Annotated in this window: 48 protein-coding genes and 1 pseudogene (2 of these 49 cut by a window edge); 28 read left to right on the forward strand and 21 right to left on the reverse strand. The window is 61.3% G+C overall.

Features of this window, described 5'->3' with window-relative positions; translation table 11 throughout:
* Both NKJ73_RS08620 and NKJ73_RS08625 read right to left on the reverse strand, forming a co-directional pair.
* Positions 1-271, reverse strand: partial view of a proline iminopeptidase-family hydrolase gene (locus NKJ73_RS08620; RefSeq protein ID WP_352569016.1) — the beginning only. 629 nt of this gene lie to the left of the window's left edge; only the first 271 of its 900 coding nucleotides appear in the window; the start codon lies at positions 269-271; the stop codon falls past the left edge of the window.
* 173 nt (positions 272-444) lie between these two features.
* Positions 445-1,170 carry a LuxR family transcriptional regulator gene (locus tag NKJ73_RS08625; protein WP_352569017.1) on the reverse strand — a complete coding sequence of 242 codons (726 nt, stop codon included), beginning with the start codon at positions 1,168-1,170 and terminating at the stop codon, positions 445-447.
* Between the two features lie 298 nt (positions 1,171-1,468).
* Between NKJ73_RS08625 and NKJ73_RS08630 the strand changes: the two genes are divergently transcribed.
* The 7 genes and pseudogenes from NKJ73_RS08630 (at position 1,469) to NKJ73_RS08660 (ending at position 9,226) form a co-directional block, all read left to right on the forward strand.
* Complete coding sequence (locus tag NKJ73_RS08630) at positions 1,469-3,142, forward strand: ABC transporter substrate-binding protein (protein WP_352569018.1); 1,674 nt, start codon at positions 1,469-1,471, stop codon at positions 3,140-3,142.
* A 107-nt stretch (positions 3,143-3,249) separates the two neighbouring features.
* Positions 3,250-4,278 (forward strand): ABC transporter permease, encoded by a 1,029-nt coding sequence (locus NKJ73_RS08635; protein WP_352569020.1) that lies wholly within the window; start codon positions 3,250-3,252, stop codon positions 4,276-4,278.
* Entirely contained in the window at positions 4,278-5,252 is a 975-nt protein-coding gene (locus NKJ73_RS08640; RefSeq protein ID WP_023675638.1) for an ABC transporter permease, read from the forward strand. Before NKJ73_RS08635 ends, NKJ73_RS08640 begins: the two co-directional genes overlap by 1 nt.
* Positions 5,242-6,267 carry an ABC transporter ATP-binding protein gene (locus NKJ73_RS08645; RefSeq protein ID WP_352569021.1) on the forward strand — a complete coding sequence of 342 codons (1,026 nt, stop codon included), beginning with the start codon at positions 5,242-5,244 and terminating at the stop codon, positions 6,265-6,267. The genes NKJ73_RS08640 and NKJ73_RS08645 overlap by 11 nt, the downstream gene beginning before the upstream one ends.
* The gene (locus tag NKJ73_RS08650; RefSeq protein ID WP_352569023.1) at positions 6,264-7,256 is read left to right on the forward strand and encodes an ABC transporter ATP-binding protein; all 993 of its coding nucleotides are present in this window, start codon (positions 6,264-6,266) and stop codon (positions 7,254-7,256) included. The genes NKJ73_RS08645 and NKJ73_RS08650 overlap by 4 nt, the downstream gene beginning before the upstream one ends.
* Before the next feature lie 111 nt (positions 7,257-7,367).
* On the forward strand, positions 7,368-8,249 hold the full coding sequence (locus NKJ73_RS08655; protein ID WP_352569024.1) for a branched-chain amino acid ABC transporter permease: 882 nt from the start codon (positions 7,368-7,370) through the stop codon (positions 8,247-8,249).
* Position 8,250: 1 nt separating this feature from the next.
* Positions 8,251-9,226 (forward strand): annotated as a pseudogene (locus NKJ73_RS08660) (branched-chain amino acid ABC transporter permease).
* Positions 9,227-9,245: 19 nt separating this feature from the next.
* Here the strand turns inward: NKJ73_RS08660 and NKJ73_RS08665 are convergent.
* Genes NKJ73_RS08665 through NKJ73_RS08680 form a run of 4 tightly spaced genes read right to left on the reverse strand, consistent with a single transcriptional unit; the run spans position 9,246 to position 13,275 of the window.
* On the reverse strand, positions 9,246-10,421 hold the full coding sequence (locus NKJ73_RS08665) for an ABC transporter ATP-binding protein (protein WP_352569025.1): 1,176 nt from the start codon (positions 10,419-10,421) through the stop codon (positions 9,246-9,248).
* Positions 10,414-11,556 (reverse strand): extracellular solute-binding protein, encoded by a 1,143-nt coding sequence (locus NKJ73_RS08670; RefSeq protein WP_352569026.1) that lies wholly within the window; start codon positions 11,554-11,556, stop codon positions 10,414-10,416. Before NKJ73_RS08670 ends, NKJ73_RS08665 begins: the two co-directional genes overlap by 8 nt.
* Positions 11,557-11,578: 22 nt before the next feature.
* Positions 11,579-12,400 (reverse strand): ABC transporter permease, encoded by an 822-nt coding sequence (locus tag NKJ73_RS08675; protein ID WP_352569027.1) that lies wholly within the window; start codon positions 12,398-12,400, stop codon positions 11,579-11,581.
* On the reverse strand, positions 12,397-13,275 hold the full coding sequence (locus tag NKJ73_RS08680) for an ABC transporter permease (RefSeq protein ID WP_023675645.1): 879 nt from the start codon (positions 13,273-13,275) through the stop codon (positions 12,397-12,399). Before NKJ73_RS08680 ends, NKJ73_RS08675 begins: the two co-directional genes overlap by 4 nt.
* A 249-nt stretch (positions 13,276-13,524) precedes the next feature.
* Between NKJ73_RS08680 and NKJ73_RS08685 the strand changes: the two genes are divergently transcribed.
* The 6 genes from NKJ73_RS08685 to NKJ73_RS08710 all read left to right on the forward strand — a co-directional run bounded on the left by NKJ73_RS08685 (position 13,525) and on the right by NKJ73_RS08710 (position 20,484).
* Entirely contained in the window at positions 13,525-14,451 is a 927-nt protein-coding gene (locus tag NKJ73_RS08685; RefSeq protein WP_352569028.1) for an ArsR/SmtB family transcription factor, read from the forward strand.
* 184 nt (positions 14,452-14,635) lie between these two features.
* Positions 14,636-16,147: an arabinosylfuranosidase ArfA gene (gene arfA, locus NKJ73_RS08690; protein WP_352569029.1), complete on the forward strand. Its 1,512-nt coding sequence runs from the start codon at positions 14,636-14,638 to the stop codon at positions 16,145-16,147.
* A 49-nt stretch (positions 16,148-16,196) separates the two neighbouring features.
* Positions 16,197-17,288, forward strand: a complete 1,092-nt coding sequence (locus tag NKJ73_RS08695) for an ABC transporter ATP-binding protein (protein ID WP_352569030.1) — start codon at positions 16,197-16,199, stop codon at positions 17,286-17,288.
* 19 nt (positions 17,289-17,307) lie between these two features.
* A complete protein-coding gene (locus tag NKJ73_RS08700) occupies positions 17,308-18,225 on the forward strand; it encodes a carbohydrate ABC transporter permease (RefSeq protein WP_502894499.1) in 918 nt (305 codons plus the stop codon).
* Complete coding sequence (locus NKJ73_RS08705) at positions 18,222-19,070, forward strand: carbohydrate ABC transporter permease (protein WP_352569032.1); 849 nt, start codon at positions 18,222-18,224, stop codon at positions 19,068-19,070. Before NKJ73_RS08700 ends, NKJ73_RS08705 begins: the two co-directional genes overlap by 4 nt.
* Positions 19,071-19,164: 94 nt before the next feature.
* Positions 19,165-20,484: an ABC transporter substrate-binding protein gene (locus NKJ73_RS08710; RefSeq protein ID WP_352569033.1), complete on the forward strand. Its 1,320-nt coding sequence runs from the start codon at positions 19,165-19,167 to the stop codon at positions 20,482-20,484.
* A 182-nt stretch (positions 20,485-20,666) separates the two neighbouring features.
* Here the strand turns inward: NKJ73_RS08710 and minE are convergent, their stop codons facing one another.
* From minE to minC, 3 genes are read right to left on the reverse strand one after another with little or no spacing between them, the layout of a single operon-like run.
* Positions 20,667-20,939 (reverse strand): cell division topological specificity factor MinE, encoded by a 273-nt coding sequence (gene minE / locus NKJ73_RS08715; protein WP_023677151.1) that lies wholly within the window; start codon positions 20,937-20,939, stop codon positions 20,667-20,669.
* The gene (minD, locus tag NKJ73_RS08720; protein ID WP_023677152.1) at positions 20,936-21,751 is read right to left on the reverse strand and encodes a septum site-determining protein MinD; all 816 of its coding nucleotides are present in this window, start codon (positions 21,749-21,751) and stop codon (positions 20,936-20,938) included. The genes minE and minD overlap by 4 nt, the downstream gene beginning before the upstream one ends.
* Positions 21,752-21,770: 19 nt before the next feature.
* Complete coding sequence (gene minC / locus NKJ73_RS08725) at positions 21,771-22,490, reverse strand: septum site-determining protein MinC (protein ID WP_352569034.1); 720 nt, start codon at positions 22,488-22,490, stop codon at positions 21,771-21,773.
* 238 nt (positions 22,491-22,728) lie between these two features.
* Here minC and NKJ73_RS08730 point away from each other — a divergent pair, with 238 nt between their 5' ends.
* The gene (locus NKJ73_RS08730; RefSeq protein WP_352569035.1) at positions 22,729-23,589 is read left to right on the forward strand and encodes an alpha/beta hydrolase; all 861 of its coding nucleotides are present in this window, start codon (positions 22,729-22,731) and stop codon (positions 23,587-23,589) included.
* A gap of 94 nt (positions 23,590-23,683) precedes the next feature.
* Here NKJ73_RS08730 and NKJ73_RS08735 read toward each other — a convergent pair whose 3' ends face one another.
* Entirely contained in the window at positions 23,684-24,790 is a 1,107-nt protein-coding gene (locus tag NKJ73_RS08735; RefSeq protein WP_352569036.1) for a glycosyltransferase, read from the reverse strand.
* A gap of 8 nt (positions 24,791-24,798) precedes the next feature.
* The gene (locus tag NKJ73_RS08740) at positions 24,799-26,349 is read right to left on the reverse strand and encodes a GumC family protein (protein WP_352569038.1); all 1,551 of its coding nucleotides are present in this window, start codon (positions 26,347-26,349) and stop codon (positions 24,799-24,801) included.
* Between the two features lie 167 nt (positions 26,350-26,516).
* Here NKJ73_RS08740 and NKJ73_RS08745 point away from each other — a divergent pair, with 167 nt between their 5' ends.
* Positions 26,517-27,827 (forward strand): VpsF family polysaccharide biosynthesis protein, encoded by a 1,311-nt coding sequence (locus NKJ73_RS08745; RefSeq protein WP_352455347.1) that lies wholly within the window; start codon positions 26,517-26,519, stop codon positions 27,825-27,827.
* A gap of 19 nt (positions 27,828-27,846) precedes the next feature.
* Here the strand turns inward: NKJ73_RS08745 and NKJ73_RS08750 are convergent, their stop codons facing one another.
* Positions 27,847-29,289 (reverse strand): glucosamine inositolphosphorylceramide transferase family protein, encoded by a 1,443-nt coding sequence (locus NKJ73_RS08750; protein WP_352569039.1) that lies wholly within the window; start codon positions 29,287-29,289, stop codon positions 27,847-27,849.
* 201 nt (positions 29,290-29,490) lie between these two features.
* On the opposite strand from NKJ73_RS08750, the gene wecB reads away from it, so the two are divergent.
* The 3 genes from wecB to NKJ73_RS08765 are packed head-to-tail and all read left to right on the forward strand — an operon-like array spanning position 29,491 to position 32,769.
* A complete protein-coding gene (gene wecB / locus NKJ73_RS08755) occupies positions 29,491-30,645 on the forward strand; it encodes a non-hydrolyzing UDP-N-acetylglucosamine 2-epimerase (protein ID WP_352541699.1) in 1,155 nt (384 codons plus the stop codon).
* Positions 30,638-31,969 carry a UDP-N-acetyl-D-mannosamine dehydrogenase gene (wecC, locus tag NKJ73_RS08760; RefSeq protein ID WP_352569040.1) on the forward strand — a complete coding sequence of 444 codons (1,332 nt, stop codon included), beginning with the start codon at positions 30,638-30,640 and terminating at the stop codon, positions 31,967-31,969. Before wecB ends, wecC begins: the two co-directional genes overlap by 8 nt.
* Positions 31,966-32,769, forward strand: a complete 804-nt coding sequence (locus NKJ73_RS08765; RefSeq protein WP_031211886.1) for a WecB/TagA/CpsF family glycosyltransferase — start codon at positions 31,966-31,968, stop codon at positions 32,767-32,769. Before wecC ends, NKJ73_RS08765 begins: the two co-directional genes overlap by 4 nt.
* Before the next feature lie 44 nt (positions 32,770-32,813).
* Here the strand turns inward: NKJ73_RS08765 and NKJ73_RS08770 are convergent, their stop codons facing one another.
* Positions 32,814-34,253: a lipopolysaccharide biosynthesis protein gene (locus NKJ73_RS08770; protein ID WP_352569041.1), complete on the reverse strand. Its 1,440-nt coding sequence runs from the start codon at positions 34,251-34,253 to the stop codon at positions 32,814-32,816.
* 169 nt (positions 34,254-34,422) lie between these two features.
* Between NKJ73_RS08770 and NKJ73_RS08775 the strand changes: the two genes are divergently transcribed.
* Positions 34,423-35,541, forward strand: a complete 1,119-nt coding sequence (locus NKJ73_RS08775) for a glycosyltransferase family 4 protein (protein ID WP_352569042.1) — start codon at positions 34,423-34,425, stop codon at positions 35,539-35,541.
* Here NKJ73_RS08775 and asnB read toward each other — a convergent pair.
* Together asnB and NKJ73_RS08785 are read right to left on the reverse strand one after the other, a co-directional pair.
* Entirely contained in the window at positions 35,515-37,440 is a 1,926-nt protein-coding gene (gene asnB / locus NKJ73_RS08780) for an asparagine synthase (glutamine-hydrolyzing) (RefSeq protein WP_352569043.1), read from the reverse strand. The genes NKJ73_RS08775 and asnB overlap by 27 nt on opposite strands.
* A 167-nt stretch (positions 37,441-37,607) precedes the next feature.
* Positions 37,608-38,849: a glycoside hydrolase family 5 protein gene (locus NKJ73_RS08785; RefSeq protein ID WP_352569044.1), complete on the reverse strand. Its 1,242-nt coding sequence runs from the start codon at positions 38,847-38,849 to the stop codon at positions 37,608-37,610.
* A gap of 116 nt (positions 38,850-38,965) precedes the next feature.
* Here NKJ73_RS08785 and NKJ73_RS08790 point away from each other — a divergent pair, with 116 nt between their 5' ends.
* The 3 genes from NKJ73_RS08790 (at position 38,966) to NKJ73_RS08800 (ending at position 43,293) form a co-directional block, all read left to right on the forward strand.
* Positions 38,966-40,894, forward strand: coding sequence for a heparinase II/III family protein (locus tag NKJ73_RS08790; RefSeq protein WP_352569045.1), 1,929 nt, complete (start codon positions 38,966-38,968; stop codon positions 40,892-40,894).
* A gap of 237 nt (positions 40,895-41,131) precedes the next feature.
* Positions 41,132-42,127 carry a sterol desaturase family protein gene (locus NKJ73_RS08795; protein ID WP_352569046.1) on the forward strand — a complete coding sequence of 332 codons (996 nt, stop codon included), beginning with the start codon at positions 41,132-41,134 and terminating at the stop codon, positions 42,125-42,127.
* Positions 42,124-43,293: a GNAT family N-acetyltransferase gene (locus NKJ73_RS08800; protein ID WP_023677168.1), complete on the forward strand. Its 1,170-nt coding sequence runs from the start codon at positions 42,124-42,126 to the stop codon at positions 43,291-43,293. The genes NKJ73_RS08795 and NKJ73_RS08800 overlap by 4 nt, the downstream gene beginning before the upstream one ends.
* Before the next feature lie 219 nt (positions 43,294-43,512).
* Here NKJ73_RS08800 and NKJ73_RS08805 read toward each other — a convergent pair whose 3' ends face one another.
* The 6 genes from NKJ73_RS08805 to NKJ73_RS08830 all read right to left on the reverse strand — a co-directional run bounded on the left by NKJ73_RS08805 (position 43,513) and on the right by NKJ73_RS08830 (position 48,726).
* The gene (locus NKJ73_RS08805; protein WP_352569047.1) at positions 43,513-43,824 is read right to left on the reverse strand and encodes a UBP-type zinc finger domain-containing protein; all 312 of its coding nucleotides are present in this window, start codon (positions 43,822-43,824) and stop codon (positions 43,513-43,515) included.
* Entirely contained in the window at positions 43,821-45,512 is a 1,692-nt protein-coding gene (locus NKJ73_RS08810) for an FAD-dependent oxidoreductase (RefSeq protein WP_031211893.1), read from the reverse strand. Before NKJ73_RS08810 ends, NKJ73_RS08805 begins: the two co-directional genes overlap by 4 nt.
* A 359-nt stretch (positions 45,513-45,871) precedes the next feature.
* Positions 45,872-46,798: an NADP-dependent oxidoreductase gene (locus NKJ73_RS08815; RefSeq protein WP_352449638.1), complete on the reverse strand. Its 927-nt coding sequence runs from the start codon at positions 46,796-46,798 to the stop codon at positions 45,872-45,874.
* Positions 46,799-46,912: 114 nt separating this feature from the next.
* Positions 46,913-47,350, reverse strand: a complete 438-nt coding sequence (locus tag NKJ73_RS08820) for a CBS domain-containing protein (RefSeq protein WP_352569048.1) — start codon at positions 47,348-47,350, stop codon at positions 46,913-46,915.
* Positions 47,347-47,481 (reverse strand): hypothetical protein, encoded by a 135-nt coding sequence (locus NKJ73_RS08825; protein ID WP_352472518.1) that lies wholly within the window; start codon positions 47,479-47,481, stop codon positions 47,347-47,349. Before NKJ73_RS08825 ends, NKJ73_RS08820 begins: the two co-directional genes overlap by 4 nt.
* A 369-nt stretch (positions 47,482-47,850) precedes the next feature.
* Positions 47,851-48,726 carry an AraC family ligand binding domain-containing protein gene (locus NKJ73_RS08830; RefSeq protein WP_502897782.1) on the reverse strand — a complete coding sequence of 292 codons (876 nt, stop codon included), beginning with the start codon at positions 48,724-48,726 and terminating at the stop codon, positions 47,851-47,853.
* A 199-nt stretch (positions 48,727-48,925) separates the two neighbouring features.
* On the opposite strand from NKJ73_RS08830, the gene NKJ73_RS08835 reads away from it, so the two are divergent.
* The 6 genes from NKJ73_RS08835 to NKJ73_RS08860 form a co-directional block, all read left to right on the forward strand.
* Positions 48,926-50,392 (forward strand): alpha-glucosidase/alpha-galactosidase, encoded by a 1,467-nt coding sequence (locus NKJ73_RS08835; RefSeq protein WP_352449637.1) that lies wholly within the window; start codon positions 48,926-48,928, stop codon positions 50,390-50,392.
* Positions 50,393-50,510: 118 nt separating this feature from the next.
* Positions 50,511-52,595, forward strand: coding sequence for an ABC transporter substrate-binding protein (locus NKJ73_RS08840; RefSeq protein WP_352569049.1), 2,085 nt, complete (start codon positions 50,511-50,513; stop codon positions 52,593-52,595).
* A gap of 112 nt (positions 52,596-52,707) precedes the next feature.
* The gene (locus NKJ73_RS08845; protein ID WP_352569051.1) at positions 52,708-53,715 is read left to right on the forward strand and encodes an ABC transporter permease; all 1,008 of its coding nucleotides are present in this window, start codon (positions 52,708-52,710) and stop codon (positions 53,713-53,715) included.
* Position 53,716: 1 nt separating this feature from the next.
* Positions 53,717-54,850: an ABC transporter permease gene (locus tag NKJ73_RS08850; RefSeq protein ID WP_352569052.1), complete on the forward strand. Its 1,134-nt coding sequence runs from the start codon at positions 53,717-53,719 to the stop codon at positions 54,848-54,850.
* A 10-nt stretch (positions 54,851-54,860) separates the two neighbouring features.
* Positions 54,861-56,528, forward strand: a complete 1,668-nt coding sequence (locus tag NKJ73_RS08855; RefSeq protein ID WP_352569193.1) for an ABC transporter ATP-binding protein — start codon at positions 54,861-54,863, stop codon at positions 56,526-56,528.
* 21 nt (positions 56,529-56,549) lie between these two features.
* Positions 56,550-57,671, forward strand: partial view of an alpha-glucosidase/alpha-galactosidase gene (locus NKJ73_RS08860; RefSeq protein ID WP_352569053.1) — the 5' portion only. 249 nt of this gene lie beyond the right edge of the window; the window shows 1,122 of its 1,371 coding nt (coding positions 1-1,122); its start codon is at positions 56,550-56,552; its stop codon lies beyond the right edge, outside the window.

Here is a 57,671-nt window from a genome sequence, read left to right on the forward strand (position 1 = left end):
GTTCGCCCAGGAAGAAATCGACGGTCCAGAAGTCGCCGCCCTTGTCCGGCAGATGGGTCGATTTGCCGTTGCCGATCTGATCGTAGTGGATGACGGCTCGCCCGGTTCCGGCAAGCTCCTTGAATGAGTCCACATAGTCGTGGGTGCAGCCCGGTCCACCATGAGCGACGACCAGGGGCACCTTGCCCGACCCGATGTCCCCGGTCACACGGTACCAGGTGCGATAGCCCTTGTAGTCGCTAAATCCTTCGGTGATCGCATGTGCCGTCACAGTCCAAGCTCCGCATCATGGCGCGGCAGGAGCCACTTTGGTGCACCCCTCCCAAGCCTTGTTTGCGGCCGACGGTACTAAGCGGCCCAGCGCATTTACAGCTAGCACTATTTATAGGTTCGCCGGTTATGGGTTGGCCCGAGGCAAGGCCGATCGCCCGCAGGTCGCGAGCCTCAATGCTCCGGTTCGAGCAGCCGGTAATGGGCGGCGAGCGCGATGGCATGGAAGCGGTTGCGCGCGCCAAGCTTTCGCGTCGCCGCGTTGAGGTGCAGCGTTGCGGTAGGGCCCGCGCGGCCAATCTCACGCGCGACCTGCTTGGCCGTCAGTCCGGCAGCGGCCAGGCGCAGGCACTGACGTTCGCGCGACGTCAGATGGACATGTTGGCAGGTGCGGATTCCGGCGTCGAAACCGGCGTAGGCGGAGTCATGCAGCAGATGACCCAGATCTCCGATCTCGGCGATCAAGGGTCTGGCTTCGAGCTCGAACCCGGCCTCCGGATCGGCACGGATCGCGGTGAAGGTGGCGAGATCGCCGCCGGCAAGGCGAATGGGTACGGTGACGCCGCAGGTCATCCTGGTGTCAAGCAAATAGCTGACCACAGGATCGTGCTTGGACTGGAGCACGCGCTGCATGACGGTGCTCTGAACGCCGCTGTGCGACCAGAGAAACGGTCTCGATACGGTGAGCGCGGCCTCCTGCACCGGGTCAAGCTGATAATATCCGCCCTTGCACCAGAGATCCTGCATGTCGCGCGGCACGTTGCGCAGAGCCATCAACGAGGGCGTGATAAGCTCGCCCTTGTGACTGACCGCCACGGGCGTATAGTCGTAGATGAATGCGGTGAAACCGATGGGCTCCAGCACCTCCGTTGCCACCGCCATGGCAGCGTCGATGCTCATTCCGGTTTGGAACCGGCTCTCTAGATCGCCTGGAAGGCTTTGCATCGGGCAAGCTTACCCGCTGATGATTGCTTGTCAAATAGCCATGTCGGCCGGCTGCTCAACAAATAGGCGCGGATAAGCCTGTCCGACCTATCTATCTTAATAGCTATCCCGTCCGGCTTCGCTCGCCGTAGTCTTTTGCGATTGGGCCAAGTAGCGGACACCGTTCGCAAACCCAGACTGTTTCAGCCGCGCAATGGTCAATCGACCGGGTTCAGCGCGGCAAAAGCCGACACGCCTCCATGAGGGAACAAATATGCGACCCCAAAAAGCATTTGCAGCGTTGATACCCTGCCTGGCTCTGCTCGGCGTGACCATGATGTCGCCGGCAAGCAGTGCCTTGGCCACCGAGGGCAAGCCAGGCGGCACACTCCGACTGCTGGCCAATGCCGCGGCAGGCACCGCCGATCCGCACATCAACTACACGCTGCAGTATTTTCAGATCAATTATGTCCTCTACGATGGCCTGGTGACCTACAAGAAGGCCGGGGACAAGACCGGCTTCGAAGTCGTCGCGGACCTGGCGGAAAGCCTCCCGCAGGTCGAGAACGGCGGCAAGACCTACGTCTTCAAGCTGCGCAAGGGCATCAAATTCGCGGATGGCTCGGATGTCACCACGAAGGACGTGGTGGCTTCGTTCCAACGCATCTTCAAGATCAGCGGGCCGACGGCCGGGACCTTCTACAAAGGCATCGTCGGCGCGGATGCGTGCTTGAAGGCCCCCGCTGCATGCACCCTCGAAGGTGGCCTGTCGGTCGACGATGCGGCCGGAAGCATTACCTTCAACCTGGTCCAGCCGGATGCCGAGTTCCTGCAGAAGCTGGCCGTTCCACACGCGTCGATCCTGCCGGCGAGCGCGCCGCTGAAGGACGCCGGCACCGATCCGATCCCGGGTACCGGACCGTACATGATCGCCAGCTACGACCCCAACAAGCTGATGAAGATTGTGCGCAACCCTCATTTCAAGGAATGGAGCAAGGAAGCGCAGCCGGCCGGATATCCGGACGAGATCGACTACGAATTCGGCCTTACCGACGAGGCGGCGGTGACGGCGGTCGAGAATGGCCAGGCGGACTGGATGTTCGACCCACCGCCGTCCGACCGTCTCGCCGAACTCGGCACCAAATATGCCGCGCAGGTCACGGTTCACCCGCTGACGGCAATGTGGTATGCGCCGATGAACACCAATCTGGCGCCGTTCAACGACTTCCGCGTTCGCCAGGCAGTGAACTTCGCGATCGACCGCGCCGCGATCGTCAAGCTGTTCGGCGGCAGCAATCTGGCGCAGCCGGCCTGCCAGATCCTGCCGCCGGGCTTCCCGTCATTTGCGGCCTATTGCCCGTTCACCGCCAATCCGGGCGAGAAGTGGTCAGCACCGGATATGGACAAGGCCAAGCAATTGGTCGCTGAATCGGGAACCGCAGGTCAGGAGGTGACGATCATCACCGAGGACACCACGGTCTCCAAGGCGATCGGCGTCTACCTGCAGGATGTGCTCAACCAGCTTGGCTACAAGACGTCGGTCAAGCCGATCTCGCAGAACATACAGTTCACCTACATCCAGAACACCAATAACAAGGTGCAGATTTCGATCTCGCAATGGTTCCAGGATTACCCGGCGCCATCGAATTTCCTGCAGGTCTTGTTCAGCTGTGCCTCGTTTACGCCGGGCTCCGACGCCTCGGTCAATATTTCGGGGCTCTGCGACAAGTCGATCGACGCATCGATGGACGAGGCAGAGGCAGCCACCATCGCCGATCCGGCCAAGGGCGCGACACTCTGGACCGCCATCGACAAGGCTGTGACGGACAAGGCTCCGGTCGCTGTCCTGTTCACGCCAAAGCGCGTCGATGTGATCTCTTCTAGGCTGAAGAACTTCACCTTCAGCCCGCAATTCTACTGGATTGTCAGCCAGTCCTGGGTGGAATAGCCGACCGGAGCCAATGCGACGGAGTGCCGCTGGCTCTCCGTCGCATTTCCTTTTCCGGCGGATCAGCGCATCTTCCAGGCCGCGATTTTTCCCAGGCAATCCTGTTCATGGTCAATGTCATTGCGGACCAGCCTGCCATCCCGGTTCGCCGGGCCACCGATGGCCCGTGGCGCACCGCTTGGCGCAAGCTGAAAGGCGATCGTTCGGCAATATCTGCCTTCGCCGTGCTCGTCGTCATCGTGATCGCCTCGCTCGCGGCGCCGCTTTATGCGCGATACGTCTCCGGCACCGATCCATTTGTGACCAATCTCAATGGCGAGATCGTCGTCGATGGGGTGACCCAGCCGGTGCTGCAGCCCTCCACCGAAGGCCTTGGCCTCGGCATGACGCCGGTCGGGCCGACCTGGCGCATCGGCCCCTATATGCTCGGTGCCGACAACCAGGGCCGTGACGTCGCGGCGCGGCTGCTTTACGGCGGACGGGATTCGCTGTTGATCTCGGGTGCTGCAGCCGTGCTGTGCCTTGTCCTCGCGACATTCCTGGGGGTCGTTTCCGGCTTCTTCGGCGGCATCGTCGACATCGGCCTGTCGCGCATTCTCGACGCGCTCTGGGCTTTTCCGATTTTCCTGTTGGCGATTTCGTTGTCGATCGTGCTGATTGCGCAGAGTATCCAGATCGGTCCGTTCGAAATCCGCTCCGGCAGCCTGTGGCTACCGGTCTTCATCATCGGCATCGTCTATGTGCCCTATGTGGCGCGGCCGATCCGCGGCCATGTCCTGACCTTAATGCATGCCGAATTCGTCACCGCTGCGATCGGCCTTGGCGCATCGCCCTGGCGCATCCTTTTGCGCGACGTCATGCCCAATGTGGTGACCCGCATCATCGTTTTCGTGCCGTTGATCCTGGCGCTCAACATGATGACGGAATCCTCGCTGTCGTTCCTGTCGATCGGCGTGCAGCCGCCGGATGCCAGCTGGGGCACGATCATCCAGGACGGCCAGGGCCTGCTCTATTCGCGGCCGGTCGTGGCACTGGCGCCGGGGCTAGCCATTGTGATCACGGTGCTGGCCCTAAACATTCTGGGCGACGGCGTGCGCGACGCGCTCGATCCGAAATCCTCGCCGAGGGGCGTCTAGTGGTTGCCGCGCTCGGCTTCCGGCTTGGCCAGATGGTGCTGGTTATGTTCGGTATCAGCGTCGTCGCTTTCCTGATCTTCTTTGCGACGCCTGGCGCTGATCCATCGGCGCGCATTGCTGGCCGCAATGCTTCGCAAGAGACGCTGATCCAGGTGCGCCACGATTTCGGTCTCGACCGGCCATTGCCGGTGCAATATGGGCTGATGATGAACCGGCTTTTCGTCAGCCGCGATCTCACCTCCTTCGTCAATCGCGGGCAGCGCGTCATTCCGACCGTGATAAGCGCCATTCCCGTGACGCTGTCGCTGGTCGGCGGCGCGGCAGTGCTGTGGGTGCTCGGCGGATTGATCGTCGGTGTGATCGCAGGCGCAACGCGCGGTACATTCATTGATCGCGCGCTGATGATCCTGAGCCTGGTAGGCGTGTCGATCCCGGTCTTCTGGCTGGGCGAGGTCGCCAACCTGCTGACGCAAAGCCGCTGGCACGACAGCTGGCTGTTTTCCTGGGTTCCTCCGCTCGGCTACATCCCCCTGACCGAGAATCCCTGGGGCTGGTTCAAGGCGCTCGTCATTCCGTGGTTCACGCTGGCAACCCTTTATGTCGGCCTCTACGGCCGGGTGCTGCGGGCCAGCCTGATCGAGATGATGCAGGAGGATTTCATCCGCACCGCCCGAGCCAAGGGGATCGGCGAGCGGCGGGTGGTGCTGCATCATGGCCTCAGGACCTCGCTGGTCGCATTTGTTACCATGTTCGGCCTCGACTTCGGTGCCCTGGTCGGTGGCGGCGCGCTGCTGACCGAAGTGGTCTTCGGACTGCAGGGCGTCGGAAAACTGACCTACGAGGCGCTGCAGACGCTCGATCTGCCGATGATCCTTGCCACGGTGATCTACGCCGCCTTCTTCGTGGTGATGGCAAACTTCGTCGTCGACGTGGTCTTCGTCTTCATCGACCCGAGGGCTCGCGATGTCGGCTGATGCTCCTCTTCTGGTGGTCAAGGACCTCACCGTCTCCTTCCGCAGCGACGAGGGCCTGGTGCGCGCGGTGGGAGGTGTTTCGTTCTCCGTCGAGCAGCGCGAGATCGTCGGTGTGGTCGGCGAATCCGGTTCGGGCAAAAGCCAGACCTTGCTCGCCATTATGGGGTTGATCGACAGCCCCAACGCTATCGTCTCCGGTTCCATCCGTTTCATGGGACAGGAGCTGATCGGGCTCAAGCGGCGTGCGCTCGATGCCATTCGCGGCCGCCAGATCGCGATGATCTTCCAGGATCCGATGTCTGCGCTCACCCCGGTGCATACGATCGGCAACCAGATCGGCGAGCAGGTCCGCGCGCATGAAAAAGTGTCGGCGAAAGCGGCACGGGCGAGGGCCGTGCAATTGCTGGATGCGGTCGGCATCGCAAATCCGGATCGGGTCATCGACAGCTACCCGCACCAGCTTTCCGGCGGTATGCGCCAGCGCGCGGTGATTGCCATGGCGCTCTCGTGCAACCCGGCGCTGCTCGTCGCGGATGAACCGACTACAGCCCTCGATGTTACCGTGCAGGCGCAGATCCTCGAACTGATCGGACGATTGCGCGACCAGTTCGGTTCCGCTGTGATCCTGGTCACGCACGATCTTGGCGTCGTCGCCGAAGTCGCGGACCGGGTACTGGTGATGTATGGCGGACGCTTTGTCGAGGAGGGCGGCAAGAGCAGCGTGTTCCGGGCGCCGCTGCATCCCTACACATGGGGCTTGTTCGGCTCGATCCCGCCGATAGAGGGACCACGTCCAGCCCGGCTCGCTGCCATTCCGGGAATTCCGCCGTCGCTCTCCAACCTACCGAAAGGCTGCGCCTTCAGCCCCCGCTGCGCTTTTCGCCACGACGCCTGTCTGGTTCAACTGCCGATCATGCAAGGCGAGAGCCATCGCGCCGCGTGCCTGTTGCCGGAGCCTACGCGCACACAATTCGCTGCCCAGAGGCCTGGCGGCGTGGTGGAGATGCAACGATGAATGCCATGCCACGCGAACGTCCGCTGCTTCGTGCCGGCGACCTGTCGAAGCGCTATAGCGTCGGCCGCTCGATCTTCCCGGCGCAGCGCCGGACCGTGCATGCGGTTGATACGGTGTCGCTCGACATCTGGCCCGGGGAGACCCTCGGCATCGTCGGCGAGTCCGGTTGCGGCAAATCCACGCTTGGCCGGTGTCTGGTGCGTCTGACCGAAATCAGCTCGGGGTCGCTGGAATTCGAGGGCCGCGACATCAGCGACGTCTCCCAGCGCCAGCTTCGTCCGTTGCGGCGGCAGATGCAGATGGTCTTTCAGGATCCCAGCGCTTCGCTCAATCCGCGCCGGCGGGTCGGCGATCTGCTGGCCGATCCGTTCCGCATCCATGAACGCCTCTCGGCATCGGAAATGGCGGACCGCGTGGCCGAGCTCCTGCGCCGGGTCGACTTGTCGCCCCAGCACGCATCGCGCTACCCGCACGAATTCTCCGGCGGCCAGCGCCAGCGTATCGGCATCGCCCGCGCGCTGGCGCTGCGGCCACGGCTGATCGTGGCCGACGAGCCGGTCTCGGCGCTCGACGTGTCGATCCAGGCGCAGATCGTCAATCTGCTCGCCGACCTACGCGAGGAGTACAACCTGACTTATGTGTTCATCGCTCACGACCTTTCCGTGGTGCGTCAGATCTCGAGCCGTGTGGCGGTGATGTATCTGGGATCGATCGTGGAGAGCGGGCCGACCGACGAGGTCTTTGCGGCGCCCAGACATCATTACACCGCGGCGCTGCGTTCCGCCGTGCCGATACCCAGCATCGACCGGGCGCGGCGCGGCCGGCTGGTGCTCAAGGGTGACCTGCCCAGCCCGATGAGCCCACCCTCAGGGTGCCGGTTCCACACCCGTTGCCCAGCTGCCACCCCGATCTGCCGCAGCGAGCGTCCGCTTCTCCAAAGCATTGGCGAGGGCCGCCTGGTTGCTTGCCATCATCCAGCCGGCGGTTGACGACGGGAATTCTCGTTCAGCGATATCGGATCAGGACCGTTCAGCCGTAATCGTCCTTTCGGCGAGGATAGAGGCCGATCTGGACGCCGCACGATCCGACGCTATGTTGCGATGATCTTCGGAATACCCGTTCAGGCATTCCTCGGCCAATTGCTGGTCGGCCTCATCAACGGCTCGTTCTACGCAATGTTGAGCCTGGGCCTGGCTGTCATATTCGGCCTGTTGCGCGTCATCAATTTTGCCCACGGCGCGCTCTATATGCTCGGCGCCTTCGTCGGGTACCTGCTTCTCACCCGGTTTGGCATCGGCTACTGGCCGGCTCTGATCCTGTCGCCGCTGATCGTCGGCGGCTTCGGCGTCGTGGTCGAGCGCCTGGCGCTGTCGAGGCTTTACGACATCGACCCGCTCTACGGGCTGCTTTTCACCTTTGGCCTCGCGCTCGTGCTCGAAGGGGTGTTCCGTTACTACTATGGCGTATCGGGAAGTCCTTATTCCGTGCCGCCGCTGCTCTCCGGGGGAACCAATCTCGGCTTCATGTTCCTGCCTAATTACCGCGGCTGGGTGGTGGTCGCCTCGATGATCGTCTGTTTCGGCACCTGGGCGCTGATCGAGAAGACCAGGCTGGGCTCCTATCTGCGCGCGGCGACGGAGAACCCCGGCCTGGTGCAGGCTTTCGGCGTCAACGTGCCGTTGCTGCTGACCCTTACCTACGGCCTCGGCGCCGCTCTTGCCGGGCTTGCGGGGGTTCTCGCCGCGCCGATCTATCAGGTGAGCCCGCTGATGGGATCTGACCTCATCATCGTCGTCTTCGCCGTCGTCGTGGTCGGCGGCATGGGATCGATCCTCGGGGCGATCGTCACCGGTTACATGCTTGGCCTCGCCGAAGGCCTGACCAAGGTCTTCTATCCCGAAGCCTCCAATCTGGTGGTCTTCGTCATCATGGCAATCGTGCTTCTGGTCCGGCCAGCCGGCCTGTTCGGAAGGGATGCCTGAGATGGCCGAACTGACACTCCGCGAGACGCGTGCCAAGAATTCGGCACGGCTTGAATGGGCGCTGGTCGGGCTCGGCATCCTGGCGCTGCTGGTGGCGCCTTTCTTCGTCTATCCGATCTTCCTGATGAAGATGCTGTGCTTTGCGCTGTTTGCCTGCGCGTTCAACCTTCTGCTCGGCTACACCGGGCTGTTGTCCTTCGGCCATGCGACATTCTTCGGCGGGGCGGCCTATTTCACCGCATACGCGGTCAAGGTCTGGGGCTGGCCGCCGGAAGCGGGCATCCTGCTCGGTGTCCTGGGAGCTGCGCTGCTCGGCCTTGTGATGGGCTTCTTTGCCATCCGCCGGCAAGGCATCTATTTCGCCATGATCACGCTGGCGCTGTCGCAGATTCTTCTTCTTTTGCGTGCAGGCGCCGTTCACCGGAGGTGAGGACGGCATCCAGGGCGTGCCGCGCGGCAGGCTGCTTGGAATGCTCGACCTGAACGTCTCGATCAACATCTATTATTTCGTACTGGCAGTCTTCCTGATCGGCGTGTTCGCCATCTGGCGCATCATCAACTCGCCTTTCGGCATGATCCTGCGTTCCATCCGGGAAAACGAGAGCCGGGCCATTTCGCTGGGCTATTCCGTCGCCAACTACAAGCTGGCGGCTTTCGTCATGTCGGCAACATTGGCCGGGCTGGCCGGCGCGCTCAAGGCGATCGTTTTTCAGTTTGCCACGGTCACCGACGTCACCTGGCAGATGTCGGGCGAGGTGATCCTGATGACGCTCCTCGGCGGCATCGGCACCATGGCCGGGCCGATCATCGGCGCCAGACTGGTCGTCGGCCTGGAAAACACGCTCGCCACCTCGAACTTTCCGGTGACCATCGCCACCGGCCTGACCTTCATGGTCTGCGTGCTGGTTTTCCGGCGCGGTATTGTCGGTGAGGTCTATGCGCGGTTTCTCGGGCTAAAGGGTGACGCGAAAGACTGAACGGCTCAGTTCCGCCTCGCTAGGCGATGCGTAAGCCTTGCGCGTCGAGAAGCACGCAGCCCAGCGGGTCGAAGCAGACATCGACCGCTTCGCCTTCACGCAGCGGCTGGCCGTCGATCACCGTGTTGGCGCGCACCAGCGTGCCGGCGCCGATGTCGATCTCGTAGACCGCATTGCCGCCGAGATAGGAGGTCGAGACGATCCGTCCCGCCAGCCTGTTGGCAGCACCGGCGGTACCGACGGTAAGCTTCTGCGGGCGAACGACGACGGTGACCACGCTGCCGGTCGCGAGCGCCTTCGGCGCGGCCGCCTTTACGACATGGCCGCTGGCCAGCGCGATCGTCGCCATCTTGCCGTCCATCACTGTCACGCTGCCGGGCAGCATGTTGGCCTTGCCAAGGAAATTGGCGACGAATGCGGTGGCCGGCTGGTCATAGACCTGCGCGGGGGAGCCGATCTGCTCGATCAGGCCGGCGTTCATCACGACGATATGGTCGGACATCGACAAGGCTTCTTCCTGGTCGTGCGTCACGAAGATAGCGGTGATGCCCGTCTCCCTCTGGATTTTCTTGATCTCGACGCGCATGTCCTCGCGCATATTGGCGTCGAGCGCCGACAAGGGCTCGTCCAGCAGCAGCACTTCCGGCTCGAAGACGATGGCGCGGGCCAGTGCGATGCGTTGCTGCTGGCCGCCCGAGAGCTGCGACGGCAGCTTTGTCTCACTGCCGGGCAGCCGCACCATATCCAGCGCCTTCTTGACCCGGCGCACGATTTCCGGTTTAGGCACGTTTCGGTATTTCAGGCCGAATGCGACGTTGTCGAAGACGTTCTTGTGCGGAAAGAGCGCGTAGTTCTGGAACACCAGACCAATGTTGCGTTTGTAGATCGGGATGTCGTCGACCCGCTTTCCGCCGATCGAGATCTGGCCACCGGAGATGTCGACCAGGCCCGCGATCGAGCGCAGGATCGTCGTCTTGCCGCACCCGGACGGCCCCAGCAAGGTGACGAAACTACCTTTGCGGATCGCCAGTGAAAAATCGCGCACAGCGGCGAACTTGCCGTAGAAAATATCGATGTCGCGAAACTCGACCGCAGGCTTTCCTATCGGCTGCCGCTCGCTCTGAGCGAGCGGGTCGCCATCAGCCCCGGCCGAAGCCGGCCGGGGCTGCTGGTCGTGGCTGTTGTCGTCATGCACCTTTCGACACCCTGTCCCATTGCTTGGTCCAGGCGTCTTCGTTCTTCGCCCAGTAGAGCGGATCGGCGAAGGTCAGCGATTTCATCGATCCAGTCGGGTCGAAGGCCGGAAGCGCCGCGATCTTGTCGGTCAGCTTCACCTTGGTGGGGTCAAGCGATGGCGGATAGTTCTGGCCCTCGGCGACGGCGATCGACGTGGCCGGATCCAGCATGAAATTGATCAGCTCCTCGCATTCGGCCATCGGCGAACCCTTGAGCACTAGCATGTCCTCCATCCACGCGTATGAGCCGGCAGGGTCGAGATAGCCGATCGGCTGGCCCTGCTGCTGCAGGGCGGCGACACGTCCTGACCAGGCGTCGGTGACGACGATCTCGTTGCGCGACAGGAGGTCCATCAGTTCCGCGCCGGAACTCCAGAATTTCTTGGCCAGGTCGCGGGTCTCGCGAACCTTGGCCCAGACGACGTCCATGTCCTGGATGTTGTTGGGGTCCTGTTTCGTCTGCAGCGCCGCATACCAGACGCGCGTCGTCATATCGGCGTAGCCGCCGATCTTGCCGGCATATTTCGTGTCGGTAAGCAGGTTGGCGCCCTTTTCCTTGGCTTCCTCCGGCGAGATGACCTTGTTGTTGTAGGCGATGCCGGTGGTGCCGTAATCATATGGCACTGCCGACAGCTTCGGCGTGATCTTGCGGAACGGCTCGATCATGGCGGTCAGCACATTCGCCATGTTCGGAATGTTCGCCTCGTTGATCTCCGAATTGAAACCGCCATTGACGTATTTGATGTAGTAGTTGACGCCGGAAGAATGGACGATCTGGAAGTCGCCTGGTTTCGACGTCTTGATCTTGGTGATGATCTCGTTCTCGTCGCCAAAGGTGCCCTGGACGACCTTGACCTTGGACTTGGCGGTGTAAGGCTGGAACGCATACTTATCGATCGCCTCCTGCACCACGCCGCCCCATCCGTCGAAGCGCACTTCCGAAACCGCGGCCAGCGCCCGTCCCATCCAGGGCATGGAAAGGCCGGTGGCGGCGGCAGCGGCGGCCGTCAGCGTCAGGAACGATCGCCGGCTGATGTCGCCATTGGCATAGCGTTCGTTGAGCCGTTCCAGTCGTTTGGTGGTTGTCAGTTTCATTTCCATTCTCCCATTTTCATCTTCACTTGCCTGCCTTGAACCAGGTGAGGCTTTGCAGGATGAGCCCGCCAGCCAAGGGAATGCCGACCGTCAAAAGGATCATGACGGTTCCGAGCGCGTTCACCTCAGGGCTGATCGAGATCTTCAGCATCGAAAGGATTTGCGTCGGCATGGTCTCGACGCCCGCCGGCCGCCAGAACAGGCTGGCCGAGGTGTTGTCGAACGAAATGGTGAAAGCGAGCAGAACACTGGCAAGCACTGCGGGAATGAGCAGCGGCAGCGTGATTTCGCGGAATGTCGACACACGCGGCGCCCCGAGCGACAGCGCCGCCTCCTCATAGGAACGTTTTATGCCGACCATGCGCGCCTGGACGATCAGCACCACGTAGGGGAGCGTGAGCAGAATGTGGCCGAGCACCAGCAGCGTCATGCTGCGCGGCTGGTCGACGGCTTTGATCATGACCAGCAGGCCGACGCCGAGTATCGTTTCGGGGACCAGCGCGGGAAGAATGACAAGCGTGTTGATCGCCTGCTTGCCACGGAACTCGAAGCGCACCAGCGCCAATGCCGCCATGATGCCGAGCAGCGTCGTCACCGTTGCCGTCACCAGGGCAATCCACATCGATGTCCGGAAGGCGTCGAGAACCGGCTCGTTGGTGAGCAGCTTTTCGTACCATCGCAGGCTGAAGCCGGTGAGGGGAAAGCCGCCGAACATCGAGGCGTTGAAGGAAAGCACGACCGTGGCGAGGATCGGCGCAAACATGAAGACGTAGACGCACACCGTGATCGCGCCGGTCAGCCGCCACGCCCATCTGCCTTCGCGATCGGGATGATCCGCTCTCATGCACTGAGGCCCTTCATGATCTGCGATAGGCCCATATAGCGGCTGTAGGCGGCCGCGGCCGCGCCGAGCAGAACGAACAGGACGATGGAAAGCGTGGCGCCCATCGGCCAATTGAGCTGCCCCATGATGGTGTCGTAGATCAAGTTGCCGAACAGCGCATCGCGGCTGCCGCCGAGCAGCTGCGGCGTCACATAGGAGCCGGCCGCCAGCACGAAGCAGAGCAGCAGCCCGGCGCCCAGCCCCGGCATCGATAGCGGCAGGGTCACTTCGCGAAACGCCTGCGCGCTGGTACAGCCCATCGAGCGGGCGGCGGCGATCAGCGTGCGGTCGATGCTTTCCAGGCTGACATAGACGTTCAGGATCATATAGGGCAGCAGAAAATGCAGCAGCCCCATGATGACGGCGCCCTCGGTGTAGAGCATCGGCAACGGTTCGTTGATAACCCCCAGCCTGATGAGCACGACGTTGATCAGCCCCTGTTCGCCGAGAATATGGATCCACGAGAATGTCCGGATGGTGAAGCTGATCCAGAACGGCACGATGAGCAGCAGCAACAACAGCCATTTGTGCCTGAAGGTCGTGGCCCAGATGAAATAGGCGGGGAAATAGCCAAGGATCGCGCAGATCACAGCGGTGATGGCGCCGACGCGAACGGTCTTCCAAAGAAAACCGTGATAGTAGCTGTCGGTGAGGAATTCCTTCCAGTTGTCGAAGGTCAGCACCGCCGACTCCACCCCCGCGGTGACGAAGGTGAAAAACGTGTAGACCGTCATCATCGCGATCGGCAGCAGCAGAAGCAGGGTAAGCAGTAAAAGCACAGGCGCGACGAGGACCCAGGCCAGTCGCTGATCGTATAATTTCCACCCTTTGGTCACGACCCGTCCAACCACTTTATGTGCAAGCCGCCATCACCGGGCTCGGCTCCGGACTAGATTGGGCGATCGGCGTTCAGGTGTCCACTCTGCATATGGCTCCTGCACAAATTCTGTGCAGGGCCACCGCGCGACCCTCGCCCTGCCGGATTCAACAAATTGCCCGGCGTTCCGCCTGCATGTTGATTAAATCAGATATCCCGATATACAGGGTAATTTCGGATATAGATTTTACATGGGCCGGACAATTTCATGAGTCGCAATTTTCTGGTGATTGAACCTGAGGAAGGCATTGCCGTGCTCAAGGGGCTTGCCTCCTCGGCGCGGATCTCGATGCTGAAACTGCTGCATGAGAAGGGGCCGATGAATGTCAACGAAATCGCCGCCGTGCTGTCGCTTCCGCAGTCGACCGTCTCGACCAACATCCAGGTGCTGGAGGATGCGGGGTTGATCCGCACCGAGAACCTGAAGGCGAAGAAAGGCAGTCAGAAAATCTGTTATCCGACGGCGGAAGAAGTGCTCGTCGTGTTCAAGAGCGAATATCGTGCGGTCAAGAACGACGCGATCGAAGTGTCGATGCCGATCGGGCTTTATACCGGCTTCGATGTTACCGCGCCCTGCGGCCTTTGTTCGCCAGACGGCATCATCGGTCTGCTCGATGTTCCCAACACTTTCCTCGATCCGGACCGCATGAAAGCTGGTCTGCTATGGTTCACGCGCGGTTTTGTCGAATACCAGTTCCCCAACAATGCCAAGCTCGCCAATGCCGAGATCACCGGACTCGAAGTTGCGATAGAGCTGTCTTCGGAAGTGCCGGGCACCAGCGCCGATTGGCCCTCGGACATCACGCTGACGATCAATGGCGTCGATGTCGGCACCTGGACGTCGCCGGGGGATTTCGGCGACAAGCGCGGCGTCTTCACGCCCTCCTGGTGGAAGCTCAAGGGCTCGCAATACGGTAAGCTGAAGAACTGGCGAATTGCCAATGACGGCACCTATGTCGACGGCCTCAGGATTTCCGAAACCGGCCTCGCCGCACTCGATCTGAAGAGCCATCATTCAATCCGCGTCCGTATCGGCGTCAAGGACGACGCCAAGCGCCCCGGCGGGATCAATATTTTCGGCAAGGGCTTTGGAAATTACGATCAGGACATCCTGCTCAGGATCAAAACTGGTTGATATCATGAAACCGGGTTCTGAAGATAATGCAGCAATTTCAACTATCTGGCTTTCTGCTGTGCCAAAGTGTTCGTCTAATTGTCCTACATTTGGGTATTTTGGCTTGACGAAGGGCTGCCAATTCCTCTTTGATATCGGGCAAGATGATTTAAATCATCGTTTGTGATATCGATGGGAGGAATGCATGAAGGCAGCCGTTACGGCTCATCCGCATTATGTCGTCTCGGAAATCGATCCGAGGCTCTACGGATCCTTCATCGAGCATCTGGGGCGGGCAGTTTACACCGGCATCTATGAGCCCGGCCATCCGACAGCGGATGCCAACGGCATGCGTCAGGACGTCATCGACCTCGTCAGGGAACTCAATGTTCCGATCGTCCGCTACCCCGGCGGCAATTTCGTCTCGGCCTACAATTGGGAAGACGGCATTGGCCCCAAGGAACAGCGCCCAGTGCGCCTCGACCTCGCCTGGCACACATCGGAAAGCAACGAAGTCGGCCTGCATGAATTTGCCGATTGGTGCACCTCCGCCAACACCGAGATGATGCTTGCCGTCAATCTCGGCTCGCGCGGCCTCGACGAAGCCCGCAATCTGCTGGAGTACGCCAACCATCCCGGCGGCAGCAAATGGAGCGACAGGCGCATCGCCAACGGCCGCAAGGAGCCGTTCGACGTCAAGCTCTGGTGCCTCGGCAATGAAATGGATGGCCCCTGGCAGATCGGCCACAAGACCGCGGACGAGTATGGCCGGCTGGCGCATGAGACGGCCAAGGCCATGCGCGCCTTCTCCAAGTCACTCGAGCTGGTGGTCTGCGGCTCTTCGAATGCCAAGATGCCGACCTACCCTGAATGGGAAGCGACGGTTCTCGACCATACCTACAACGAGGTCGACTACATCTCGCTGCACATGTATTTCGACAACGAAGCCAACGACGCTCCGAACTATCTCGCCATGAGCGAAAAGCTCGACGACTACATTGTCTCGGTCGCCGGCGTCATCGAGTATATCAAGGCCAAGAAGCGCTCCAACAAGCAGGTCTACATCTCGTTCGACGAATGGAACGTCTGGTACCATTCCAAGGAGCAGGACAGGAAGATACTCGGCGGCAGCAACGGCTGGCCGTTCGCCCCGCCGTTGCTCGAAGACATCTATAATTTCGAGGATGTGCTGCAGGTCGGCCTGATCCTCAACACCTTCATCCGCCGTTCCGATGTCGTCAAGATCGCCTGCCTGGCACAACTGGTCAATGTCATCGCGCCGATCATGACCGTTCCGAATGGCCCGGCATGGCGGCAGACGATTTTTTATCCCTATCTGTTTGCTTCTAACTATGGTCGCGGCAATGCGCTGGATCTCAAGGTGGAAAGCCCGACCTACAAATCCAGCGTTGCGGGCGACGTCGCCTATGTCGATGTTGCCGGCGTGCACGACAGGCAAACCGGCCACGTCACCTTCTTCGCCGTCAACCGCCATTCGAGCGAGGCAATCGAAACAGTGGTCGACCTCACCGGCTTCGGCGCGGCGGAGATCGTCAATCACCAGGTGATGGCACACGCCGATCTGAAAGCCGTCAATTCGGCCGAAAACCCTGGCAATGTCGGCCCCAGGAAGGGTGAGGGCGCCTCGCTCGCCGGCGGCAAGCTGAGCCTGTCACTGCCGGCCTATTCCTACCAGGTCATACGCCTGAGGCTCTGAGTTCAGGCGGATCATCGAGAAAGCGCAAACGCTGAGGAGGAGCGTCGACGTGACGGCCGATATCGAGATCAGGAACGTAAGCAAGCAGTTCGGTGCCATGACGGTGCTGGATCATCTGTCGCTCTCCATAAGGGCACGCGAATTCATCGTGTTCCTGGGCCCGTCCGGCTGCGGAAAATCGACGCTTCTTCGGATGATTGCCGGGCTCGAAGCTGTCGATAGCGGCGAGATTGCGATCAACAACGAGCGCATCGATCATCTGCCACCGGGCAAGCGCGGCATTGCCATGGTGTTCCAGTCCTATGCGCTTTATCCGCATATGACGGTGCGCGACAACATGGCCTTCGGCCTTGCGAATATCGGCGTTCCAGGCAAGGTCATCGAGGCGCGCATCAACGAAGCCGCCCGCATCCTCGAAATGCCGCATCTGCTCGATCGCAAGCCGGGCCAGCTCTCCGGCGGCCAGCGCCAGCGCGTCGCCATCGGCCGTGCGATCGTCAAGGAGCCGAAGGCCTTTCTGTTCGACGAGCCGCTCTCCAATCTCGATGCGGCGTTGCGCACCCGCACCCGCATCGAGCTTGCCCAGCTTCACCAGCGGCTGCAATCGACGATGATCTTCGTCACCCATGACCAGGTCGAGGCAATGACGCTGGCCGACCGCATCGTCGTCATGAACAATCGCAAGATCGACCAGATCGGTACCCCGATGGAGATCTACGAGCGCCCGGCGACCAAATTCGTCGCGGGTTTCGTCGGCGCGCCGGCGATGAACTTCGTCGATGCGACGCTTGACAGATCCGGCGAGAACGCCACGGCCAGGTTTGCGGACGGCGTCTCGGTGCAGACCGAGATCGCCTCCAGCCAACTGACCGATGGCAAGTACACTTTCGGCATCCGTTCTGAAGACGTGCGCATCGTTGCCGCCGGACAGGGCAATGCCGGCGGCGTGGTCGATGTGCTCGAGCGGCTCGGCGAACGCACCCTGATCTACGCGCGGCTGGGCGATGGCCAGCAGATCGTCGGCTCGGATGCCGGCAACAGCCGCGTCGCCGTCGGCGACAGAATCGGGCTCGCCTTTGACGGCCAGAAATCGCATCTGTTCAACGAAACCGGCCGCGCCTGGCATGCGAGGGGGGCCTGAGATGGCTGACCGGCTGGCGATGTCCCCGACCGCGACGCTTGCTGGCGGCGTCAGAGCCCCTACCGCCGACATCTATGCGCCGCAATGGCGAAACGTCATTTTCGTTGCGCCATTCTTGTTCTTCTTCACCACGTTGCTGCTCTTCCCGCTGCTCTGGGGGATGTGGCTGAGTTTCCACAAGGCCGACACGTTCTCGTCCGGAAATTTTGTCGGTCTCGGCAATTACTCCAGGCTGTATCACGACAAGGTCTTCCTGCAATCGATCTGGAACACCTTCTATTTCGTGCTTCTGACGGTGCCGACGCTGGCGCTGATCGGCCTTTTCCTGGCGCTTTGCCTCAACCGCCGCACGCGCGCTGCCGCGGTTTTGCGGACGCTGTTCTTTTCCTCGTCGGTGCTATCGGTCACCATCGTCACGCTGATCTGGCGCATCGTCTTCATTCCGAATGTCGGCCTGTTGTCGACGATCTACGGATGGTTCGGCGCAACGGCTCCGGCCTTCATTTCCGATCCCAGCCTGGCGATGGTCGGCATCGCCATTGCCACCATCTGGTGGTGCATCGGCCTGCCGATGATGCTCTTTCTCTCAGCACTCCAGCAGATCCCGCAGGACATTTACGAGGCGGCAGCGCTGGACAATGCCAATCGCTGGCAGACGCTACGGTCGATCACGCTGCCGTCGATCAAGCGGACCTTCATCCTGGTGATCATCATCCAGATCGTGCTGCAATTCCAGCTCTTCGGCCAGGCCTGGCTAATGACGCGCGGCGGTCCGAACAATCTGACCAAGCCGATCGTGCTCTATATCTACGATACCGCATTCCGTCGCTGGGATCTCGGCCTGGGCGCCGCTGCATCGGAAATCCTGTTCATCCTCATCCTGGTCGCGGCCATGGCCCAGTACCTGGTGACACGCAGCAGGGGAGACCAGGCATGAGCGCCCCAGCAGCCTCCATCAAGGGCCGGGCATTTGGCGACCATTTGTTATTGGCCCTGGTCATCCTGCTTTCGATCGTCATGATCGCGCCGGTTCTGTGGGTCATCGGCCTGTCACTCAAGGACAATACGGAGCTGATGGCCGATCCGAACTCGGTGTTTCACGCACCCTATACGCTGAAGAACTACATCAACACCGTCGGCACCTCGTCCGTGTTCATCTGGGTGCGCAACAGCATCATCGTCTCGGGCGGATTGACGCTCGGCACGTTGATCCTGTCGTCGCTCGCCGGCTACGGTTTTGCACGGCTGAATTTCCCCGGCCGAGACGTGCTGTTCGTGATCGTGCTGTTCGGTCTGGCGGTCCCGGAACAGGCCGTGCTTGTCGCCCGTCACCAGATCTTCAGCATGCTGAAGTTCCACAACACCTATCAAGGGCTCATTCTGCCGGGCCTTTCGGCTCCGTTCGGTGTCTTCCTGATGACCCAGTATTTCAAGGCCATCCCGAAGGAGCTGGACGAAGCCGCCATGCTCGATAACGCCAGCCGGCTCAGAATTTTCTGGAAGGTGCTTCTGCCGCTCACGCTGCCTGCGCAGGCGACGCTCGGCATCTTCACCTTTCTCGGGGCCTGGAACGACTACTTCTGGCCGCTGATTTCGGCGACGAGGAAGGACATGTTCACGCTGACGGTCGGCATGGCCTCGACCCAGACCAACTTCGCCCAGTCCGAAGGCATCGGCTTCCTGATGGCGCAGGCGGTGTTCGCCGGTGCACCGATCCTGATCGTCTACCTGTTCTTCCAGAAATACATCGTCACGGCGGTCTCCGGCGCTGCGGTGAGATAACGAAGATTGCCTGACGGCCGGGGGAATGCGCAGCAATTGAAGCACGAAAGCCAATCCAGGGTGGAGCGGCGGAAACTCAGTAGGAGGAACTGATATGAAACTGAAGAAAATACTGTTTGCCGCAGTCTCTGCGGGCGCAATGATGCTCGCAAGTCCAAGCTTCGCGGCCACGGAGCTGAGCGTGCAGCGCTTTTTCGGCGCCTGCGATGCCGATTTCGGCACCAACACCGATGCCACCAAGGCCGTTGGCGAATGTGGCATCATCACCTCGCTAATCAACAAGTTCAACGCCGACAATCCCGATGTCCATGTCAACGTCACCACCGTGGAATGGCCCGGCTATGATCAGCTGACCGCGCAGTTCGCTTCAGGCGACGCTCCGGACATCGTCACGATCCATGAATCCGTACTGTCGGATTATCAGTCGAAGGGCCTGTTGATGCCGCTCGACGATCTCTTGAAGTCGGTCGGCGTGACACCCGACGCCTTCACCGACGCGGCACGCAATGGCGCCACCAAAGACGGCAAGGTCTATGGCCTGCCGATCGACAGCTGGACGATGCTCTATCACGTCAACATGGATCTTTTCAAACGAGCCGGCCTCGTCAATGCCGACGGCACGCCGATTTTTCCAAAGTCGCCCGAGGAACTGCTCGCCCAGGCCGAACAGTTCAAGCAGAAGACGGGCAAGCCTTATTTCGTCCAGAACCTGACCAATGAGACTGCACTCTACACACGCAACCTCTACACCTATCTTTTCCAGCAGGATTCCGATTTCTTTGCCGATCCGAAGCACGTGAAGTTGAATACGCCGGAAGCCAAGAAGGTCGTCGAGATGTACAAGGCGATCTTCGAGAAGGGCTACACCACCAAGGATCTCGATTATGGCGGCTCGATCAACGCCTTCCTTGCCGGCGAGGGTGGCGTCCACCTTAACGGCACCTGGGTGGTCGGCGATTACAACGCCCAGTCCGAGACCAAGGGTACGGCGCTCAACAAGGGCGGCTATGCGGTCTATCCGTATCCGCAGCTGTTTGGCGGCGCCCATGCGCAATATGCCGACGGCCACACCTGGGCCGTTTCGCAGAAAGACCGCACGCCTGAACAGATCGCGGCTATCGGTAAATTCCTGAAGTTCTTCGCCGACAACGACTTCGAATGGTCGCGCACCGGCCACTTGCCGGCCTACAAGGCCGTCATCACCTCGGACGCTTTCAAGGCACTGCCGCATCGCAACACGATCTCTGCGGTCGCTGATCTCGGCAAGCCGCTGCCGTCCGCCGTACAGCGTCAGTTTGCGATCCAGGACATTATCGGCGAAGAGATGAGTGCAGCAATCAGTGGCCAGAAGGACGTCGATACCGCGCTTGCCGACATGGAAAGCCGCGTCAACGAATTGCTCGCCAACATTTGATCACGGGTTTCGAAAGGCCCTCCCAAGGCCCCCGCGGCTGGAAACGGCCGCGGGGTTTTGGTGAGGGAGTGGTTATTGTCCTCGAATTGCGAGAACTTGCCGGTGGCGACCGGGTCAAACACGCCAACCACGGCGCAGCAACCTCGGCAGCAGCCGACGCAAGCCCTGGCCGGAGGATTCCGTTAGAACGCCGCGGCCATGGGCATTGCGACCTTGTTGGGGATCTGGATGTCGATCTCCAATCTCGACGTCGTTTCGCCGTGATCCATGCTCACCTGCAGGAAATCCTGGTCGACCTGAACATGCCGGGCGATCACCGCCATGATCTCCTCGCGCAACACCGAGACGAGATCGGGCTGGTTGCGGCTTCGACGCTCGTAGGCCAACAGCAGTTGCAAGCGCTCGCGCGCCACCGGCGCGCTGCCGCGGCGCTTGAAGATATCGAGCAGGTTCATGCTGCCCTCCTTCCCAACAGCCGGTCGAGGAGGCCCCTCCGTTCGAAAGGCAGAATGACCGGCAGGTCCTCGCCCTCGAGTCTTCTTGCCGCGTCGATATAGGCGCGTGCGGCGGGGTTAGTGTTTTCGCTGAGCGTAACCGGCGCGCCCACATTGGATGCGCGCAGCACGTCCTGGCTCTCGGGAATTATTCCCAGCAAGGGCGTCGACAGGATCTCGAGCACGTCATCGATGCTCAGCATCTCGCCGCGGGCAGCGCGCGCAGCATCGTAGCGCGTGACGAGGACGTGTTTGACAATCGATTCACCTTGCTCGGCTTTCATCGTTCTGGAGTCGAGCAGGCCGATGATGCGATCGGAATCGCGGACCGAGCTCACTTCCGGGTTGGTGACGATTACCGCCTCGTCGGCAAAGCGCATGGCAAGTTGCGCGCCCCGCTCTATGCCGGCCGGGCTGTCGCAGAAGACGTAGTCGAAAACGGAGCGCAGCTTGTCGATGACGTCGGCGACGCCTTCCTCGGTGAGAGCATCCTTGTCGCGCGTTTGCGAGGCCGGCAGCAGGAACAGCGTTTCGAGTCGCTTGTCACGGATCAGCGCCTGCGAAAGCTTGGCGGTTCCCTGAATGACGTTGACGATATCGAAAACAACGCGCCGCTCGGCACCCATGATCAGATCGAGGTTGCGCAGGCCGACGTCGAAATCGACGAGAGCCACCCGCTTGCCGGTTTTCGCGACCGCGGCGCCGAGAGCGGCCGTCGAGGTCGTCTTGCCGACACCCCCTTTGCCGGATGTGACAACCACTACCTTGCCCATATTTGTGCCTCCAATGTTGTTAGTTGAGCGGTGCGACGCAAAGTGCGCCGTCCTCGAGAAAGGCCTGTACCGGCCTTCCTCGCGAGGAGGCGTCCATCTCCTCGGCAGTGCGGTACCAGCCGTCCACCGCCAGAAGTTCGGCTTCGTTTTTCCGGCAAAAGATGCGAGCCGCGGAATTTCCCGTGGCGCCGGCGAACGCACGTCCACGCAGCGTGCCGTAGACGTGGATCGATCCTCCGGCGATGATCTCGGAACCGGAACTGACGGAGCCGACAATGACCACATCGCCATCGGGATGAAAGATCGACTGGCCGGAGCGGATCGGTGCCTTGATCATCAATGAGTTCGGCGCCTGCGGCTCTTCCGTCTTGGCCTCAGCTGCGGCCTTCGGGTCCGGCTGCACGTAAAGCGCGTCGGCGGTGGCCTCCTTGGCGCCAACGAGGAGCGGCGGCAGATCGGCACCGAGAGCAACATTGCCATCGGCCTCGATCGCGTAAATGCGAATCCCGCGCTCCGCGAGCTGTGAGACCAGATCCCGCATCTCGCCCACCTCGGGCTTGAGTATATTCAGATCGAGCACGACCGGGCGGCCGGCAAAGAAGCCGGGAGAGTTTTCGGTCCAGTGATCGAGGCTTTGCAGCCATTCCCCTAGCGGGGCCTCAGGGGTGAGGGTGAAGGCTACAAACGAGCGCGCTCGAAAGCGTATGGACTTGTTTTGGATGGGAGCGACGCAGGTCACAGAGGCGAGTCCTTACTGATTGGTTAAGGCTAGCCCGGCATGGTTAACGAAAAGTTAATGGCGGCTTCCCGAGGCGTTGGCGGAGGCATTCTTTTTGCCCCTGATCGCCCCGCCGGCGCCCTGCTTCCGATGCACGACGAGGTCCTCCTCGCGGCTGCCTGGAGGCGCCTCCAGTTCACGCGGTCGGCCGACCGGTATATTGTTGCCGGAATGCCGGGCCTATTAAGGAGTTATCGATTTGACAAGCGTTGCCAGGGGGCCTGTCGCGGATCGCGGTCGCGCTACCTATGACCTTGGCGCGACCGCCATCTTTGCTTCCAAATCAGACCCGCGCTTTCACTATTGCCTGTATGTGCCTCCCGCGGTTGGGGAAGGGGCCAAAGTCGATCTGATGGTCGCTGTCCATGGCACCGGCCGCACCTCTTTTCTTGGATTCCGCGATGCGTTTTCCGAGTTCGGACGCTGGAACGGCTGCGCCGTTTTGTGTCCGCTGTTTCCAATCGGCGTTCTCGGGGATGATGCCCGCAGCGGATACAAATATTTGCTCGAGGGCAACATACGCTACGATCAGGTGCTGCTCGCCATGGTTGAGGAGGTCAGCGCCAAATACAGTCAGGATTGGAGCCGCTTTGCCATGTTCGGATTTTCCGGCGGCGGGCATTTCACGCATCGTTTTGCTATTCTGCATCCCGACAGGCTCTGGGCGGCCTCAATCGGCGCGCCAGGCTCGGTGACCTTGCTCGATCCGACGCGTGACTGGTGGGTGGGCATTCGCGATCTGCCGGAGAAGTTCGGCATCACCTTCGATGCCGCAGCGCTGGCAAAAGTGCCTTTCCAGATGATCGTCGGCGACGCTGACCTGGAGACTTGGGAAATCACTCATGTCCAAGGCAGCACCCATTGGATGCCGGGCGCCAACGATGCGGGGCGGACACGGCCGGAACGCCTCATGGCATTGTGTCGATCGTTCGAGGAGGCGGGGGCGCGCGTGCGCTTCGATTTGCTGCCAGGCGTATCTCATGAACGGGATGCGGTTCTCGATTCGGTCAAGGATTTCCTCGCCCAACAACTCAAGGAACGAGGGAATGTCTCACGATAAATTCGTTGCGCCCCAGCCCGTAAAGAGATTATCGCAATCAAAGCCCGACCACGTCGACCGCATCCCACCGCGATCTACTGGCAGTGCGTAATGACTAGAGCAACGCTTCGTATTGATCGCCAATCTTGTCGACTGTGAAATCCGCCGCCCTGTTTTTCAGCACGGCAGCAGGGGTGGGGTGGTCCAGCATCTCGGCCATCGCCTTCGCCAGGGCCGCGGCGTCACCGACCGGCACCAAGGTGCCGAAGCGGCCGTCACCGAGTATTTCGCGCGGGCCATGCGGAGCATCGGTGGAGATTACCGGGACACCGGCGGCCATGGCCTCGACCAGCACATTGCCGAAGCCCTCGCTGGTCGATGACAGAACGAACAGATCAGCCGCGGCATAGCAAGCCGCGGGATCGTTGACATAGCCGGCAAAGAGCACGTCCCCGTCTATGCCGGTCTCTTCGGCATAGGCGTGCAATTCGGCAGCCAGCGGACCTTCGCCGAAGATAACAAGCCGGGCGGGGCGGCCGGCGCGCAAGGCAGCGAAGGCCCGCAGCAAAGTCCGGTGGTCCTTGACCGGTACCAGGCGCCCGGCGGTGGCAATGACCGGCACATCGCCCATCGCCGCCAATGCTGCCTGCCAGGCATAAGAATTCCCCTGCGGTGCTTCAGCCGGCGGCAGCGGGTTGTTAATGACGACGACCTTGGATTCGGGAAAGCCGCGGGCGATGATGTCACGGCCGACACCCGCTGAAACGGCGATGGCTTTGGTTGCACGCGCTGCAACCAGCGCGGAAAGCCAGATCGCCAGCCTCGCGCCGAGGCCGCTGGCAGGCAGCGAGGCGGCGGCATGGAAACTTGGAAAGAATTTTGCCCGGCTTCTGGCCAACATGAGTGACAGCGCCATCACCAGATTGGCGAATTCCGGGGCGCTATAGACCGCATCAGGATCAAGGCGGCGGAACAAATTTGCGCTTCGCACTATGCCTTTCAGCGTCGCCGACTTGGCGTAACCCTCGCCGCGCAAGAGAAGGCCGAAGTCGACCAGATGCACGGCAGCGGAACGCAGCGCGGCGTTAGGGCCTTGCGCGTTCCAGGTAAAAAGCGTGACCTCGTGGCCACGCGACGCCAGTTCATTTGCCATCAGGACGAAGACACGCTCGGCGCCGCCGCCCCTCAGGCTGGCGATGTGGAAAACGATGCGCTTCACCATGCCTTGCTTCAGGCTCGGCCGGCGGCAAGGCCTGATCGGTTCGGCGGCCGGCGCATGTCCCGGAGGATGCCCATCCCGATGGCCAGCAGCATGCCCAGGGCAAAGCCTGCGAACGCTCCTGCGCCTGCCACCAGGACAGTGCGCGGGGGCCATGAGCGCGCTGGCGGGGGCACCGCGGTCGAAATCACCTGTACGTTTGTGGTGTCGATCTGCTCGCGCTCGCTGATTTGGCGCGCACGTGACAGGAAGCTCTCATAGACGGCTCTCTTCGAGGCGGCATCGCGTTCAAGTTCACGCAGGGCGACTTCGGACTCGCTGTCGGTGAAAACATTGCTCTTCAGATCGTTCATCCTGGCGTTGAGAGAAGCCAACGAGGCCCTGGCCTTGTCCAGGCTGGCCTTTGCCGTGCCGATGGTGCGGGAGAACTCGGCCCGGAGTTGCGAGTTGACGGTCTCGAGTTCTGTCCGGAGCCTGACAATCGTCGGGTGGCGAGGACCGAATGTCATCGACTGTGAATCGATCTGCTGCCGCAGGCTGTTTGACCTGTCGCGCAGCGCTGCGAGCGCTTCCGAAACCGTGGGGTCGGGATTGGCTCCATTGATACCGGAGGCAACCAGGGCGTCGTAACTTGCCTGCGCGGCGATCACGCGCGATTGCGCATCGACGATTTCGCCGTTGAGCTGCGTCAGCGTCTGCGAACTGACGAGCTGGCCATTGCTGGACGACAGGTTGTGGCTGCGCCTGTAGCTCTCGACCTTCTCTTCGGCTGCCTGCACGTCGCTCTTGAGTTGGCCAAGCCGGCTGTCAAGGGCAGCCGCGGCACGGCTGGCGCCGGCAGCTTCGGCCTTGGCCAGTTCTTCCTGGAAGTTTTTGACTATGGCCTGCGAGATCAGGATCGCCTTGGCGGTGGTTTCCGCAGATACCGAGAGGGTTGTGACAAACGAGGTCGGGTCCGCGATGGCGTCTACCCGGTCCGCCAGGTTCTTCAAGGCGATGAGCCTCGGGTCGGGCTTCGCCACAGCGCCAGATGAGGATGTGCTCCGGTCCGGATCGAAAAACTCCGGATCGTGAGTCAGATTCAGTTCGTCCACCACACGGGAAAGCACGTTGCCCGAGGTCAGGATGCGCTGCTTGCTGCGCGTGCTGAGCAGTTGGCTATCGACCTGGCCCGGTTGCGAGTAGAGGTCGTTTTCCACAACCTGCAAATTGGATGGGTTGATGAGAACCTCGGTCGTGACGGTGTAACGCTGCTTGCTCAGCAATGCATACGCGCCACCGACAATGCCCCCGATTACCGCCAGCATGAAGGCCAGGGCGAGGCCGGCCCGCAGCCACACGAACAGGCGTCGAAAATCGAGCTCGAGGAAATCGCCGATCTTGTCCAGGGTCACAGTCGCGACAGGCTCTGGAGGTTGCGGCGTCACCGGCGCGGAGCTTAGCGCCGCGACTGGGCCATGCTGTTGCAGCAATGCCCTGCGCCGTGCATTGGCGATGCGCTCGAATGCACTGTTATTGGAAGCCGTTGCGGAGATAGGGGGTGTGCCGGAACCGGCAGACATGGTGACAACCCTTGTTAAATCATTACGCTTGGCCTGCTCTACAGAAACATCGTTAACATCTTATTTTCCAAGTTGGCCCATTTTGCCGTTCACACGGTCCGCTTGGCGGACGTTGAAGGGATTTCGTTGCCCAGAATGCCGTTCGAATATCGCCATTTGGATGGGCCATGAGCTATCCCGCTGCCGCTTCGGAACGATTATCGTCCAGCCGAGCGCGCCGTCAGAACGCGCTGTCGCTGCTGTTTTTCCTATGCGCAGCGTTCGCGCTCCTGCTTCGCTTTACGGTATCACCGCAGGTGATGAACATGGTCGTCGACTATACGGCCCAGGGAGGCTCGTTCTACGAGAAGCTGCATTTCGGCACCTATGCGATCATCCTGCTGCTTCCTATCGTTCTTTTCAGCCGGCCGTTTCTGCTGCACGGCGACGAAATTGGAATATTCAAGGCGTTGATCCGCTATTCGGTGCTGATGTTCGCGCTGGTGCCCTATCTGTTCGTTACCGGCCGTGCGGGCTCCTCCGGGTTCATCATCGATACCTATCTGGTGGCCGGCGCCACAGGCCTGTTGATGCTGGCATTGAATGCAGAGGTGCGGCGGGCGCTGGGGGACGTCGTGCTTGGAATGGCGATCCTGAGCGCTGTCATCGGCACCATCGAGGCGGTGACTCAACATCGGCTGTTGCCCTATGGGTTGAACGAACTGCAATTCAGGCCAACTGGCCTGTCGGCCCATCCGCTGGCACTGGGCGCGCTCTGCGCCACAACCATCGGATTCGTGCCGCTGACGCACTGGCGCATATGGGCGCGGGTGATGGCGATCTTCCTGTTGTTCATCGGTTGCGCTGCATCGGGCGCTCGCGCCGCGCTGATGCTCGCCACCGGCGAAATCCTCATTCTGCTGCTGTTCGTGCCTTGGCCGGGCCTGTCGCTCAAATATGAGCGGCAGGCCAAATTTGTCGTGCTGATGTTCACCGTGACGGGTGGCGCGGTGCTCGTAGCGGTACTGTTTGCGGGCGGTCTGCTGAATCGGTTCAGCAACACCATCTTCGACGAAAACTTCATGGCCCGGGTGACCATTTATCAGGTGTTCGGACTGGTCAGCTGGAACGACATCCTGTTCGGCATGAACGTTGACGACCTGCTGGCGATCGTCCGGCAGAAGCTGCATCTGCCCTACATCGAAAGCGCGCCGGTGGTAATTATCTTGCTCTTCGGCCTGCCCATAGCCCTGCTGTTTACAGCGCTGATATTCTGGTTCGTCTTCCGGCTGCTGCGCGGGGCGCCGCTGCCGGCATGGATCGGCACCATAACGTTCTTGCTTGCCGCGCTGTCAAACAACGCGCTTTCGTCAAAAACGCCGGACATGACGATCATCGTGGTGTTGCTGCTTGCCTACAGGAAGCAGCCCCATGGAGGCTCGCTCGAGAGCATGCCTTCGGCTGCTGCATCCAGCCCAAACCCGGCTGGATCTCGTTAAGCACGGACCTCGGATCCGGTCAGCCGGCGCTGTCCACGACCTCGACACCGCCCGCGCGATTGAGCGTGTGAATGCCGGACCGAGCCCATGCCGGCCCGGGATCGATTGAGCGGGGCAGTTCAAAACGGACGTCGAAATCATCAAGCCGATCCAGCCGCATCAATCCCAGGCCGCCGCCATAGGCTCTAGACCCGTTTTGCACCGGCAGCAGCAAAGCGTCGCCCTGGCGGATAAAGGCGCCGCCCGGCCGAGTGGCGGAGTGGTCGACTGCGACGGGATTGAGCGCGTGCGCAGCCCACGGCCCACGCAGCGCCGGGGCGGAATAGACGGCCATCGTGTCGGACGCGCTGCCGTGACCGAACCGCTCAGTCCCCAACAGCCAGAAGCGACCGTCGGATTCGAGCAGCGTGGCGTCGTTGAAATCCCTGTCCGTCATCAGCACAGTATCGCGTACCCAGCGATCCGGAAACTGCTCGGCACGGTAGAGCACCAGTTCTCGCGCCGTAGCGCTTTCAGGGATCATGAAAATCTCGCCGGAGTGAGCAAACACCTGCGGATATGACAGGTGATGCGCTTCCTCCAGCACCACTTTCGGCACGCCGAAAGTGCCGTCGGTGCCAAGTTCAGCGACAGAAATCACCCCGCGGCCGGTGGAGTAGGGAAACTCCTCGACAAACAGAAAATGACGGCCGTCGCGCTCGAGAACGAACGGATCGGCGTAGAAGCGCTGCCCGTCATCGGCAAGCACGGTGAACGGCTTACCATCCAGCTGTCCGGTTTCGGCGACGCCTGGACCGTCGATCAGCCGATAAGCAACCTGCCAATAGAAGGGGCGCCGACCACGTCGCAGTTTTTGCACGGCGCGGTCGACCAACCCCCTGCCGAAAAAGGACAGATAGTGCCCGATAAATCCGCCTTTCTGCAGGGGCGGCGCCGGGCTCTCGGCAATCGGCGCAAGTTTGCCCGCGGAAAAGCGGGCGACACATTGGGCAATCAGGGAGATGGCGCCGGCGAGCAGGTCGTTGCTGGTTCGGGATAGCCACAACCGGTCGCTGATCATCGGCCGCGCCGTGGCGACGGCAACGCCGTCGAGGCGCGCGGTGAGTTCGGGCAACCGCCCGCTCGCCAGCATCTCGGTCATGCCCGCGGCAAAGCTGCTTTGGCCGCAAAATTCGAGCGTCAGGACAGGCGTGCCCCGTCGTGCGGCGGTAGCGGTGAGATCGACCATAAGATCGACTGGGCCGGTGTCGCCGGACGGCAACGGCCGGGAACGGCTTGCCAGTGAGGGGCCGAAGCGCCGGCCCTCGAGCGCCAGCACATTGTCCATCGTGCGCGCATTGGGTTCAGGCGTCGGCGCGCGGCAACTCGAAACCGCATGTCCAGCCGCACTCAACCGCGCCAGAAGCTCATTTTCCCAGCGCCGGGATGCGTCGGCGTGGCCGATGATTAAAATATTAGTCAATCCAATATATTCTTTTTCAAGACTACTGCCATAGACTACTTGTCAGCCCAACCTTTCACAAGAGTTAACCCGGGAGAACGCGGCCTTGGTTGTTAATCATATATTAAGAATTGAGATCACGAAGGCGCTTTCCGGCGCTATTATGGCTCTTGCGGGCAATAGTCGGTATGTCCCGAAGGCTGCAGGCGACCAGGATCAGCGATGAACGTCCTTTCACGTCCAAAACTGCCATCCAGGCAGAAACTGCTGATTGTGTTCGGCACTAGGCCGGAGGCACTCAAATGCTTTCCAGTGGCGCGTGCCGCCCTTGCTCATCCAGGCTTCATCACCGAAATATGCATAACCGCCCAGCATCGTGAAATGGTCGACCAGGTTGTCGAACTGACCGGCTTGCCTGTGCACCACGATCTCAACATCATGCAACCCGGCCAGTCGCTGTTCGATGTGACCTCGCGCGTGCTCCTAGGCATGGCCGAGGTGCTGGACAAGGCGAAGCCCGATATCGTCATGGTGCAGGGCGACACCACCACGGCGATGGCCGCGGCGCTGGCTGCCTTCTACAAGCGTATCCCCGTCGCTCATGTCGAAGCAGGATTGCGCAGCCACAACATCAACTCGCCGTTTCCTGAAGAACTGAACCGCAAGATTGCCGGCGACATCGCCACCTGGCATTTTGCGCCGACCGTTCAAGCGCGCGACAATCTCATCGCCGAAGGAAAGGCCGAAAGCACCATCTTCGTGACCGGCAACACGGTGATCGACACGCTGTTGCATTTTTCAAGCGCGATCGATGCCGACAGGCTGATGAACGCGAAGCTCGCTGCCAGCTTCCCCTTCCTCGACCCTTCCAAGAAGATGATCCTCGTCACCGGACATCGCCGCGAGAATTTCGACGGCGGCATCCAGCGCATCTGTACGGCGTTGAAGGGATTGGCGGCGCGCGGAGACGTGCAGATCGTCTACCCTGTCCATCCAAACCCCAATGTGCGCTCGGTGGTCAACGCAGAGCTGGAAGGCGTGCCGAACATCCATCTGGTCGAGCCGCAGGACTATCTGCCGTTCCTGTACCTGCAGAAGCAGAGCTATCTGGTGCTTACCGATAGCGGCGGCGTGCAGGAAGAAGCGCCTTCGCTCGGCAAGCCGGTACTGGTGATGCGCGAAAATACCGAGCGACCCGAGGGGATCGTGGCCGGCACCGCCCGCCTTGTCGGCACCGATGTCGAGAAAATCCTGTTCAACGCCAATCGCCTGCTCGACGATCAGGCTGCCTATCGCGGCATGGCGGAACGACACAACCCATATGGCGATGGCCGGGCCAGTAACCGGATTGTTGAGGAACTGCTGCATCATGGCTGAAATCAAAACCGTTTCCGTAATCGGCATGGGCTATATCGGCCTGCCGACCTGCGCCATTTTCGCCAGCCGCGGGCTCAACGTCATTGGCGTCGATGTCAACGGAGCGGTGGTCGAGAAGGTCAATCGCGGCGAAATCCACATCGTCGAGCCGGACCTTGACGGTCTGATCCAGAAGGTCGTGGCGAACGGCAAGCTCATGGCCTACAGCACGCCGCAGCCGGCGGACGCCTATATCATCGCCGTGCCGACCCCGATGACCCACGATCATAAGCCGGACGTGACCTACGTGCTCGCGGCGGCACGAAGCATCGCCCCCGTGCTGAAGCGGGGAGACCTTGTGGTATTGGAATCGACATCGCCGGTTGGAACCACGCGTATCATGACCGGGCTGCTTGCCGAGTTGCGGCCCGATCTCAAATTTCCTGTCCAGCATGGCGAAGACGCCGATGTGCTGGTCGCCTATTCGCCCGAGCGTGTGCTGCCGGGAAAGGTGCTGACCGAGCTGATCAACAACGATCGCTCGATCGGCGGATTGTCCCGCAAATCGTCGGAGCGGACCGCGGCACTCTATTCGACCTTCGTCACCGGCGACCTGTTCATGACAACGGCCGAAAGTGCTGAGCTGGTGAAACTGACGGAGAACGCGTTCCGCGACGTCAACATCGCCTTTGCCAACGAGCTTGCCGCCGTGTGTCAGGATCTGTCGCTCAATGTATGGGAAGTGATCGATCTCGCCAATCGACACCCTCGCGTGAACATCCTCCAGCCGAGCCCGGGCGTCGGCGGTCACTGCATTGCGGTCGATCCATATTTTATCATCGACGCCGCACCCAACAGCACGCGGCTGATGGCTTCGGCACGCCGGATCAATTCCGAGCGGCCGATGTCGGTGGTCAGGGATATCGAGGCCTTGCTCGACCCCTCCCGCAAGCAAACGATCGCCTGTCTTGGCCTCAGCTTCAAAGCCAATATCGACGATCTGCGCGAGAGCCCGGCCGTCGAGGTGGTGAAGCTTCTGTCCGATAACCCCAATGTGAAGATCATTGCGGCTGAACCCAACACAAATGCGCTGCCGCATGAGCTCGAGGGCAGGGGCATCGTGTTCACCGACGCACTTTCGGCCATCGACAAGTCCGATATCGTCGTCCTCCTGGTCGACCATCGGCAGTTCAATCTGGTCGACCCCGAAGCGCTCAAGGACAAGAAGCTCGTCGATACGAGGGGTCTGTGGACGTGGCGCAAGGCACGCAAGCCCGACGCCCGCATCGAAGGCAAGAAACCAGAGGTCGCACAAGTGACGCTTGCAAGGGAGCAGGCCGCATGAACGCGCACGCCCCGGCATGGGCGCAGCATTCCCTGTTGGCATCACGGCGCCGGGAGTTCCTTGGTGCACCGATCCATGCGCTGACCATGGCCGAGACACTGGCCATCGCCGACGAGGCGATGACCCTGGGGCGGCCGCTGCATCATGTGGTCGTGAACGTCGCCAAGCTGGTGACCATGCGCCAGAATGCCGAGCTGCGCGAGGACGTGGCCGGGGCGGACGTGGTCAATGTCGACGGCATCGGCGTGCTTTGGGGTGCACGTCTGTGCGGCGTCGCGCTGCCCGAGCGGGTGGCGGGCGTCGACATCATGATCAATCTGCTGAGCCTCTGCGCGAAGCGTGGATTCAGGCCGTATCTGCTGGGGGCCGAACAGCACGTTCTCGACGCGGTTGTAGTGAGACTTGCCAAGGACCATCCGAGCCTCGTCATAGCGGGAATGCGCAACGGCTATTTCAAGCCGGAGGACGAGGCCGGGATCGTCGCGGCGATCAACGCCTCGGGCGCCGACTGCCTGCTGGTGGCCATGCCGACACCGCGCAAGGAACGCTTTCTCAAACGCTACCGCGATGAACTCGCCTCAAGCTTCGTGATGGGCGTGGGCGGCAGTTTCGACGTCTATGGGGGCAAGGTTGCCCGTGCGCCGAAGCTGATACAAGCGGCCGGCCTGGAGTGGCTGTTCCGCGTCGTCCAGGAGCCGCGACGCTTGTGGCGCCGCTACTACGACACCAACACTGCCTATGCGGGACTGCTGTGCCGGGAGTTCTGGGAGCGTCGCTGGCGCCGAAACGCCGGTTTATAGTTTCGCGTTCCCCCACAAAACAGGCGTTGACCCTGGACTTCGCTTTACGCGATCCGTAGCCGCGCCCGCAGCTGGGCGACGAATTGCGTCGCTGCCACAGGGTGGAACAACGAGGTCAGCCCGAAGAAAACCGCAGCACCGGCAGTGCCGCCGGCGACAAGCGAGAAGATTGCCGGCACGTCGCCGGGCACCATGCTGGCAAGCTTGGCGGCCACCCCCGTGCTGAGCGAGATGACCACCGAGACACCGATGTCGCGCCATGGCACCGGCACCGGTGTGAGCCGCTCGCTGATGATGATGCAGGTTATGGAGCCCACCACCGAGCCGCCCGCCAGCGCCAAAGCGGCGCCGATCTCCGCCATCGGGGGGATCAACAGCAGGGACAATGCGATTGTTGCCACCGAGCCGAAGAGATTGGCGATGATCAGCAGCCACGGCCGCTTGTGCGCGTGCACCACGACGCCATAGACGAAGCTGGTGAGGTTGGCGCACAGCACGCTGAAGGCAATGATCGGAAACAGCAGGCCGAAGCGGCCGTGATATTGCGAGGGCAGCATAAGCTCGGTGATATCGCTGCTGAGCGCGACCAGCATCGCTGCAATAGGCAGGCAAAGCCGCATCATCAGCGCCATCAGTTGCGACAGCAGCCGGCCCGACGCCGCGGGCCCATCCTCGTCGAACCGGCTGACCACCTCGGGAAAGGCGCCCATGTTGATGGCGTTGGCGACCATGTCGATCGGCTGGCGGGCCAGCGCATAGGCTGCGGCGAAGATCGCCACAGCGCTGGCATCGTAATAGATCTTGAGGAACAGACGCTCCGCGCTGTTGAGCCCGAAGCCTACCAGCGCCATGATGATCAGCGGCACACCGAGCGCAAAGAAGTCCCTGTGGGTGAAGCGCGGCGGACCGGCAACGAGCCGTCGCGATGCCATGATGCCCGCCACGATGCCGGCAATCAAGGCGCCGAAGCTCGAGCCGAGCGATACCGTCAGAAAGCTATCCTGGAAGATAAGGATAGCGCCGATCGGCAGCGCGAGTTGCAGCAGGGCACGCAGGGCTTCGAGCATCGAATAGACCGAATGGCGCTGCTGCATCTGCAGCACCGTCAACGCGAAGCGGCTGATGGACCCGGCGACCAGATAGCCGCAGACTGCGATCGCGAACTCGACCCAGCGTTCAGGCACGATCACCGCCGACGCGCCTACCGATATGACCAGCGCCAGTGCCGTGGTGGCAAGCAACACCTGCCCGGCCAGCATCAGGCTGCCGCGGCTGACTTCGCCCTTGCCGCCAAGCCTGAGCAAGGCGATGCGCAGCCAGTTGGTGACGGCAATGTCGGTCATTTCGCCGACGGTCACCACCAGGGTGAGCAGGCCATACTCGGTCTGGTCGATCAAACGCGTCACGACGACCAGCAGGAGCAGCGCCGAAATTCGCGTCAGCAGGATCGCCGGAGCATAAATGAGCGTGGAACGGAGCAGCAAGGGCGTGTCCCTGGAAAACTCACCTTCGACTAGCCGCCGACTGGCGGAAAATCCAGCCCGATGACGCCGAAGGGTGAACAGATTCAGTTTGAACTAAAAGATTTGCCGTAAACCTTATCGGGAACGTTTGCTTTGCAGTTACCCGGTCTGTGTTATTTAGAGTACCATCATGTTGCAGCGCCTCATATCCGATCGAAAAATACATGTCCTGGTCGCGACGCCCTCGGGCGTTTCGGGGCAGGGCGGCATCGACCGCATCATGGGGGCGCTGAAGCAGGAGTTCGAACGGCAAGAAATCGCCGACATCGATGTGTGCTTCCTTGCCAGTCGTGGCCCGGGGCATGTCGGACTTTCGATCTTCTATATGCTCGGTTTTTGCTTACGGATGCTTAAAGCGCGTCTGGCTGGACGCGCCGATGTCATTCATATCAACATCTCAGTTTCCGGCAGCACCTACCGCAAGATGGTGATCGCCGCCTGCGCACGGCTGCTGTCGATACCCTATGTCCTGCATTTGCACGGGGCGCAGTATCAGACATTCTGGAAAGCCGACCGCGGTTTCATAAGCCGCCTTATCAAAGCTCTGTTCGAGCATGCCGATCGGGTGATCGTTTTGGGCAGGCTTTGGCGCGATTTCGTCGCCAGCCGGGCGCCGGGCGCAGCCGGCAATATCGTGATCGTGCCCAATGCGACCGAAGTCCCGTCGCTGGGGCATGTCGGCGGCGGCGACCATGTGCATATCCTGTTCCTGGGCCGCATCGGCGACCGCAAGGGCGTACCGCAATTGCTCGAGGCACTGCACCGCATGAGCCCTGTCAAGAATTGGCGCGCCACGATTGCCGGCGATGGCGAAGTCGAGGCGGCACGGGCAAAATCGGCCGCGCTGGGGATTGCAGACCGGATCGCCTTTCCGGGTTGGGTGGGACCGGACGATGTCGCATCGCTGATTTCTTCGGCCGATATTCTGGTTCTTCCATCCTTCGCCGAAAATCTGCCGATGTCGGTGATCGAAGGCATGGCAGCCGGTTTGGCGGTGGTGGCGACCCCGGTTGGCGCCGTCGAAGACATAATCACCGACGGGCAATCCGGGCTGCTGGTGCCGCCAGGCGATGTTACAGCGTTGACCGAGGCGCTGAGCCGCCTCGTGGAGAACCCGGCACTGCGGGCAAAGCTTGGTGCCGGTGCCATGGCCGTGCATCGGGAACGGCTTGAGCTCGCCCCGTTTGTCGGCGCAATCTGCGATGTCTGGCGGTCGGCGGCGTCAAGCCGTCAACCGGTCAAGCGCTGACGCCGATGATGACGGCGGCGCTTCAAGCCTGAATTCGCGGTGGAATATCTCCAAATTCAACAGCGCCCATATCAGCTTTTCGTGATCTGCAGCACGCGTGGTGTGTTCCGAGACGAATTGATTTAGCTGTTTCGGACTCAGATAGCTGCGAATGACGGAGTGAGGCGAGCAAAGATGGTCATGCACGTAGTTCCTCATCGATCCGCGAAACCATTCGGCGACCGGTACCTTGAACCCGACCTTGCGGCGGCTGAGAATTTCCTCTGGGAGGATATTGGCCATGCTGTCGCGCAGGATCTGCTTGCTGTGCAACCAACCCAGCCTGTAGCGATCGGGCAATTTGCTGACGAATGAAACCAGGTCTCGATCGAGGAACGGCATTCTTCCTTCGATTGAACCGGCCATCATCATGTGGTCGCCTCGTTCCAGTAGATTGTCAGGCAGCCACGATGTCTGATCGAAAAACAGCACGCGGCGAAGATGGGAAGCCGCAGCGCTTGACGAGAACGGAAAGTCGTTGCGCTCATAACGGCGATTTGCGGACGCGCCGATCAGGCAAGCGCGCTGCTGCGCCGAAACGGCTCCAAACCAGGAGACCATCCGGGCGGCAAAGTCCCTTTCGCCGGCGGTGCGGGCAAACGTATCGACCTTGGCCGACGCGCCCGGCATGGCGCGTACCAAAGGGGAAAGGACGTTATCGTGCAGCGAGGCTGGAACAAGCGACTGGTAGATCCCGGCCAGTGATTCCGCGCGATGCTTGGGATAGCCGCCGAGAATCTCGTCGGCTCCTTCTCCGGTGAGCACCATCTTGACGTCCTGCGAGGCGCGCTCCGACATCAGGTAAATTGGAATATCGCTGCTTTGCGAAACAGGTCCCCCGCGTTGGCGAACCATCGCGGGCAGGTGATCCATCAGATCGCCTGGCTGAATGACAAGTTCGCAATGATCGGTCTTGAAATGATCGGCAACGCGCCGGGCGAATCCAAGTTCGCTATAGGCTGCGTCGTCGAACCCGACGGAAAACGTGCGAATGGGCGTGGCGCTATGCCTGGCCATCAGGGCGACGATAGCCGAGGAGTCGAGTCCTCCGGAGAGAAAGGCCCCAAAAGGTGCATCGCTGCGCATCCTGATCTCGACGGAATGGTCGAGCAGTTCCAGAAATCGCTTCTTGGCGGTTTTTCCGTCGATCCGCTCGGTCAGGGCCGCCTGATCCGGAGGCGTATAGTAGCGCGTTTCCTTGACCACCCCTTGCGACCAGACAGCATAGCTTCCGGGATTGAGCTTGCGGATCTGTTTAAAAAGCGTGCGTGGTCCCGGCACATAACGCCAGTTCAGATACTCGTCCACCGCATCCAGATCGAGTTGCTGCGCATCTTGCTGCGCCGACAACAATGCGTTGATCTCCGAGGCAAACAGCAGCAATCTTTCGCTTTGCATGAGGTAAAGCGGCTTTTCCCCGAAGGGATCCCGGCCGAGGATCAATTCCTGCCTCTGAGCATCCCAGAGTGCAAAGGCGAACATGCCGCTCAGCCGGTCGAACATGGACAAGCGCCATTGATCGTAGGCTCGGAGCAGCACCTCGGTATCGGAGCGCGTTCGAAAATGATGGCCAAGGCCGATCAGTTCTTGGCGCAACTCGATGTAGTTATATATCTCTCCGTTGAAAATTATTTTGAGACGGCCGTCCTCAATCTGCATCGGCTGATTTGACTCAGGCGCCAAGTCAATGATCGCCAGGCGGCGATGGACCAATGCCAATTGTTGCTCGCCGGTATTCAGGTCCAATATCTCGGTGCCTTCGGCATCGGGACCGCGATGCCGCAATGCGTTTGACATTCTGGCGGCCCGCTCTTGTGGATTTTTAGCCCTTCGACCGATCCATCCGGCAATTCCACACATTGTTCCCCCTAGGCGCGCGCATTCCTCAATTCAGTACAACAAATGTGTTAAACACTTCGTGCCAATACAACCCAACCGGGAGAAAGCTGCCACGGGCCGTTCCTCGATCGAGCCTGGCGGTCAGGGGTTGCCACCGGTTGTTCGCTGGTGAGGGCGAGTGACGGCACCTATGGCAGGCCCAATGCCTGCAGCATCTCCGGGTCGGGAACCGGGGGACCATCGGGCGGGATGAGGCTCATCCCATAGGGATTGGAGAATTCCCAGACAGACCATGGGATAGCGAAGCGTTCGGCCTCTCGGCGCACTGCCTTGAGATAGCGCGAACGGTCGGCCTCAAAGGCGCCCATGCGGCCGTCCGCGGACATGAGGATAGCGCCGAATTCGCCCATGAAGAGCCGCCGGCTGGGAATGCCATGGCCTTCAGCCCAGTCGACAGCCTGGCGAAAGCTCGCCTCCAGTTGGCTCTGGCCCCAGTTCTGCTCGAAATAGTTCGCGATTGCTTGGCGCGCGGTGGCCATGTTCATGACCTGCTCGACCCTGCTCAAGCCGGCAGCTTCCATCCGTGCTCTAAGGGTTTCGGTCACCACTTCGGGTGTACTGCTGTCGGCCGGCCAGGGAAGTCCCGAAGCAAAGCTGATCGTGTCATCGGGCCGCTGGTGGGTGAAGCTGTGCGGCTCATACATATGGAAGCTGTAATAGAGGTTTGGGTCATCAAAGCTGGGGCTGAGGTTGACCAATCCGGCAATGCTGCCGCCGCAGGCGCCGGTTGCAACGATGGTAAGTTCGCTGCTGACCGCTCGAATGTCGTGGACGGTCCCTGCCATGATCCGCTGCCAGTGATCGCTGCCGCTCGCATCGCAAGGGTAGTACGCGGGCTCGTTGTAAGGTTCGAGGGCGACTTTGTCGGTGCCTATCTTGACCAGCGTGGCGGCGACCGCCACAACCATTTGACGATAGCGGGCAACGCCCTCGCTGTCGGCGCCGCCATAGATCATCTCCATGCTGTAGTCGGGAATCTGAGTGACGCCATGCAGGTCGAAAACCACCTTGAGGCCGGTCGACGTGATCCGCTCGACGGCGGCGGCAAGTATGTCCAGCGCCTGCTGCCGCTTGGCGTCCCCGCTGGCAAGCAGCGGGCCGGGATCGACGCTCAGCCGGACGAAGTCGAAGCCCATCGATCGGATGTGGGCAAACACCTCCCCGGCCGGCCGGTCAGTGAGCGGCCTGCTTTCCGCAAGCCACTCCTTTTCGCTGCGATAGGGCGGCCAAACGTAGGTTCCGTCTTTCTCCACCGGCGACCAGTTGAGCCACTGATGCACGCCAACGCCGCGCTTGAGAGGGACGGGCTCTGCCTCGGCCGCCACAAGCAAGACGAGCACCCAGGCAACAACATACACCGCTTTTCGCATCGCTCCCTCCGCATGCTCGCGGGAGATATTAACCGCAACGAACGGGAAAGAAGATTGCCGGCCCGCAGCTTTTCGACGGCATGGTATACAAGGACCGAAACGTTGACGGGGCGTGCATGAGAATCGGCTGGTACATCAACCGATTGCGCAGCATGGGACCGGCCGAGGTGTTGCACCGGCTGGGCGAGCAACGTCGAAGGATCGCGTCGCGCCGCCGCGATGATGGGTGGGAGCGCTATCCATCGCCGCAGTTGCACCCAGTGCTGCCTGGATTTCGCCATGCTGCGCTGGCAGCGACCGACGCTCAACGGCAGTCCATAGCGGCGGCCGCGCAAGAGATGCTGCATGGCCGGTTTTCGGCACTCGGGCGGACATGGCCAAAGCGTGAGCCCGATCTTTTGTTTCCTGCTGAGCTTTGGCGTCTTGATCCGGTAACCGGCAGGCTTTGGCCTGGCGCCGAGGCTCATACGTTCGATATCGATTTTCGCGATGGCGGCGACCTTGGCGATATAAAATATGTCTGGGAGATCAACCGGCTGCAGCAATTGCCAGTACTGGCTGCACACCTGCTCCTCAGCGAGGACAATCGATCCCGGAGTACCATTGAGGCGGCAATCGGCAGTTGGCATTCCGCCAATCCGCCGTTCCGAGGCATTTGCTGGGCTTCCGGCATCGAAGTAGCGCTGCGAGCCATCAGCCTGATCGTCACCCTGGACCTTATCGGTGACCGGCTTGACCCGGCGACGCTGCGGAAAGCTGGTGAGATACTCGCGGCAAGCGCCTATTGGCTGCCGCGGTTTCCGTCGCGATATTCCTCCGCCAACAATCATCTCGTCGCAGAGTTGGCTGGCGAATATCTGGTTGGCCTGGCGCTCGGGGCCGAATCCGAAATTGCCCGCAGCGCCCTCTTAAATGAGGCGCACAAGCAGATTCTTGCCGACGGCGCCGGTGCCGAGCAAACGCCGACCTATGCAGCCTTCAGCGCCGAACTCATCTTGCTGTGCGCCGCCGCGGCACGCCAGGCGGGAACGCCGTTTCCCTCGGCCGTCGAAGCGCGTCTGGGCGCCTTCGCCAATTTCGTCGGCTGGCTGCCACAGAAAGCCGCCCGCTTCGGCGACGACGATGAGGGCCATGTGCTGAAGCTGGGCGACGAGCCGAACTATATCCGATCCGTCGCGGCCGCCATCAACGGCTTACTGGGGACGCCGGGCAACGCGCCGGAGCCTGACGATTTTCGTTCGCTTTTCTTTGGTGCGCCGTCAGGCCCGGCGTCCGCGGTGGATGGCTTGCAGACATTCACGCAAGGCGGGCTCTCCGTCTGGCGCGGAGCAATGAATGGCCGCAATGTCGAACTGACGTTCGACCATGGGCCGCTCGGCTATCTCTCGATAGCGGCGCACGGCCATGCCGACGCGCTGTCGCTCACCCTGTGCATCGACGATGAGCCGGTGCTGGTCGATCCCGGCACCTGGCTCTACGGTTCGGGAGGCGCATGGCGCGACTGGTTTCGCTCCACACCGGCGCACAACACGCTGAACATCGAGGGCGAGAGCCAAAGCACCATCGCTGGAAATTTCAACTGGTCGCACAAGGCAGTCGCAGCGCTGGTGGAGAGCGAGCCGGGACCGCACTGGAGGCTGAGCGCCCGGCATGACGGCTATAGAAGCCGCTTCGGCGTCGTGCATCAGCGCACTTTGGCGCGCCAGGCCGATGGCATCCTCATCACCGACCAACTGCTCGGCGGCAGGCGCCAGTCCGAGATCGTCTTCCAACTGGCCGCCGGCCTCCATGCCGATCGGCACGAAGAGACGGTCACGGTATTGCGCGGCGACGAGGTACTGTTGGCCATCCGCTTTCCTGATGCTGCGCTCGATATCGGCGCCGGCGGTGACATGCCGGGCCAAGGCGGTTGGGTTTCACTGCGTTTTGGCACCAGGCAGCAAGCCGAACGCCTCGCCTGGCACGGTGAAGTGGGCGAAGCCGGAATCGATATCCATCTTGCCCCAATTCACCCGCCGCAACAGCAAAAACCGGTGCCAACGTAGAGTTGCCGGGCGAGTTCCGGCCGTATTCGACATTAATTACGTTTGGACATTTAGCGGTTTCGTTACCGTTGATCTGCTAGTCTCGCACCATCCAGCCTGCTTTGCCCGCTGCGCCCGCAACAGCCACTGGTTGCAGGCGGCGTAGCGAGTTTGGCGGGAATTTTGTGCTTTGCTATTCGCCAGATCGCCTTCTTACGACCCCAGACTGCCTTCTTACGACCAGGAGCCGCTGCATCAATGTTTTCCGAATTTGCCAGAGCGATTGTGGAAAAGCTTTCGAACGTCAATCTGACCACGCTCGGCCTGCTTCTCCTCACCGCACTGGGCAGCGCGGTGATCGCCTACTGGCGAACTGCCGAACATAAGTCCCTCAGGGACTTTTTCGACTTCGCCTTCCCACAGGAAGTCATCCTGCACCCGTCGGCGCGAGCCGACGCCCTGTTCTGGATCACGAAACGGGCGATGATGCCTTTCCTGCTTATTCCTGCCGGCGTCACCTTCGTCGTCGCGGTGGGCTATGGCACACGCGAGGCAATTGGCTGGCTCCTTAACATCCACGCGCCGCTTCTCGGCGGCCCGGCGGGACCGGTGACGATCGTCATCTTCACCGCAACCATGCTGGTCGCCTATGATATTTCATACTACCTCTACCACGTCGCCCAGCACCGTTTCCCGTTCCTGTGGGAATTGCACAAGGTGCATCATTCGGCCGAAGTGATGGTGGGGATCACCAAGGACCGGGTTCATCCGCTGGACGATCTGATGAACCGTATGTGGGATGGCGTCATCCCGGGCATCTGCTTCGGTGTCTGGAGCCTGATCGCACTCGATCCGGTAGAGGTCGCTATCTTCGGCATCAACGTCTACGTCATCCGCAACATCCTGATGATGGACTTTGTTCGCCATACGCATCTCAAGATATCGTTCGGCCCGTTGAACAACATCATCCTGTGTCCGCACTGGCACCAGGTGCATCACAGCATCGACCCGCGTCACTACGATAAGAATTTCGGCCTGCTTTTTTCGTTCTGGGATCGTCTGTTCGGAACGCAATTTGTCCCGGAGCCGGATGAAGACCTGAAATTTGGCCTGGTCGATCGCGATGTGCGCGATTACCAGTCGATCTTTGGGCTCTACATCCTGCCGCTCAAGAAGATGGCAAGGCATGTCATGCGACTGTTTCACAGACGGCCCAATGTGGTCGCGCAGCCACAGGACAGTTCTCCTTCATGAACACCGCTGTTTCCATCGACGTCCTAGGCGCGGAGCGCCTGGAAATCGTCCGTTCGGCGGATCGCCTGGCTGCGGTCGAAGCCGCTTGGATGGAGCTTTGGCATCGTACCGACGGGCTCATCTTTCAAAGCCATGCCTGGATTTCGGCATGGTGGAGTACCGTACAACGTCGTGACCAGCGCGCGTTGCGGATCGGCCTGGTCTGGAAGGGCGAGAGACTCGTTGCTGTCGTTCCGCTGGCGATCGGCAGGCGCAGGGGGCTGCGGTTTCTCGAATGGGCGGCCGGCAGCTATACCGACTATGGGGATATTCTCGTTGCTCCGGAATGCTCGTTATCGGCGCTGCAGGAGCTATGGACCCAACTCTGCGATGCAGGTGGCTTCGATCTTGCCTTGATCAGTCGTCTCTCGCCGGATGCGGCGGCCCGCAAAATTTTCACGCCGGGAGCTTCCGGCGGCATCAGGCTTCGTCACTTTCACCGAACGGAAGTCAGCTATCGCGTTGCCGGACAATGGGAAAGCGGAGCGGCATGGTTGGCGGACCAGTCGAAAAAGACGCGCCAGAACTATCGGCGCGGCATCAAAGCGCTGGAAGAAACCGGAGAGGTGAGATTTCGCCTGCTTGCGCCCGACGAGCCGCTGCAACCGGTACTGGAGCGCCTCGCGGCCTTGAAGCGGAAATGGCTGACCGAGCGCATGCGTGAATCAGACCTCTTCGAAGAGGGCGTGCCGGTACTCGCCGCGCTCGTCGATGCGTTGGCGCGCGCCGGCGTGCTGCATATCTTCGTCCTCGAATGCAATGGCGTGATGGTCGCGGTGTCGATCAACTTCGTCCAGCACGACGTGATGATGGCCTTCGTGACGACGTTCGATCCGGATTTCGGCCGGGCGTCGCCGGGTGTGATCCTGTTGATGGATTACGTGCAGTGGTCGATCGATCACGGCTTGAGCATGGTCGATTTCCTCTGTGGCGCAGAGTCGTTCAAACACAAATTCTCAACGCAGGCGGTTACGCTGGAATCCGTCATCGGGACGCGCACGGCACAGGGCGCGCTTGCATTTCTTGCCGATCGTGTCCTCCAGACCGTCAGGCATATGCGCGAGCGGTCATCGGCACCACCAGAGGGACGCGATACGCCCGCTCAAGCCGAAGCAGCCTTGGACTAAAGCGCGTCGCGTTCGATCGGCCTCATGCGACGCGCTTTAGATTCTTGTTTTATACATGTCGTTATCGCAAAACCGCTGCACTTTTGCGCGACATGCTTTAGAATGGTTCATCGTTTCACGGAAACGCCGAACAGCTCCATCTTTTGTTTTGACGCAATTCCGGATGAAAACCGTTCACACTTTTCCTGGAATTGCTGTAGCGGCCCGCTCGCAAAAAGCTCAAATGAAGCGCGGTATCGGACCGCTTTGCGGCGTGGTGCGGTCGCCGAGGTCGAGGAAGATTTCGTCGATGTAGCACCATCCCCAACCTTCCGGCGGATCGTAGCCTTCGATGACAGGATGGCCGGTTGCCCGAAAATGCTTGGTGGCATGACGGTTGGGCGAGTCGTCGCAGCAGCCGACATGGCCGCATGTGCGGCAGAGCCGCAGATGCACCCACTGCGAACCGCTCTTCAGGCATTCCTCGCAGCCGAGCGCGCTCGGTGTCACGTCGCGAATGTCCCCGGCGTGCCTGCATTCGTCTGCCATCATACGCTCCTGACCAGTTGTGGCGCCACGGCGAGACTGCCGTTTCGCGCGAGATATGCATGCAGCGCTGCAACCACCTGGGCGCCTTCGCCGACGGCAGCGGCGACGCGCTTGATCGAGCCGGAGCGCACGTCGCCGATGGCGAACACCCCGCCGCGGTTCGTCTCCAGTGCACCACGTTCCTGGCCAATGTCAGGCCCGGTGCGAACGAAGCCCTTCGCGTCCAACGCCACGCCGCATTGCGCCAGCCAGTCGGTGTTCGGATCGGCGCCGATGAACAGGAAGAGGTGGCGGATCGGACGTGCTGTCTCGGTGTCGCGGTTGCGCCAGCGCACTTTGCCAAGATTGCCGTCGTCGCCTTCCAGTGCCGCAATCTGCGTCTCAGCCAGCACTTCGATGTTCGGCTGTGCCCTGACGCGCTCCACCAGATAGCGCGACATGCTCGCATCGAGGCTGCTGCCGCGCGCCAGCAGCCATACCTTCTTCACATGCGCCGCCAGGTAGACGGCAGCCTGACCAGCCGAATTGCCGGCGCCGACAAGGGCTACCTCTTGCCCGGCGCAAAGCCGCGCTTCGATCGGCGAAGCCCAGTAATGCACGGAGGTTCCCTCGAATTGCGCCAGGTTTGCCATGTCGAGGCGGCGATAGCGCGCTCCGCTGGCGATCACCACCGACCGTGCCCGCACGGTCTCCCCGCCGCCGACGGCGAGCGTGTAGTGGGCACCGGACGTGTCGCTTGCGCTGCCCAGCAGCTTCGCCTCGTCCGGTATCACCATCTCGACGCCGAATTTCTGCGCCTGGTTGTAAGCGCGCGCCATCAGCGCCATTCCCGAAATGCCGGTCGGAAAACCGAGGTAGTTCTCGATGCGCGAGGAGGCACCCGCCTGTCCGCCGAAGGCACGGCAATCGAGCACGATCGTCGACAACCCTTCGGAAGCCGCGTAGACGGCCGCCGCGAGGCCGGCCGGTCCGGCGCCGACAATGGCCACGTCGTACAGCTTGCCGGCGTCGATCGGCCTCACCAGGCCGATGCAGCGGGCAAGCTCGTTCTCTCCGGGATTGAGCAGCAGCTTGCCGTTCGGACAGAGCACGATCGGCAAATGGTGGATATCGACATGGAAGCGTTCGATCAGGGTCCTGGCGCAGGGATCGGCAGCCGAATCGAGAACGCGATGCGGCTGACCGCTGCGAGCCAGAAAACCTTGCAGCCTCAAAACGTCGCCGCTGTCGACCGGTCCGACAATGATCGGGCCGGCTGTGCCGCTCTCGAGCAGGCCGACACGGCGCAGGATCAGCGCCCGCATGATGCGCTCGCCGAGGTTTGCTTCCTGCACCATCAGGTCCCTCAGCCTTTGCGAGGGGATGACGAGCGCCTCGACCGGCTCGACCGCCTCCACATCCACTAGTGAGGGTCGGGCTGAAAGCTGCGCCAACTCGCCGACGAAATTGCCTGCACCGTGCGTGACGATTGTTTCGCGCCGGCCGAAGCTGCCGCCCTGGATGATATCCACCTTGCCGGACAGGACCACGATCAGACCGGGCGCCAGCTCGCCGGCTTTGACGATCTGTTCGCCTGCAGCATAGGACACGGCTTCGCCGAAACGGCCCATGCGGTCCAGTTCTGCCTCAGCCAGCACTGGAAACATCTGATCGCGACGGGCAATGGAGATCGGATTGGCGGGTTGAGACATGGTTCGAACCTATCGCCGGTTTCCGACAGTTTGAAGCGGTTTTTGCGGCTTGCGGCCGGTAGGAACCTAGCCCGCCTGTCGGTAAACGCTGTGTCCTTCGCTTCGCAGTTAACTGACGGCGGCCGTGCGACGATGTCGTCGCGACGTGCCTCAAAATCCGTTGCATCTCCTTGATTTGTTTGATTTGTGCATCCCGGCAAACCCGGCGCATGCTGCTTCAGCCGGCACCTGCCTAAGCCGGCCAGGCCCGGCGGGCCGTCCTGTGTCAAACTCTCGGCCGCCGGGCTTCTGGACAGCAGAAAACGGCCTGTGTCCGAGCACTCCGCAAACTGGCCTGCGGCCTGTTGTTCGGCGAGTGCTCAGGCAGCTACCTGAAGCACAATCTTGCCGCGCGTATGCTGCTTCTCGAGCTGTTCCTCGGCCCTGGCGACTTCCTCAAGAGGATAGATTGCCTGCACGAATGGCCTGACCTTCCCGGCGTCGATGAGGCGGCTGATCTCGGCAAGCTGCGCCGCGTTCGGCTTGGTCAAATAGGAAACGCCGCGAGCCCGATGCAGGCGGGCCTTCTCCGCCGACGGCTCGGAAAGCGTTGAGACGAGCGTCCCGCCGGGCTTGAGCACGTCCCACGAGCGGTCCTGTGTTTCACCCGCTACCAGGTCGAAGACGAGGTCGACGTCCTCGACAAGCTCCTCGAAGCGCTGGTTCTTGTAATCGACCGCCTGGTCGGCGCCAAGCGCGCGGACGAAATCGAAATCCTGCGCGGACACGGTCGTCGCGACAAACGCGCCCGCGGCCTTTGCGAACTGCACCGCCAGATGACCGACGCCGCCGGCGCCGCCATGGATAAGGACCCGCTGCCCGGATTTGAGGCCGCCGTGATCGAAAAGGCCTTGCCACGCGGTAAGGCCCGCAAGTGGCACGGCGGCGGCTTCGGCGTGGCTTAAGCGTTGCGGCTTCGCCGCCGCCTCCGTTGCCTTGACGACGACATATTCGGCGTTGCCGCCGCGGTCGTTGCCGAGCATGGCATATAGCGGATCGCCCTTCTTCAGCGTATGGGCCCGCGTGCCGCACAGTTCCACCACGCCGGATACGTCGCGGCCGAGCGTGACGGGCAGATCCGCGCCCGAAGAGCCCTCGCGAACCTTGTAGTCGACGGGATTGACGCTTGCCGCGTAGACCTTGAGCGTGACCTCGTCGTCATGCGGCTGAGGCAACGGAACCGCGTCCAGCGAAAGAACCTCCGGTCCACCAAAATCGTGGATTCGGACGGCCTTCATCGTAATCATGGCTTGCTCCTCGTCGGGTTGCAGTCCAGTTCGCTCTGAACAGTTTCGCCGGCAGGGCCGGCGTCTATCCAGCCGGCGGTTCGGTCGTAGCAAAGGCCGGCCGGTGGTGCGCCGTCAGTGTATCGTTTGCGAATGCTCGCCGCCGGGTTGCGAGATGCCGCTCAGCGCTTCACCTGCTGTCGCCGTCTCGCTGTTGGTGGCGAGGTCGCCCAGCGAAACGATGCCGACCAGGCGCTTGTCGCGGTTCAGCACCGGCAAGCGGCGCACTTTCAGGTCAGCCATGTTACGCAGAATATCCTCCGCGTCTTCGTCTTCGAAGCAATACCTGACCTCGGTGCTCATCACTTCCCGTACCTTGGCGTCAGGTGTCTTGCCTTGGGCGACGCCGCGGATTGCGATGTCGCGATCGGTTACCATGCCGACAAGCCGATCGTTCTCGCCCACCGGCATTGCGCCGGCGTCGAGGCGACCCATCATTTCTGCCGCATCGCGCAGGGTTTGCTGCGGACTGGCGATCTCGACGTCCTTTGTCATGCAGTTGCCGACTTTCATTTTAACCTCCCTTGGTTGCAGGGCCCGCCGCCGGTTTCCATGATGAAAGGGTGAATGAGCGCCAGCGCAAAACGTTCCATGGCAAGACCCGTTTCGAGCGCTTCGCCGAAATCACCCTTGCCATCCTCCACCCGACCGCCCTTCAGGCGGTCGGCCCGGGAAAGGTCGGTTCCGAAGGAATTTCGGAAGGCGTGCCGGGAGGAACTCCGATCGGCTCCTGGTCCGGCGTCGGAATTGGATCCGGCGAGGGCGGGGGTACGCCTGGAGGTTCTCCCGGCGGAGTCTCCGGCGGGGCAGGCGGCCGGGCCGGCTCCGGATTGGGATTGTCCGGCAGTGGATTCGGGTTATTCGGATCGGGATTGTTCATCGGTCACTCCCCTGACAACTGTGACCTGATCTCCGCCAAGAGCGGGGGTGCGGCAGCGGCGATCAGGCTCTCTTGTCCTAAACCAAGGGGAAGCAAAAGCGTTCCCGCTTCCGACGCCACGCGCGGTGCCAATCTATCGGGCGGTTCCCAGGCTGGCATACATTCCGTTGGTGCGGAACTGCGTCGGGTTGATGCCGTAGAGGCGGCGGAAGACCTTCGAAAAGTAATTGGCATCCTCGAAGCCGCACATGATGGCGACTTCCTTGACCGGCAGGAAATCGGCCTTCGTGAGCAACTTCGCCGCGCGCTGCAGTCGCTGCTGCAGCACGAATTCGGCGGGCGGAAGACCTTCACTCTCGGCGAAGCAGCGCGAGAAATGCGCGCGGCTCAGGCCGCTGATCTCAGCGAGATCGGCAACGCGGAGCGGCCTGTCGAGATTGGCCCTGATGTGATCGATGACCGGCTGCATGGCGCTCTTGTCGTCTGTGACGGCATGCGAGCCGAAGACATCGTCGTAGAGCGCCATGGCTGCTTCATAGGCGACGGCCGAGGCGGCTCCCGGCGAGACCGCGCCCGTGATCAGGCGCACACTGCAATCAGCCAGATGATCGATCGTCGAGGGCTGCAGCCGCAGCACCGGACCGACGGCGGCAAGGATCGACTTGTGGATGCGCAGTGCCTCCTCGCCGTTCATCGATATCCAGAAGAACTCCCAGCGTTCGCCCTTGGCCAGCCAGTAACGGTGGTTGTGCGGCACGAGAACCAGCAAAGTGTCGCCCTTTTGCAGGCGGTAGTTCCGGTTCTCGTAGCGCAATCGGCCGGCGCCGCTGATCGTATGCTGGAGCACGGTAAACGGCGTCAGGCCGCGCTTGCGCCCATCCCAGTCGTAGACCTCGTTCTCGCGCACTTCATAGCCGGTGCTTGTCGGCATGGTGTGTAGGCGCTGGCGCCCGCGCGGCAGCGATACCGTCCTGCCCGCCGGCCCGATGTCGATCAAGTTCCGCAGCACAAAATTACCCCTAAAAGCATAATCCTTCTCTGGTCGCGTGCCGAATAAGGCGCATAATCCCTTGAGAAAAGCAAAAGAAACCGCGGTCAAAGAGCGGATGGGAGGAAATGCTGGATTCCAGCCTGCATAGCGTGGCAGGCGGGCCAGGCCTCTTTTCGCCGCCTTTGCCCCAGCGTTCGATCAGGTCGAGGTGAGGCTGATGAGTTTCAAGATCGCTATCATCGGTGCGGGAAGCGTCGGGTTCACCAAGAAGCTCTTCACAGACATTTTGTGCGTTCCTGAATTCAGGGATGTCGAATTCGCATTGACCGATCTCAGCGAGCGCAACCTCCAGATGATCAAGTCGATCCTCGACAGGGTCGTCGAATTCAACAGGCTGCCGACCAAGGTTACGGCAACGACAGACCGCCGTGCTGCCCTCGAGGGTGCCCGCTACATCATCAGCTGCGTTCGCGTCGGCGGTCTCGAAGCCTATGCGGACGACATCCGCATTCCCTTGAAGTATGGCATTGACCAGTGCGTCGGCGACACGATCTGCGCCGGCGGCATCCTCTATGGCCAGCGCAACATTCCGGTAATCCTCGATTTCTGCAAGGATATCCTCGAAGTCGCCGAGCCTGGGGCGAAATTCCTGAACTACGCCAATCCGATGGCTATGAACACCTGGGCGGCGATCGAATATGGCAGGGTCGATACCGTCGGCCTCTGCCACGGCGTCCAGCATGGCGCCGACCAGATCGCCGAAGTGCTCGGCGCCAAGTCGCGCACCGAGCTCGACTACGTCTGCTCCGGCATCAATCACCAGACCTGGTTCATCGACCTGCGTCTCAACGGCCGCAAGATCGGTAAGGACGAGCTGGTTGCCGCCTTCGAGGCGCATCCGGTCTATTCGCAGCAGGAAAAGCTGCGCATCGATGTCCTGAAGCGCTTCGGCGTCTATTCGACCGAAAGCAACGGCCATCTTTCCGAATACCTGCCCTGGTATCGCAAGCGGCCGGACGAAATCACCCGCTGGATCGACATGTCCGACTGGATCCACGGCGAGACCGGCGGCTACCTTCGTTATTCGACCGAAACACGCAACTGGTTCGAAACGGAGTTCCCGCAATTTCTGGAATCCGCCGCCAGGCCGATAGACCCCGCCAAGCGCTCCAACGAGCATGCCAGCCACATTCTCGAGGCGCTGGAGACGAACCGCGTTTATCGCGGCCATTTCAACGTCAAGAACAACGGCATCATCACCAACCTGCCGCAGGACGCGATCGTCGAGTCGCCCGGCTTCGTCGACCGCTTCGGTATCAACATGGCCTCCGGCATCACGCTGCCGGAGGCCTGCGCCGCCACTTGCATTTCCTCCATCAACGTCCAGCGCATGTCGGTTCATGCGGCGATCTCCGGCGATATCGACCTGCTGAAGCTCGCGGTCCTGCACGACCCGCTGGTCGGCGCGGTTTCGACGCCGGAAGAGGTTTGGCAAATGGTGGACGAAATGGTCGTCGCCCAGGCTCGCTGGCTGCCGCAATATGCCGATGCGGTGCCGGCCGCGAAGGAACGGCTTTCGAAATCCAGGATCAAGACCCGCGAATGGGCCGGTGCGGCAAGGCGCGACGTCCGTTCGATCGAGGAATTGCGTGCGGAAAAAACGGCTCTCAAGCAGGCCGTGTGAATTTCACCGGGTGGATCGCGGCGAGCTTTCGGGAGAATTTTCCGCACCCGTCTGTACATTCGTTCGAGGAGAAATGGAGCGCGTCAACGCGCTCCTGAACAAACAGGGAGGAGAGACGATGAGGAATTTTCGAAACATTGGCATTCTCGCCGGGCTGGCGCTTAGCGTCTCGGCCTCGGCGCTGAACGCGTATGCATCCGAGCCGACCGTGCCGCCGGTGCCCGCGCAATTCCCCGCCGAGGGAAAGATCAAATACGTCGCGCGCGACTCCATCCTGGAATTCAAGGCACTGCCGGAATATCACGAACCGGATTGGGTCACCGAGAAATACGTCAAGGCGGGCAAGCTGCCGCCGGTCAAGGACCGTTTGCCTAAGGAGCCGCTGGTCTTCAAGACCGGCAACATGCCGGATGGCATCGGCGTTTACGGCGATACGATGCGCCATGTCATCGGCGGCCGGCCGGAAGGCTGGAATTATGGCGCCGGCCAGACGCAAGGCTGGGGCGGCATCGACATCGGCCTTTCCGAATGCCTGACGCGCACCGCGCCGCTTTTCCAGGTCGAGGCCAAGGACACGGAGCCGCTGCCGAACCTCGCCAGGAGTTGGGACTGGTCCAAGGACGGCCACACGCTGACGATGCATCTGGTCGAGGGCGCGAAATGGTCGGACGGCGTTCCATTCAACGCCGACGATGTGATGTTCTATTGGGACGACGAGGTGATCGACCCCAATGTGTCGCCGCTGAACGGCGCGACGCAGGAGACCTTCGGCGTCGGCACGACGTTGAAGAAAATCGACGACTACACCGTCGAGTGGACGTTCAAGGACGCCTTTCCGAAACAATACCTTTACGCCATGGCTTACGGCACCTTCTGTCCGGGCCCGTCGCATATCCTCAAGCCGCAGCATCCGAAATATTCGAAGAACACCTACGAGCAGTTCAAGAACGCGTTCCCGCCGGAATATATGAACATGCCGGTGATGGGTGCCTGGGTGCCGGTGGCATACCGCCCCGACGACATCATCGTCATGCGTCGCAATCCGTACTATTGGAAGGTCGACGAGAAGGGCAACCAACTGCCGTATCTCAATGAACTGCACTACAAATTGTCGACCTGGGCCGACCGCGACGTTCAGGCCGTCGCGGGAGCCGGCGACTTCTCCAATCTGGAGCAGCCGGAGAACTTCGTTGCCTCGCTGAAGCGCGCGGCGCAAAAGGACGCACCGGCACGGCTTGCGTTCGGCGCGCGGCTGATCGGCTATAATCTGCGCATGAATTTCTCAGCCAATGGCTGGGGCAACCCCGACGAGCGCGGACAGGCGATACGCGAGCTGAACCGCAACGAGGATTTCCGCAAGGGCGTCACCATGGCGCTGAACCGCAAGGCGCTCGGCGACTCGCTGGTCAAGGGTCCGTTCACTGCCATCTATCCGGGCGGCTTATCCTCGGGCACGAGCTTCTACGACCGGAAGTCGACGGTCTACTACCCCTTCGATCTCGAAGGCGCCAAGGCGGAACTCGCCAAGGCAGGCCTGAAAGACACGGACGGCGACGGCTTCGTCAATTTTCCTGCAGGTACCGCCGGCGGCAAGAATGTCGAGATCGTGATGCTCGTCAACAACGACTACACTACCGACAAGAGCCTTGCCGAAGGTGTAGTCGCCCAGATGGAAAAGCTAGGGCTTCGGATCGTGCTCAACGGACTCAACGGCACCCAGCGCGATGCCTCGCAATACTCCGGCCGCTTCGACTGGCTGGTACGGCGCAACGATCAGGAGCTGACTTCCGTCGTCCAGAATACCGATCAACTGGCCCCGGTCGGTCCACGAACCAGTTGGGACCATCGTGCGCCGGAAAACGGCGAGGTCGATATGATGCCTTTCGAGAAGGACCTCGTCGACATCGTCAACAAATTTGTCTCGTCCGCGGACAATGACGAGCGCGCCAGCCTGATGAGAGAGTTCCAGAAGATCTCGACCGAGCACGTCTACAATGTCGGCCTGACGGAATATCCCGGCGCGCTGATCATCAACAAACGCTTCTCCAACATCCCGCAGGGCACGCCGATCTTCATGTTCAACTGGGCCGAGGATTCGATTGTCCGCGAGCGGGTCTTTGTCGCTGCCGACAAGCAGGCCAAATACGAGCTGTTCCCCGAAGAGCTTCCCGGCAAGCCCGGAGACAAGGGCCCGATGAACTAGGTTTACCTCCCCTGACTGAGAACTCCGGCCGCCCCCGTTGGCGCGGCCGGACAAAGCAAACCTCCGTACGCTCAAAGAGAGCGACCGGCTAGACAAGGAAGCGGACCGACCGATGTTGCGATTCCTGCTCACGCGCATAGCGTCGGCGATCCCGGTCCTCGCCATTCTGAGCCTGGTCACCTTCGCCATCATCCAGGCGCCGCCGGGCGACTATGCCGACTACATCCGCTCGCAGTTGATCAATCAGGGCGGGGCCTCATTCGCCGAGGCCGACGCGCAGGCCAAGGCCTATCGGATAGAACACGGTCTCGATAAGCCGCTGCCCGTCCAGTATCTCAACTGGATCGGCGGCATCATCACCCGCGGCGATTTCGGCTACAGCCTCTATTACAATAAGCCGGTGGCCGATGTGGTGGGCGAGCGCCTGCCGCGCACGCTGCTCCTGGCGCTGGTGTGCCATCTGCTGGCCTCGGTCCTCGGTATCACCTTCGGCATATGGGCGGCGACTAGGCAGTACAGCTGGATCGACAGTGCGCTGTCAGCGATTTCCTTCCTCGGCATGACGGTGCCGCGCTTCCTGATGGCGCTGATCATCGTCTATCTGCTGGTCTTCCAGTTCAACGTCTCCGAGATCGGCAGCTTCTTCTCGCCGCAATTTGGCGGGGCGCCGTGGTCCTGGGCGAAGTTCGTCGATCTCGTCCGGCATGTCTGGCCGGTTGTCGCCATCGCCACCTTCGGCGGGCTCGCCTACAACATGCGGGTGATGCGCGGCAATCTGCTCGACACGCTGAATGCGCAATATGTCGAAACCGCTCGCGCCAAGGGCCTTAGCGGCGGTGCGGTCGTGATGCGCCATGCGGTGCCCAATGCGCTGCATCCGCTGGTCATGTATCAGGGCGTGGTGCTGCCCTATATGCTGACCGGCGAGATCGAGACCGCGATCATCTTTGCTCTGCCGACCGTCGGCCCGGCGATCGTTGGCTCGATGGCGGTGGGCGACGTCTATGTCACGGCGACATTCATGATGGTGCTGTCGGCGACGCTGATCGTCGGCAACATCATCGCCGACATGCTGCTCGTCATGCTCGATCCGCGTGTGCGCCAATATGCAGGGTCCTGAGATGCTTGCTTTCGAGCCCTCGCTGCCGCCACTTGCCGAGGAACCGGCCAAGATCAAGCCGCGCGGCAATGAGAGTTACATCGCACTCGTCTGGCGCCGCCTGAAACGGTCCTGGACCGGCATGGCCGGGCTCATCCTGGTCGCGTTTCTGGTGCTGCTGGCGGTGTTTGCCGACTTCTTCGCACCGATGGATCCCAAGGTGACCGATGTCGGCTTCGCCCCGCCGCAGATGATGAGCTTCCATGACAAGGACGGCAACTTCGTCTTCCAGCCACGCGTCTATGCCCTGGCGGATTCGGAAGACCTCGACCCGGTCACCTTCCAACCCGTCGTCGGGCCGGACTACGACCATCCGCGGCTGCTCGGCTTCTTCGTCAAGGGAGCGGAGTACAAACTGCTCGGCCTGCTTCCCGCGAACCGGCACTTCTTCGGCTCGACCGACGGCCAGCCGGTGCACTTCCTTGGCACCGACAAATTCGGTCGCGATGTGCTGGCTCGTGCGATCTATGGTTCGCGCATCTCGTTGATGATCGCATTGACCGTGGTCTTCATCGTCACCGTGATCGGCACGACGGTCGGCATGGTGTCGGGCTATTTCGGCGGCACATTCGACGTCTGGGTCCAGCGCTTCGTCGAACTGGTGCTCGCGTTTCCGCAATTGCCGCTTTATCTGGCGCTGACCTCGCTGGTTCCGGTGACGGCGCCGACGAATGTTTTCCTGGCCTTCGTGATTGTTGTCATGTCGGCACTCGGCTGGGCGCAGATGTCGCGCGAAGTGCGCGGCAAGACCCTGGCACTGGCGCGGATCGACTACGTTCGTGCGGCGATGGCGGTCGGCGCCACAGATGGCCGCATCATCATGCAACACATTTTTCCGAACGTGATGAGCCACGTGATCGTTGCGGTCACGTTGGCAATCCCCAGCGTGGTCCTGCTCGAATCCTTCCTCGGTTTTCTCGGCTTCGCGGTGAAGCCGCCGCTGATCTCCTGGGGCCTGATGCTGCAAGACACCGCGACCTATTCGGTCATCGGCACTTATCCCTGGATCCTTTCGCCGGTCGGCTTCGTGCTTGTCACCGTCTTCGCGTTCAACGCGCTTGGGGATGGACTGCGCGATGCGGTCGATCCTTATTGAGCATGACATGATGCAACACGCGCTCGTCAAATCCTTCGCACCGCCTGTCCGGCTCGACCATGACGGCCGTTCGGAAAACCCGGTCATTGATGCCCGCAACATCGCCGTCGATTTCAAGGTCGAACACGGCATGATCGTAGCCGTCAAGGACATCTCGTTCCAGCTCTATCGCGGCGAGACGATCGCCATTGTCGGCGAGTCGGGATCGGGCAAGTCGGTGACGGCGCGCACCGTCATGGGACTGTTGTCGAAGCGCGCAGTCGTGTCGCCGAAATCGACTGTCGAATACAACGGGGCGAACATCCTGAAATTTTCCGAGCGTGCGCGGCGCAAACTGCGCGGCGACCGCATCTCGATGATCTTTCAGGAGCCGATGAGTTCGCTCAACCCGATCTACACGATCGGCAGCCAGATCGTCGAGGCGATACGGGTGCATCGCAAGATGAGCCGCAGGCAGGCCGAAGCAAGGGCGCTCGAGCTGCTGCAGCAGGTGCAAATCCCTGAACCCCAAGCGCGGCTGAAACAATACCCGCACCAGCTTTCCGGCGGTCAGCGCCAGCGTGTAATGATCGCCATGGCGCTGGCCAACGATCCCGATGTGCTGATCGCCGATGAGCCGACGACGGCGCTCGACGTCACGGTTCAGGCGCAGATCCTCAATCTCATCCGAAACCTGCAGAAGAAACTGCGCATGGCGGTGATCCTGATCACGCACGACCTGACCGTGGTGCGGCAGTTCTCCGACTATGTCTACGTCATGCAGCATGGGGAGATGCGCGAGCACAATGTGACGGAGAAGCTGTTCGCCAATCCGCAGCATCCCTACACCTGTCACCTGCTTGCCTCCGAGCCGCGCGGCCAGGCAAATCCGTTGCCGGAAGGCGCCGACGTTATTCTTGAAGCTAGGAATGTGCGCGTCTCCTTCATGCTGCGGCATGGCACGTTCATGAGGCCGGACCTGCGCGAACTCGTCGCCGTCGACAGCCTCAGCCTGACCCTTCGGCGGCACGAGACGCTGGGTCTCGTTGGCGAATCCGGATCGGGCAAGACCACCTTCGGCGAGGCGTTGCTCAGGCTCAACACCACGGACAGCGGCGAGATCTATTTCGATGGCCAGCCGATCCATGGCTGTTCGCGCGCGCAGATGCGGCCGTTGCGGTCGCGCATGCAGGTCGTCTTCCAGGATCCGTTCTCGTCGCTCAACCCGCGCATGACGATCGGCCAGATCATCGAGGAAGGGCTGGTCGTCAACCGCATGGGCGCCACCAGGAACGATCGGATCGAGCGGGTGCGCGAGGCGCTGATCAGCGCCGGCATGCCCGGCGATATCCTCTCGCGCTTCCCGCACGAGTTTTCCGGCGGCCAGCGCCAGCGTATTGCGATTGCCCGCGCCGTCGCGCTCGAACCGGAATTCATCGTACTCGACGAGCCAACATCGGCGCTGGATCTCTCGGTCCAGGCGCAGATCATCGAATTGCTGCGCAAGCTGCAGCGCGAACGGGGCCTGAGCTACATCTTCATCTCGCACGACCTCAAGGTCGTGCGGGCGCTGTGCCACCGCGTCATCGTCATGCAGCACGGCAAGATCGTCGAAGAGGGGCCGGTCGACGAAGTCCTGTCCCATCCCAAGACCGCTTACACCGAACGGCTGGTCAAAGCCGCTTTCGAGGTAGCCTAATTGCTTATGCCGGAGGTTGTTGTGGCAAGAAATCCCAAGGTCGCTTTCATCGGAGCTGGCTCGACGGTGTTCATGAGGAACATCGTCGGCGACATATTGCAGCGTCCGGCTTTATCCGGCGCGACGATCGCGCTGATGGACATCAATCCGCAACGGCTCGAGGAAAGCGCAATCGTCGTCGGCAAGCTGATCTCGACGCTTGGCGTAAAGGCCAAAGCCGAAACCTATTCGGACCAGCGCAAGGCGCTGGCGGGCGCCGATTTCGTCGTCGTCGCCTTCCAGATCGGCGGCTACGAGCCCTGCACGGTGACCGATTTCGAAATTCCGAAGAAATACGGGCTGCGCCAGACCATCGCCGATACGCTCGGTGTCGGCGGTATCATGCGAGGGTTGAGAACCGTGCCGCATCTCTGGAAGATCTGCGAGGACATGCTCGCGGTCTGCCCGCAGGCGATCATGCTGCAATATGTCAACCCGATGGCGATCAACACCTGGGCGATCGCGGAGAAATACCCCGACATCAAGCAGGTCGGCCTCTGCCATTCGGTGCAAGGCACGGCAATGGAGCTGGCGCATGATCTCGACATTCCCTGCGAGGAGATTCGCTACCGCTCGGCCGGCATCAATCACATGGCCTTCTACCTGAAGTTCGAGCATCGCCAGCCGGACGGCTCCTACCGCAATCTCTATCCGGATCTGCTGCGCGCCTACAGCGAAGGGCGGGCGCCGAAGCCTGGATGGAATCCGCGCTGCCCGAACAAGGTGCGCTACGAGATGCTGAAGCGCCTCGGTTACTTCGTCACCGAGAGCTCCGAACATTTCGCGGAATACACGCCCTATTTCATCAAGGACGGGCGCGAGGATCTGATCGAGAAATTCGGTATCCCGCTCGACGAATACCCGAAGCGCTGCATCGAGCAGATCGAACGCTGGAAGGGGCAAGCGGAAGCCTATCGCTCGGCTGACAAGATCGAAGTGGAGCAGTCGAAGGAATATGCGTCCTCGATCATGAACTCGGTCTGGACCGGCGAGCCGTCGGTGATCTACGGCAACGTCCGCAACAATGGCTGCATCACGACATTGCCGTATAATTGCGCGGCCGAGGTGCCATGCCTCGTCGACGCCTCCGGCATTCAACCCACG

This window comes from Mesorhizobium sp. M0074 (assembly GCF_040322975.1).
Classification (GTDB): Bacteria; Pseudomonadota; Alphaproteobacteria; order Rhizobiales; family Rhizobiaceae; genus Mesorhizobium.

Excerpts from the sequence above, each read along its gene's own strand:
- NKJ73_RS08625 (WP_352569017.1), bottom strand. The coding sequence starts at position 1,170 with ATGAGCATCGACGCTGCCATGGCGGTGGCAACGGAGGTGCTGGAGCCC.
- NKJ73_RS08630 (WP_352569018.1), top strand. The coding sequence starts at position 1,469 with ATGCGACCCCAAAAAGCATTTGCAGCGTTGATACCCTGCCTGGCTCTG.
- NKJ73_RS08635 (WP_352569020.1), top strand. The coding sequence starts at position 3,250 with ATGGTCAATGTCATTGCGGACCAGCCTGCCATCCCGGTTCGCCGGGCC.
- NKJ73_RS08645 (WP_352569021.1), top strand. The coding sequence starts at position 5,242 with ATGTCGGCTGATGCTCCTCTTCTGGTGGTCAAGGACCTCACCGTCTCC.
- NKJ73_RS08650 (WP_352569023.1), top strand. The coding sequence starts at position 6,264 with ATGAATGCCATGCCACGCGAACGTCCGCTGCTTCGTGCCGGCGACCTG.
- NKJ73_RS08655 (WP_352569024.1), top strand. The coding sequence starts at position 7,368 with ATGATCTTCGGAATACCCGTTCAGGCATTCCTCGGCCAATTGCTGGTC.
- NKJ73_RS08670 (WP_352569026.1), bottom strand. The coding sequence starts at position 11,556 with ATGAAACTGACAACCACCAAACGACTGGAACGGCTCAACGAACGCTAT.
- NKJ73_RS08675 (WP_352569027.1), bottom strand. The coding sequence starts at position 12,400 with ATGAGAGCGGATCATCCCGATCGCGAAGGCAGATGGGCGTGGCGGCTG.
- NKJ73_RS08685 (WP_352569028.1), top strand. The coding sequence starts at position 13,525 with ATGAGTCGCAATTTTCTGGTGATTGAACCTGAGGAAGGCATTGCCGTG.
- arfA (WP_352569029.1), top strand. The coding sequence starts at position 14,636 with ATGAAGGCAGCCGTTACGGCTCATCCGCATTATGTCGTCTCGGAAATC.
- NKJ73_RS08700 (WP_502894499.1), top strand. The coding sequence starts at position 17,308 with ATGTCCCCGACCGCGACGCTTGCTGGCGGCGTCAGAGCCCCTACCGCC.
- NKJ73_RS08705 (WP_352569032.1), top strand. The coding sequence starts at position 18,222 with ATGAGCGCCCCAGCAGCCTCCATCAAGGGCCGGGCATTTGGCGACCAT.
- NKJ73_RS08710 (WP_352569033.1), top strand. The coding sequence starts at position 19,165 with ATGAAACTGAAGAAAATACTGTTTGCCGCAGTCTCTGCGGGCGCAATG.
- minE (WP_023677151.1), bottom strand. The coding sequence starts at position 20,939 with ATGAACCTGCTCGATATCTTCAAGCGCCGCGGCAGCGCGCCGGTGGCG.
- minD (WP_023677152.1), bottom strand. The coding sequence starts at position 21,751 with ATGGGCAAGGTAGTGGTTGTCACATCCGGCAAAGGGGGTGTCGGCAAG.
- NKJ73_RS08735 (WP_352569036.1), bottom strand. The coding sequence starts at position 24,790 with ATGGTGAAGCGCATCGTTTTCCACATCGCCAGCCTGAGGGGCGGCGGC.
- NKJ73_RS08740 (WP_352569038.1), bottom strand. The coding sequence starts at position 26,349 with ATGTCTGCCGGTTCCGGCACACCCCCTATCTCCGCAACGGCTTCCAAT.
- NKJ73_RS08745 (WP_352455347.1), top strand. The coding sequence starts at position 26,517 with ATGAGCTATCCCGCTGCCGCTTCGGAACGATTATCGTCCAGCCGAGCG.
- wecB (WP_352541699.1), top strand. The coding sequence starts at position 29,491 with ATGAACGTCCTTTCACGTCCAAAACTGCCATCCAGGCAGAAACTGCTG.
- wecC (WP_352569040.1), top strand. The coding sequence starts at position 30,638 with ATGGCTGAAATCAAAACCGTTTCCGTAATCGGCATGGGCTATATCGGC.
- NKJ73_RS08765 (WP_031211886.1), top strand. The coding sequence starts at position 31,966 with ATGAACGCGCACGCCCCGGCATGGGCGCAGCATTCCCTGTTGGCATCA.
- NKJ73_RS08775 (WP_352569042.1), top strand. The coding sequence starts at position 34,423 with ATGTTGCAGCGCCTCATATCCGATCGAAAAATACATGTCCTGGTCGCG.
- asnB (WP_352569043.1), bottom strand. The coding sequence starts at position 37,440 with ATGTGTGGAATTGCCGGATGGATCGGTCGAAGGGCTAAAAATCCACAA.
- NKJ73_RS08785 (WP_352569044.1), bottom strand. The coding sequence starts at position 38,849 with ATGCGAAAAGCGGTGTATGTTGTTGCCTGGGTGCTCGTCTTGCTTGTG.
- NKJ73_RS08790 (WP_352569045.1), top strand. The coding sequence starts at position 38,966 with ATGAGAATCGGCTGGTACATCAACCGATTGCGCAGCATGGGACCGGCC.
- NKJ73_RS08795 (WP_352569046.1), top strand. The coding sequence starts at position 41,132 with ATGTTTTCCGAATTTGCCAGAGCGATTGTGGAAAAGCTTTCGAACGTC.
- NKJ73_RS08800 (WP_023677168.1), top strand. The coding sequence starts at position 42,124 with ATGAACACCGCTGTTTCCATCGACGTCCTAGGCGCGGAGCGCCTGGAA.
- NKJ73_RS08805 (WP_352569047.1), bottom strand. The coding sequence starts at position 43,824 with ATGATGGCAGACGAATGCAGGCACGCCGGGGACATTCGCGACGTGACA.
- NKJ73_RS08810 (WP_031211893.1), bottom strand. The coding sequence starts at position 45,512 with ATGTCTCAACCCGCCAATCCGATCTCCATTGCCCGTCGCGATCAGATG.
- NKJ73_RS08815 (WP_352449638.1), bottom strand. The coding sequence starts at position 46,798 with ATGATTACGATGAAGGCCGTCCGAATCCACGATTTTGGTGGACCGGAG.
- NKJ73_RS08820 (WP_352569048.1), bottom strand. The coding sequence starts at position 47,350 with ATGAAAGTCGGCAACTGCATGACAAAGGACGTCGAGATCGCCAGTCCG.
- NKJ73_RS08835 (WP_352449637.1), top strand. The coding sequence starts at position 48,926 with ATGAGTTTCAAGATCGCTATCATCGGTGCGGGAAGCGTCGGGTTCACC.
- NKJ73_RS08840 (WP_352569049.1), top strand. The coding sequence starts at position 50,511 with ATGAGGAATTTTCGAAACATTGGCATTCTCGCCGGGCTGGCGCTTAGC.
- NKJ73_RS08845 (WP_352569051.1), top strand. The coding sequence starts at position 52,708 with ATGTTGCGATTCCTGCTCACGCGCATAGCGTCGGCGATCCCGGTCCTC.
- NKJ73_RS08850 (WP_352569052.1), top strand. The coding sequence starts at position 53,717 with ATGCTTGCTTTCGAGCCCTCGCTGCCGCCACTTGCCGAGGAACCGGCC.
- NKJ73_RS08855 (WP_352569193.1), top strand. The coding sequence starts at position 54,861 with ATGCAACACGCGCTCGTCAAATCCTTCGCACCGCCTGTCCGGCTCGAC.